This is a genomic window from Algoriphagus vanfongensis DSM 17529 (genome assembly GCF_000429465.1).
Lineage (GTDB): Bacteria > Bacteroidota > Bacteroidia > Cytophagales > Cyclobacteriaceae > Algoriphagus > Algoriphagus vanfongensis.
Map to the genome: position 1 here is coordinate 230,685 of NZ_AUBX01000009.1, position 57,671 is coordinate 288,355.

The 57,671-nt window shown below is 41.9% G+C and carries 50 protein-coding genes (2 of these 50 cut by a window edge); 29 read left to right on the top strand and 21 right to left on the bottom strand.

All coding sequences use genetic code 11. The features are described from left to right. From G460_RS0102165 to G460_RS0102215, 10 genes are all read left to right on the top strand, one after another. Positions 1 to 404 carry the 3' portion of a hypothetical protein gene (locus G460_RS0102165; protein ID WP_051315881.1) on the top strand. The gene continues 268 nt to the left of window position 1, outside the view, so only the last 404 of its 672 coding nucleotides appear in the window; its start codon lies off the left edge, out of view; it ends in the stop codon at positions 402 to 404. After that, positions 391 to 2,058, top strand: coding sequence for a S8 family serine peptidase (locus tag G460_RS0102170; RefSeq protein ID WP_026953830.1), 1,668 nt, complete (start codon positions 391 to 393; stop codon positions 2,056 to 2,058). The genes G460_RS0102165 and G460_RS0102170 overlap by 14 nt, the downstream gene beginning before the upstream one ends. Before the next feature lie 49 nt (positions 2,059 to 2,107). After that, positions 2,108 to 2,758, top strand: a complete 651-nt coding sequence (rpe, locus tag G460_RS0102175) for a ribulose-phosphate 3-epimerase (RefSeq protein WP_026953831.1) — start codon at positions 2,108 to 2,110, stop codon at positions 2,756 to 2,758. Positions 2,759 to 2,880: 122 nt separating this feature from the next. Continuing rightward, positions 2,881 to 3,384: a hypothetical protein gene (locus G460_RS0102180; RefSeq protein WP_026953832.1), complete on the top strand. Its 504-nt coding sequence runs from the start codon at positions 2,881 to 2,883 to the stop codon at positions 3,382 to 3,384. A 94-nt stretch (positions 3,385 to 3,478) separates the two neighbouring features. Then, positions 3,479 to 4,495 carry a hypothetical protein gene (locus tag G460_RS0102185; protein WP_026953833.1) on the top strand — a complete coding sequence of 339 codons (1,017 nt, stop codon included), beginning with the start codon at positions 3,479 to 3,481 and terminating at the stop codon, positions 4,493 to 4,495. Between the two features lie 95 nt (positions 4,496 to 4,590). Beyond that, entirely contained in the window at positions 4,591 to 7,113 is a 2,523-nt protein-coding gene (gene gyrA / locus G460_RS0102190; protein WP_026953834.1) for a DNA gyrase subunit A, read from the top strand. Positions 7,114 to 7,143: 30 nt separating this feature from the next. Further along, positions 7,144 to 8,352, top strand: a complete 1,209-nt coding sequence (locus G460_RS0102195) for a tetratricopeptide repeat protein (RefSeq protein ID WP_026953835.1) — start codon at positions 7,144 to 7,146, stop codon at positions 8,350 to 8,352. A 153-nt stretch (positions 8,353 to 8,505) separates the two neighbouring features. Further along, positions 8,506 to 9,642: an acyloxyacyl hydrolase gene (locus tag G460_RS0102205; RefSeq protein WP_026953836.1), complete on the top strand. Its 1,137-nt coding sequence runs from the start codon at positions 8,506 to 8,508 to the stop codon at positions 9,640 to 9,642. A gap of 75 nt (positions 9,643 to 9,717) precedes the next feature. Continuing rightward, a complete protein-coding gene (locus tag G460_RS0102210; protein ID WP_026953837.1) occupies positions 9,718 to 12,183 on the top strand; it encodes a PIG-L family deacetylase in 2,466 nt (821 codons plus the stop codon). Between the two features lie 102 nt (positions 12,184 to 12,285). After that, the gene (locus tag G460_RS0102215; protein ID WP_026953838.1) at positions 12,286 to 13,986 is read left to right on the top strand and encodes a sodium:solute symporter family protein; all 1,701 of its coding nucleotides are present in this window, start codon (positions 12,286 to 12,288) and stop codon (positions 13,984 to 13,986) included. Positions 13,987 to 14,043: 57 nt separating this feature from the next. On the opposite strand, the gene G460_RS0102220 is transcribed toward G460_RS0102215, so the two are convergent. Further along, positions 14,044 to 14,892: a DUF2911 domain-containing protein gene (locus tag G460_RS0102220; protein ID WP_026953839.1), complete on the bottom strand. Its 849-nt coding sequence runs from the start codon at positions 14,890 to 14,892 to the stop codon at positions 14,044 to 14,046. 147 nt (positions 14,893 to 15,039) lie between these two features. Between G460_RS0102220 and G460_RS0102230 the strand changes: the two genes are divergently transcribed. Next, positions 15,040 to 15,960, top strand: a complete 921-nt coding sequence (locus G460_RS0102230; protein WP_026953840.1) for a 2-hydroxyacid dehydrogenase — start codon at positions 15,040 to 15,042, stop codon at positions 15,958 to 15,960. Between the two features lie 16 nt (positions 15,961 to 15,976). Beyond that, positions 15,977 to 16,819: a universal stress protein gene (locus G460_RS0102235; protein WP_026953841.1), complete on the top strand. Its 843-nt coding sequence runs from the start codon at positions 15,977 to 15,979 to the stop codon at positions 16,817 to 16,819. Positions 16,820 to 16,826: 7 nt separating this feature from the next. Here G460_RS0102235 and G460_RS0102240 read toward each other — a convergent pair whose 3' ends face one another. The 3 genes from G460_RS0102240 to G460_RS0102250 form a co-directional block, all read right to left on the bottom strand. Continuing rightward, positions 16,827 to 17,750 (bottom strand): DUF4412 domain-containing protein, encoded by a 924-nt coding sequence (locus G460_RS0102240; RefSeq protein WP_026953842.1) that lies wholly within the window; start codon positions 17,748 to 17,750, stop codon positions 16,827 to 16,829. 88 nt (positions 17,751 to 17,838) lie between these two features. Further along, positions 17,839 to 18,765 (bottom strand): methionyl-tRNA formyltransferase, encoded by a 927-nt coding sequence (gene fmt / locus G460_RS0102245; RefSeq protein ID WP_026953843.1) that lies wholly within the window; start codon positions 18,763 to 18,765, stop codon positions 17,839 to 17,841. 17 nt (positions 18,766 to 18,782) lie between these two features. Further along, a complete protein-coding gene (locus G460_RS0102250) occupies positions 18,783 to 19,955 on the bottom strand; it encodes an exo-beta-N-acetylmuramidase NamZ family protein (protein ID WP_026953844.1) in 1,173 nt (390 codons plus the stop codon). 48 nt (positions 19,956 to 20,003) lie between these two features. Between G460_RS0102250 and G460_RS0102255 the strand changes: the two genes are divergently transcribed. Next, positions 20,004 to 21,218 (top strand): ABC transporter permease, encoded by a 1,215-nt coding sequence (locus tag G460_RS0102255; RefSeq protein ID WP_026953845.1) that lies wholly within the window; start codon positions 20,004 to 20,006, stop codon positions 21,216 to 21,218. Here G460_RS0102255 and G460_RS0102260 read toward each other — a convergent pair. The 6 genes from G460_RS0102260 to hisG form a co-directional block, all read right to left on the bottom strand. After that, positions 21,175 to 21,948 (bottom strand): polyprenol monophosphomannose synthase, encoded by a 774-nt coding sequence (locus tag G460_RS0102260; RefSeq protein WP_026953846.1) that lies wholly within the window; start codon positions 21,946 to 21,948, stop codon positions 21,175 to 21,177. The two genes, G460_RS0102255 and G460_RS0102260, sit on opposite strands and share 44 nt — an antisense overlap. 221 nt (positions 21,949 to 22,169) lie before the next feature. Continuing rightward, positions 22,170 to 22,919 (bottom strand): tetratricopeptide repeat protein, encoded by a 750-nt coding sequence (locus G460_RS0102265; protein ID WP_245578686.1) that lies wholly within the window; start codon positions 22,917 to 22,919, stop codon positions 22,170 to 22,172. Positions 22,920 to 23,054: 135 nt separating this feature from the next. Continuing rightward, positions 23,055 to 24,152, bottom strand: coding sequence for a bifunctional histidinol-phosphatase/imidazoleglycerol-phosphate dehydratase HisB (hisB, locus tag G460_RS0102270; RefSeq protein WP_026953848.1), 1,098 nt, complete (start codon positions 24,150 to 24,152; stop codon positions 23,055 to 23,057). Continuing rightward, entirely contained in the window at positions 24,149 to 25,213 is a 1,065-nt protein-coding gene (hisC, locus tag G460_RS0102275) for a histidinol-phosphate transaminase (RefSeq protein ID WP_026953849.1), read from the bottom strand. The genes hisB and hisC overlap by 4 nt, the downstream gene beginning before the upstream one ends. After that, positions 25,210 to 26,505, bottom strand: coding sequence for a histidinol dehydrogenase (gene hisD, locus G460_RS0102280; protein WP_026953850.1), 1,296 nt, complete (start codon positions 26,503 to 26,505; stop codon positions 25,210 to 25,212). Before hisD ends, hisC begins: the two co-directional genes overlap by 4 nt. Before the next feature lie 22 nt (positions 26,506 to 26,527). Further along, positions 26,528 to 27,388: an ATP phosphoribosyltransferase gene (gene hisG / locus G460_RS0102285; RefSeq protein ID WP_026953851.1), complete on the bottom strand. Its 861-nt coding sequence runs from the start codon at positions 27,386 to 27,388 to the stop codon at positions 26,528 to 26,530. A 378-nt stretch (positions 27,389 to 27,766) separates the two neighbouring features. On the opposite strand from hisG, the gene G460_RS0102290 reads away from it, so the two are divergent. After that, complete coding sequence (locus G460_RS0102290; RefSeq protein ID WP_035463756.1) at positions 27,767 to 28,180, top strand: hypothetical protein; 414 nt, start codon at positions 27,767 to 27,769, stop codon at positions 28,178 to 28,180. A 57-nt stretch (positions 28,181 to 28,237) separates the two neighbouring features. Here the strand turns inward: G460_RS0102290 and G460_RS0102295 are convergent, their stop codons facing one another. The 7 genes from G460_RS0102295 to rocF form a co-directional block, all read right to left on the bottom strand. Beyond that, positions 28,238 to 28,591: a translation initiation factor gene (locus tag G460_RS0102295; protein WP_026953853.1), complete on the bottom strand. Its 354-nt coding sequence runs from the start codon at positions 28,589 to 28,591 to the stop codon at positions 28,238 to 28,240. Positions 28,592 to 28,638: 47 nt separating this feature from the next. Further along, positions 28,639 to 29,490 (bottom strand): universal stress protein, encoded by an 852-nt coding sequence (locus tag G460_RS0102300; protein WP_026953854.1) that lies wholly within the window; start codon positions 29,488 to 29,490, stop codon positions 28,639 to 28,641. A gap of 74 nt (positions 29,491 to 29,564) precedes the next feature. Further along, on the bottom strand, positions 29,565 to 30,473 hold the full coding sequence (locus G460_RS0102305) for a 1,4-dihydroxy-2-naphthoate polyprenyltransferase (protein WP_026953855.1): 909 nt from the start codon (positions 30,471 to 30,473) through the stop codon (positions 29,565 to 29,567). A gap of 11 nt (positions 30,474 to 30,484) precedes the next feature. Then, the gene (locus tag G460_RS0102310; protein ID WP_026953856.1) at positions 30,485 to 31,075 is read right to left on the bottom strand and encodes a glutathione peroxidase; all 591 of its coding nucleotides are present in this window, start codon (positions 31,073 to 31,075) and stop codon (positions 30,485 to 30,487) included. Positions 31,076 to 31,077: 2 nt separating this feature from the next. Next, positions 31,078 to 32,868, bottom strand: coding sequence for an arginine--tRNA ligase (gene argS / locus G460_RS0102315; RefSeq protein ID WP_026953857.1), 1,791 nt, complete (start codon positions 32,866 to 32,868; stop codon positions 31,078 to 31,080). Positions 32,869 to 32,922: 54 nt separating this feature from the next. After that, complete coding sequence (locus tag G460_RS0102320; RefSeq protein ID WP_026953858.1) at positions 32,923 to 33,330, bottom strand: GxxExxY protein; 408 nt, start codon at positions 33,328 to 33,330, stop codon at positions 32,923 to 32,925. A gap of 48 nt (positions 33,331 to 33,378) precedes the next feature. Continuing rightward, positions 33,379 to 34,329, bottom strand: a complete 951-nt coding sequence (rocF, locus tag G460_RS0102325) for an arginase (protein WP_026953859.1) — start codon at positions 34,327 to 34,329, stop codon at positions 33,379 to 33,381. 154 nt (positions 34,330 to 34,483) lie between these two features. Between rocF and G460_RS0102330 the strand changes: the two genes are divergently transcribed. Then, positions 34,484 to 34,921, top strand: coding sequence for a hypothetical protein (locus tag G460_RS0102330; protein WP_026953860.1), 438 nt, complete (start codon positions 34,484 to 34,486; stop codon positions 34,919 to 34,921). Positions 34,922 to 35,049: 128 nt separating this feature from the next. Then, positions 35,050 to 36,444, top strand: a complete 1,395-nt coding sequence (locus G460_RS0102335; RefSeq protein WP_026953861.1) for an arginine decarboxylase — start codon at positions 35,050 to 35,052, stop codon at positions 36,442 to 36,444. A gap of 118 nt (positions 36,445 to 36,562) precedes the next feature. Here the strand turns inward: G460_RS0102335 and G460_RS0102340 are convergent, their stop codons facing one another. Beyond that, on the bottom strand, positions 36,563 to 37,672 hold the full coding sequence (locus G460_RS0102340) for an alanine racemase (RefSeq protein WP_026953862.1): 1,110 nt from the start codon (positions 37,670 to 37,672) through the stop codon (positions 36,563 to 36,565). A 291-nt stretch (positions 37,673 to 37,963) separates the two neighbouring features. Here G460_RS0102340 and alaS point away from each other — a divergent pair, with 291 nt between their 5' ends. Genes alaS through G460_RS0102355 form a run of 3 tightly spaced genes read left to right on the top strand, consistent with a single transcriptional unit; the run spans position 37,964 to position 43,181 of the window. Further along, positions 37,964 to 40,588, top strand: coding sequence for an alanine--tRNA ligase (alaS, locus tag G460_RS0102345; RefSeq protein ID WP_026953863.1), 2,625 nt, complete (start codon positions 37,964 to 37,966; stop codon positions 40,586 to 40,588). Between the two features lie 17 nt (positions 40,589 to 40,605). Beyond that, complete coding sequence (gatB, locus tag G460_RS0102350; RefSeq protein ID WP_026953864.1) at positions 40,606 to 42,066, top strand: Asp-tRNA(Asn)/Glu-tRNA(Gln) amidotransferase subunit GatB; 1,461 nt, start codon at positions 40,606 to 40,608, stop codon at positions 42,064 to 42,066. Positions 42,067 to 42,068: 2 nt separating this feature from the next. Next, positions 42,069 to 43,181, top strand: a complete 1,113-nt coding sequence (locus tag G460_RS0102355; protein ID WP_051315882.1) for a TlpA disulfide reductase family protein — start codon at positions 42,069 to 42,071, stop codon at positions 43,179 to 43,181. Between the two features lie 443 nt (positions 43,182 to 43,624). Here the strand turns inward: G460_RS0102355 and proC are convergent, their stop codons facing one another. Then, on the bottom strand, positions 43,625 to 44,425 hold the full coding sequence (gene proC, locus G460_RS0102360; protein WP_026953866.1) for a pyrroline-5-carboxylate reductase: 801 nt from the start codon (positions 44,423 to 44,425) through the stop codon (positions 43,625 to 43,627). A 184-nt stretch (positions 44,426 to 44,609) separates the two neighbouring features. Here proC and G460_RS0102365 point away from each other — a divergent pair, with 184 nt between their 5' ends. The 9 genes from G460_RS0102365 (at position 44,610) to G460_RS0102405 (ending at position 52,010) form a co-directional block, all read left to right on the top strand. Continuing rightward, positions 44,610 to 45,029, top strand: a complete 420-nt coding sequence (locus tag G460_RS0102365) for a hypothetical protein (RefSeq protein WP_026953867.1) — start codon at positions 44,610 to 44,612, stop codon at positions 45,027 to 45,029. 151 nt (positions 45,030 to 45,180) lie between these two features. Further along, positions 45,181 to 45,492 (top strand): hypothetical protein, encoded by a 312-nt coding sequence (locus tag G460_RS0102370; RefSeq protein WP_157366849.1) that lies wholly within the window; start codon positions 45,181 to 45,183, stop codon positions 45,490 to 45,492. Next, positions 45,489 to 45,689, top strand: coding sequence for a helix-turn-helix transcriptional regulator (locus G460_RS0102375; protein WP_026953869.1), 201 nt, complete (start codon positions 45,489 to 45,491; stop codon positions 45,687 to 45,689). The genes G460_RS0102370 and G460_RS0102375 overlap by 4 nt, the downstream gene beginning before the upstream one ends. Before the next feature lie 52 nt (positions 45,690 to 45,741). After that, positions 45,742 to 46,683 (top strand): hypothetical protein, encoded by a 942-nt coding sequence (locus G460_RS0102380; protein WP_026953870.1) that lies wholly within the window; start codon positions 45,742 to 45,744, stop codon positions 46,681 to 46,683. A gap of 86 nt (positions 46,684 to 46,769) precedes the next feature. Continuing rightward, positions 46,770 to 47,936, top strand: a complete 1,167-nt coding sequence (locus tag G460_RS0102385) for a glycosyltransferase family 4 protein (RefSeq protein ID WP_026953871.1) — start codon at positions 46,770 to 46,772, stop codon at positions 47,934 to 47,936. A gap of 38 nt (positions 47,937 to 47,974) precedes the next feature. Next, positions 47,975 to 49,039 (top strand): NAD-dependent epimerase, encoded by a 1,065-nt coding sequence (locus G460_RS0102390; protein ID WP_026953872.1) that lies wholly within the window; start codon positions 47,975 to 47,977, stop codon positions 49,037 to 49,039. Then, complete coding sequence (gene rfbB / locus G460_RS0102395) at positions 49,032 to 50,084, top strand: dTDP-glucose 4,6-dehydratase (RefSeq protein WP_026953873.1); 1,053 nt, start codon at positions 49,032 to 49,034, stop codon at positions 50,082 to 50,084. The genes G460_RS0102390 and rfbB overlap by 8 nt, the downstream gene beginning before the upstream one ends. A gap of 60 nt (positions 50,085 to 50,144) precedes the next feature. After that, positions 50,145 to 50,579, top strand: a complete 435-nt coding sequence (locus G460_RS0102400; protein ID WP_157366850.1) for a hypothetical protein — start codon at positions 50,145 to 50,147, stop codon at positions 50,577 to 50,579. A 213-nt stretch (positions 50,580 to 50,792) separates the two neighbouring features. After that, positions 50,793 to 52,010 (top strand): 6-bladed beta-propeller, encoded by a 1,218-nt coding sequence (locus G460_RS0102405; RefSeq protein WP_026953875.1) that lies wholly within the window; start codon positions 50,793 to 50,795, stop codon positions 52,008 to 52,010. 111 nt (positions 52,011 to 52,121) lie between these two features. Here the strand turns inward: G460_RS0102405 and galK are convergent, their stop codons facing one another. Next, the gene (galK, locus tag G460_RS0102410; protein WP_026953876.1) at positions 52,122 to 53,288 is read right to left on the bottom strand and encodes a galactokinase; all 1,167 of its coding nucleotides are present in this window, start codon (positions 53,286 to 53,288) and stop codon (positions 52,122 to 52,124) included. A 123-nt stretch (positions 53,289 to 53,411) separates the two neighbouring features. Beyond that, complete coding sequence (locus G460_RS0102415; protein ID WP_026953877.1) at positions 53,412 to 56,540, bottom strand: VPS10 domain-containing protein; 3,129 nt, start codon at positions 56,538 to 56,540, stop codon at positions 53,412 to 53,414. A gap of 179 nt (positions 56,541 to 56,719) precedes the next feature. Here G460_RS0102415 and G460_RS0102420 point away from each other — a divergent pair, with 179 nt between their 5' ends. After that, on the top strand, positions 56,720 to 57,671 hold the 5' portion of the coding sequence (locus G460_RS0102420) for a M1 family metallopeptidase (RefSeq protein ID WP_035463893.1). The gene runs 899 nt beyond the window's last position; the window shows 952 of its 1,851 coding nt (coding positions 1-952); its start codon is at positions 56,720 to 56,722; its stop codon lies off the right edge, out of view.

A 57,671-nucleotide genomic window follows, 5' to 3' on the forward strand; every position in this document is an offset into this window, starting at 1 on the left:
GTAAGAGCACTAATCAACTGGATTTGGTCAAACTGTACGATTATACCCTGATTGTGCGTGAAGGAAGCTTGGTGCGTACGATCCAGAATCAACCGATTGTCGTGCTGGCCGCCAATCTCACTGATGGACAAGTGTGGGATGGCAACCTCTATTGGTCGGAGCAGGATGATGAGTTTTATCTGGAAAGGCTGGGACAAAACTCCATCAAAGTAGATCAGGAAAACGAAGATGATCTGATCACATTCCGGGATATTCGCTACGAAAGCTATGAAAAAGGAGTAGGTATGACAGAATTGTATGCAGAAGTACTAACTTATTGTTCGAGAAATGATTGCCTCGGAGACCAGTTGATAGACTCCGGTAGCAAAATCCAAATGAACCTGATTAATCATGGGGAAGAGTAAACTCTTTTTGATATTCGCATTCTTGTGCATACTGATTAGCCAACAAGGCTGGGCTCAGGATCGCTATGCAGTTTACTTCAAATACAAGCCGCAAGAGTCCTTGAGTTTGGAGAGACCACAGGATTTTTTGACTTCCAAAGCACTGGAAAGAAGAGCTAGGGAAGGAGTGTCTCCAGATAGCACGGACCTTCCAGTGACTCAAAAATATGTAGACGAGCTGTATTCCTTGTCTCATTATATTTTGTACCAAAGCAAATGGTTGAATGCTTCTGTGGTTGTGACCGATGAACTGGGCGCGATCGAAATGGCAAGTTTGCCATTTGTGGACAAAGTTGAGTTAGTAGCAAAAGGCTATATCCCCAGTCCCAATGCACGAATAGGAAGAAGGATTTTTGCATCTACTACATCGAAAATCTGCCCTCCGGGAGGTGAGAATAAACGAGAGCTTGAAGTGAAAGAGCTACCCAGTGATTTTCAAAATTCTTTGCTAGGTATTCCGGACATGCATGAAGAAGGTTTTAGAGGAGCGGGGATAGCGATAGCAGTTTTTGATGCGGGTTTTCCCGGTACTGACGAATCTGAGGCCTTGGCTCACTTATTTTCAAATGATCAGATTTTGGCCACCAGAGATTTTGTGAGGCCTTGGAATCCAAATGTGTATGAGGACAATCAGCACGGTACCAATGTACTTTCCCTGATAGCTGCGGATGATGCAGAAGAGTTGGTCTCTGGAGCACCAGATGCCAGTTATTTTTTGGCAATGACAGAGGAGATGGCTACTGAGTACCTAGTAGAAGAGTTTAATTGGCTTAGAGCAGCTGAATATGCGGACTCATTAGGGATAGATATTATCAACAGTTCTTTAGGGTATTGGGATTTTGATGATGCCAGTATGAACCACAGCTTGGAAGATCTGGATGGACAAACTACGATCATCACTCAAGCTGCAAATTTGGCCTCCCAAAAAGGAATTTTGGTGGTGAATAGTGTAGGGAATTATGGATCAAGAGAATCTAGTCTGACGGCTCCTTCTGATTCGCCATTGGTATTGGCGATAGGTTCGGTCAATCAAGACTTGACTATTTCGTCTTTTAGCTCAAGAGGTCCTACAGGAGATGGAAGGATCAAGCCGGATTTGGTGACCTTTGGTAGTGGTGTAGCACTCATCCGGTCCAATGGCAATGTGGGCTATGCAAATGGAACTTCCTTTTCTGCTCCTCAGATCACCGCATTGGCGGCAGGGCTATGGCAAGCCAAACCTGAATGGACACGAGCCGAGTTAGTACAAAACCTTCTAAAAAGCGCCAGCCAATATGATAATCCGGATAATGAAATGGGGTATGGGATTCCCAATTTCAGAGATGCATACTATGGTGAAATCCTATCCGTAGAGCAATCCGGAGAAATCCAACCTTGGAAGGTCTTCCCCAATCCGCTGAGGGAAAATGAATTGAAAGTATTCTTCGGGTCTGGCTTGAGTGCTGCCTATGAGCTCATAGAGGTCAGTGGAAAGAAAATTCAGGCCACTACGCTATACCGATCCACGAATACAGAAGCATATTCGGTGACCCTAGAAGGTGTGAAGCCGGGACTCTACATCGTACAGCTGAGAGATGGAAATCTTATCAGACAGACAAAGCTTGTTCGCTATTAAATTAGAGAATTGAGTCATTTTTTGTTTTTTGCAAGCCAAACGAATTTTCATGAAATCAATGATTGCACCTTCCATTCTGGCGGCGGATTTCGCCAATATTCAGCATGAAGTCGAAATGCTCAATACCTCTGAGGCAGATTTTATCCACGTAGACATCATGGATGGACTCTTCGTTCCCAATATTTCATTTGGGATACCGGTGACTGAAGCGATCCATAGACATGCCAAAAAGCCACTGGATGTGCATCTGATGATCCAGAATCCGGATCAGTACCTAGAGTCTTTTAGAAAAGCGGGAGCAGAGGTCATTACTGTTCACTGGGAAGCTTGCACACATCTGAACCGAACTCTTCAAGCCATCAAAGCCTTGGGAGCAAAGGCAGGAGTAGCATTGAATCCACATACTCCCGTAGAATTGTTGGCCGATAGCTTGGATCAAATCGATCTAGTCTGCATCATGTCTGTCAATCCAGGTTTTGGAGGGCAGAAATTTATAGAAAATACCTATTCCAAAGTGAGCCGACTGAAGCAGCTGATCCAAGAAAAGGGATCGAAAACCTTGATCGAAATCGATGGGGGAGTCAATCTTCAAAATGCCCCCAAACTACTTGAAGCCGGCGCAGATGTCTTGGTCGCAGGTAGTTTCGTGTTCAATTCTCCAGATCCAATCGAGACTATTGCTGAACTCAAGTCAATTTGAGTGAATTCTGAAAAAAGAGGCCTTTTATCCTAAAAATCCTTAAATAAGAGGGTTTTCCCTTGGATTTTTGACATTAGAGTATTTCTTTGAAAGCTTATCGTAAACTAAACTCACAAAAGATTATGAAAAAAGTTCTGCTATTTGGGGCGTTTTTTGCCTTCCTAGGATTCACCGGATTTGCACAAGAAGCTTCAGAAGAGCCAGTTACTGATGAGGAGATTGAAAAGTACGCAAATGTCGAGTTTCTGACTGCCCAATTTGTCAATGACAAGACCGAGGAATTGAAAAATATGATTTCAGGGAATGAGATTTTCCAAGGTGGGGCCAGATATAATGAAATAAAAGCTGCTTGGGGTGACGACGCCAAAATGGCTGAGGCTGAAGTGACAGAGGAAGAGAAAGCTGCTTTCCAAGAAGTGATTGATTTTATGGGTTCCCTTCAGGAATCTGCAAAGGAATATAAAACAGGCTTGATCATGGATGATGAAGTGCTTGGAGTATCTACCTACAACAAGGTGAACGGTGCTAAATCAGATCCTGCTGTAAAGGAAAAAATCGACTCTATCGTAGAGGCAAAAAAAGCTGAAGCTGCAGCTGCGGAAGAAGCTGAAGGAGATGGAGAATAATCTCTAGATTCAAATATTCTATAAATTGGCCTCCTTTTTGGAGGCTTTTTTTATACCTTTTACACAATAATTGATTCTCCTACGTTTTGGTATTATGAATTTAAAAAACGCATTTCTTTCGTTTACATTATTACTTTTTAGCTTATCATCCTTTGCCCAGGAGGAAGATATTTTTGGAATCAGCAGAAAAGCCAAAAATCCTAAAAGTGAATCATCCATAGGAAATGTGACCCGAAATATCCTGGAAATGTTTGCCGTGGAGATTTCAGGTGGAGGAGCCTATCAGCAGTTTGGAACCAGTTTCTATTCCGAAAACCCAAGTCTGTATCCCTTGACTCAGGTCAGGAATTTTGATCAGCCCTTGGATATTTCGGAGGAAAATCCTCTCGAGATGAAATCGGGTGATGCTACCTTTCCGCTTTTCAATGCCGGTCTAAGAATCAATATTTTCAATACGATCACCATCGGTGGAGGCTATGGGCAGGAGTGGGGCAATCTCAGTCCCATGGAAGGTGGAGACTGGGAGTTTGCGTTTGAGGGAGCTTCTTATCAGATCAGCAAATATTATGGTACAGTAGGTTTGGTACTTTGGGATGCAAGCAAGCGGGCCAAATACCTTCAATGGCGCTATCGCAAATATGCCGGAGCCAACTTCTACATGCAGTCAGAATTGAGACAGCGAGTGAGACAGATTTATCCTTGGAGATTGATTGCAGAAGCTGAGTTTGGTCAATTGAACTTAAAAAAAGCCTACGATCCTGCTTTGGCGACTAATGGGTCTTATACTCCAAGATTGGCTGTGGCAGACAAACCTTACTTTGGAATTGGGCTTCGACTAGAGCGGGATTTTTCGGAGTATACCAAGCTTTTCATCAAAGGTGGGGCTGAATTCAGAAGCTTTACTTACGCTTCATCTGATTATTCGGAAATGCAAGGGCTTGATCAGCAGGTGTATGCGATGCAAGTCGGGCTTTCTATTCGGATACCAGGCACCAAGCGATGCAAAATCGGCGGCTGTGGCGTAGTCATGAAACATATGCATAATGGGATAGAATATCGTGGAAGTTCGATTTTCAAACTGCAGGACCGAAAAATCGGTCAATGGTATTAAGTCCCGAAAAGCTTAGCCAGACTTAAGATTCTCTTTTCAAAAGCTTGACCTTTTTACTATCTTGCAGGCTTAATATACCCTGTGAATAGCATATTATGGCTCAAGGAGAAAACGAGAACATTATACCCATTAACATTGAGGAGGAAATGCGCGGAGCCTACATCGATTATTCGATGTCGGTTATTGTTTCAAGAGCACTTCCTGATGTCCGTGACGGACTCAAACCAGTTCACCGTAGAATCCTCTACGGAATGCAAGAGCTGGGCGTATTGCATAACAAACCCTATAAGAAATCTGCCAGAATAGTTGGGGAGGTACTTGGTAAGTATCACCCGCATGGTGACTCAGCTGTCTATGAGACGATGGTGCGTATGGCGCAGCCTTGGTCTTTGAGATATCAGCTCGTAGATGGTCAAGGTAACTTTGGATCCATTGATGGTGACAATGCTGCAGCGATGCGATATACCGAGGCGAGGCTGAAGAGAATCGCTGAGGAACTTTTGGTAGATATCAATAAAGAAACCGTTGACTTTCAGTTCAACTTCGATGATTCCCTTAAAGAACCGGTAGTACTTCCAGCCAAAGTTCCAGCACTCCTTTTGAATGGTGCTTCTGGGATTGCAGTAGGGATGGCGACCAATATGGCGCCTCACAACCTGACGGAGGTCATCGATGGGATCATCGCCTACATTGATAATAAGGATATTACTATTCCAGAATTGATGGAGCATATTGTAGCTCCTGATTTCCCGACTGGTGGGATCATCTATGGCTACAATGGTGTCAAGGCCGCATTCGAAACGGGACGAGGCAGAATTGTTGTTCGAGGCAAAGCAAACATCGAAACCAAAGACAATGGAAATAAGGAGATGATCATCATCACCGAGATTCCATACATGGTCAATAAAGCCAACATGGTGGAGAAGACTGCTGCTTTGATCAATGAGAAAAAGATCGAAGGAATCTCTGCTATTCGAGATGAGTCAGATCGCTCCGGGATGAGAATTGTCTATGAGTTGAAGCGCGATGCCATGCCAAATGTCGTGCTGAATAATCTTTATAAGCATACCCAGCTACAAACCTCATTCTCAGTCAATAATGTAGCTCTTGTCAAAGGCCGTCCACAGACATTGAACCTGAAAGATCTGATCGTTCACTATGTCAATCACAGACATGAGGTGGTCATCAGAAGAACAGAGTATGAATTAAAAGAAGCTGAAAAGAGAGCCCATATTCTCCAAGGGTATCTGATTGCTTTGGACAATCTGGATGAGGTAATTTCTTTGATCCGTAATTCCGTGGATCCAGAAACCGCCCGTAACGGTTTGATGGAGAAATTTGACTTGACTGAGATCCAAGCTAGAGCGATTCTGGATATGAGATTGCAGCGTCTTACCGGAATGGAGCGAGACAAGATCCTGCAGGAGTTCAAAGAAATCATGGCTTTGATCGAAGAACTCAAAGAGATCCTAGCAAACGAAGATAAGCGAATGGATATCATCAAAGAGGAACTGACAGAAATGAAAGGCCGCTATGGTGATGACCGTCGTACTGAGATCGAGCACAACGCTGAAGATTTCAGCTACGAGGACATGATTCCAAATGAAGAAGTGATTATCACGGTCTCTCATCACGGATATGTCAAAAGGACTGCCTTGACCGAATATAGAACTCAAGGCAGAGGAGGAGTAGGATCTCGCGGAGTCAGTACTAAAGAAGATGATTTCACAGAATACCTCTTCACAGCCTCTACACACAATTACTTGTTGATCTTTACTGATAAAGGGAAGCTCTTCTGGCTCAAAACCTATGCGATACCGGAAGGAAGTAAGACCTCTAAAGGAAGACCTATCCAAAATCTGATCAATATCGAGCAGGATGATAGAATCCGCTCTATTATCCAAGTGGATGATCTGAATGATGAGGATTATATCAATAATCACTTTTTGGTGATGGTCACCAAACAAGGGGTGATCAAGAAGACTACACTTGAGCAATATAGTCGTCCGAGATCCAATGGTATTATCGCCTTGAATATCAGGGAAGATGATCAACTGGTGAATGTGGACATGACTAATGGTGATCAGCATATCGTGATCGCGGCCAAGTCTGGTAGAGCGATTCACTTCCATGAATCGGCCGTTCGTCCGATGGGAAGAACTGCCACAGGTGTGAAAGCCATCACCTTAAATGATGCTAAAGACTTTGTGGTTGGCATGGTATGTGCATCCGAGGAGAATGCGACCTTGCTTGTAGTATCAGAGAAGGGATATGGAAAACGATCCAACCTGGATGAATATCGAATCACCAATCGTGGTGGAAAAGGTGTCAAAGCCATGAATACCACGGATAAGACAGGTGCTCTGGTTGCTATCAAGGAAGTAGTCGATAGTGATGATTTGATGATCATCAACAAGTCGGGCATTATCATCCGAATCTCTGTTGACAACTTGCGAGTGATGGGAAGAGCTACTCAGGGCGTTCGTCTCATCAAAGTAGGGGAAGCAGACGAGATATCGTCCGTTGAAAAAATTTCTAAAGAAGAGGAGGATGAAAATACAGATTCTTCTCAAATTGCAGACAATTCTTCTGAAGAGCCAGGAGAAAACATTGAATAACCAAACACAATTAAAGATAAACGCTAATCAATGAAGAAGCTCATTTTATCAATGGTATTGGTCGGAGCCGCGACCGTTGCCTTTGGACAAAAGAAAGTGGTTCGCTCCGCAGAAAAAAACTTCAAAAACGGTGATCTGACGACTGCCCTTTCTGAAGTGAACGCAGCGATTCAAGATCCTGAAACAGGTTCAGATCCAGAAACTTATTTACTCAAAGCTCAGATCCAACTTAAGATGTTTGGAACTGACTCTTCTAACACTGCCGAAACATTGGAATATGGACAGGCTTCTTTGGAGACATTTATGGAGACTTTCCAAATGGCTGGTGGAGACAAGACGGATGGTGTAGGAGAAGATGTATATGCAGAAGACATGACAGGTGTACCTGACAATCTTCGTCCTTATTCTATCATGACGTTGAAAAACACCTCATTTGACAAAGCAATCAACCAGTATGAGCAGGATGATTTCGAAATGGCCTATGAGTTTTTCAACCTAGCGGGAGAGATTGATCCTACAGACACCACGATTCATTACAATGCTGCTTATCTAGCAAATGAATTGGGTAAATACGAAGATGCAAAGCGTCACTTCAACTTGCTTTTGGATGTGCCTGACTACAACAAATTGAATACCTATTACTTCTTGATCCAAATCCTCAGCACAGAGGACAAGAATCCAGAAGAAGCGTATGAAGTAGTAATGGCTGCAAGAGAAGACTATCCAGGTGATAAAATCTTGGCTGAGTACGAAATCCAATTGTTGCTTCAACTGAACAAAATGGATGAAGCAATGGCTCAGATCAAAGAAGCTTTGGCAAATGATCCAAACAATACCTCCATCTTGTTGAGATCAGGATATCTGAAAGAGCAGTCTGGTGATATCGAAGGTGCTTTGAATGATTACAAAAAATCTGTGGAAGTAGATCCTAATTTCTACGAAGGAAACTACTACACCGGTGCTTTGCTTTTGGAGAAGTCAAGAGAGATCCTTGCAGAACTTAACTCGCTATCTGATGATGAGTGGGAAAAGAGATCTGCTCAAATGGGAGAAGAAGCTAATCAGTACTATTCTGATGCGATTCCTTACTTTGAAAAATCTTTGGAATTGAGACCAGAAGATACCGATATCATGGTGATTTTGTTCCAGATCCATACCAGATTGAAAAATGAAGCAGAAGCTGAGCAATACAATAAGAAATTGACTGAATTGCTAGGTCCAAACTGGCAAGAAAACTAAATCATATCAAAGATTAGTAATACGAAAAGGGATGTCCTCAGGCATCCCTTTTTTGTTTGCTAATGGAGATTTTTCAATTTCTTCATTTAGTTTTTATGACAAACAAAAGGCTGGAAATTGGATTAAGCGTATCTTTGAGCCGAAGAGTATGACATGAGAATTACCAATTTTTCGATACTGTTTATAGCCTTAAACTTATTCCTATTTAGCTCAGGATCTTTGGCTCAGCAAAAATTCCAAAAGATTATTGAGGCTTCCTATGAGACCGGGCCTTTGATCAGCAATGGAAAAGACTGGGCGGATGAAGTCAAGGACTTAGTCACCTATCGAGGAGCTGATATCCGAATAGGATGGAGAAAAGTCTCAGAAGATTTTTACCAGCAGCTGCATCGTTATCCAACTTATGGGGTGGGCCTTTCCATGGCCGTTCCCTACTACACGGAGATCGGTCAGCCAATGGGTGTGTATGGCTTTGGAGAATTTCCGATGTCTAGAAATGGGATTTATAAAAAGTTTAACCTTTCATACTATGCCCAGATTGGATTGGGCTTTGGCCTCAATCCTTATGACTCTTTGGAAAACCCATTGAATCAATACATCGGCTCGGAGCTGAATGCCTATATTCACTTTGGTTTCAAAGCTAATTATCAGCTCAGTGATCGGTTTGGCTTGTTTTCTACGCTGGGCTTGAAGCATTACTCCAATGGCTCGGCCAAAAAGCCCAATGCAGGAATTAACTTGGCCCCTTTGGCTATTGGGATTAGGTATAACTTGGATCAAAATCGTTTGCCTGAAAGAAGCGAGATTGACTATCCTCCTTTGGAGAAACGTGGATTTTGGAACATTGCAGCCTACTTGGGCTATAAGAATTATGACATAGGGGCGCCTACCTATTTTAGAGGGGGATTGGGAGTCAATTATTTGTGGCAAGCCTCTTACAAATATAAAATTGGTCTGGGCTTGGATATGTTTTTTGCCCCTGGTTATGAAAGCCGAAATCCTGGAGAACCAGGGACATTTGAAAATCAAACATCATTGGCCATCGTAGGTTCATGGGAATGGAATCTCACCGACAAAATATACATGCCCATAGCACTGGGGACATACCTACATCGAAATACAGAAAATCAGGAATTGTCAATCTATGAGCGAATAGGGGTAAGATATAGGTTTGACAAGCATCTGTTTGCCGGGGTGCAGATCAAAGCCCATAAAGCCAAAGCTGATTTTTTTGAATTTACAGTAGGGTACACGATTCCGGGAAAGGTTAAATCCATCGTTAACCAATAAAAACCCCATTAATCATAAAAAATTTTTTTTTCTTTCTGGCATCAGCTAGTTTGTAAGTGTTTTGCCCGAACACTTATGCCAAACCCAAAATTATTTCGATTGCTTCTAGGCTTTTTATTCTGTCTCGGAAGCTCCCTGTCTTTTTCTCAATCCCTTCCATCTTCAGAACTCTACCACGAGCTACTCAAAATCAAAGAGACCAAGCGTGTACTCTATGTAGCTGCTCACCCAGATGATGAAAATACAAGACTGATAGCTTACCTCGCCAATGAGGAATTGGCACAAGTGGCGTATCTAAGTCTGACACGAGGTGATGGGGGACAAAATCTCATTGGTCCAGAATTGGGTATTGGCTTGGGTCAGATTCGTACCCAGGAGTTGCTCAAGGCGAGAGAGACGGATGGTGGACGACAGTTTTTTACCAGAGCCAAGGATTTTGGCTATAGCAAGAATCCAGATGAGACGCTTCAAAATTGGGAGCGGGAAAAGATTTTATCCGACGTGGTTTGGGTGATTCGGAGGTTTAGACCAGATATCATCATCACCCGATTCAATACTATTCCGGGAGTCACACATGGGCATCATACTACTTCAGCGATTTTGGCAGAAGAGGCGTTTGAAAAGGCCGCTGATCCGCAAGCATTCTCTGACCAGTTGGACTTTGTAGAACCTTGGCAAGCCAAACGTATTTTTTGGAATGCCTATAATTTCAGAGGAGAATTTGAGCCGGAAGAAGGAAAACAATACTACGCATTTCCTACTGGAGACTTCAATCCTCTTTTAGGAGAAACTTACAGCCAAATAGCAGCCGATAGTCGGACCATGCATAAGTCTCAGGGTTTTGGGTCTACGGCGGGCATAGGTGCTGCGGATGATCATATTCAGTTTGTCAATGGACAAGCTATGAAACAACATCCATTTGAAGGAATAGAGGATAAGTGGGAGTCAATTGAAGGTGGCGAAGCCATTAGGATGAAGATCGATCAGGCAATTGCAGACTTTGATTTTCTGAATCCTGAGAAAAATGTTCCAGCTCTACTGGAGGTGAAAGCTTCAATGAAGGGAATAATGGACTCGAAGTCAGGTTGGCTACAAGAAAAAAAGGAAGCATTGGATCAGTTGATTCTTGCCAGTTTGGGGATTGAAATTGAGTTCAACGCTAGACAAGAAACGGCCTTTCCAGGATCACAAGTGAGCAGTACCTTGGTATTCAACAATCCTTCGACTATTCCTGTTGAGGATCTTTCTGTTCATGTAGGGCAAGAAGATTTCAATACTTCTGCTGGGCAGATAGTAGGAAATCAGCCTTATTCTGAAACCATTCAATTTGAGATCAAAGAGTCAATGCCATACTCACAGCCTTATTGGCTTGAGAAGTACGTAGATGGCCCGATGTATCCAGTCGAGGAGCAGAAGCTGATAGGCAAGCCTTTCAATGAACCATCGATTCAAGCAGATCTATCATTTACCATAGCCGATGAAAGATTTGAACTGGCAGCTCCATTGTACTACAAATACAATGATCAGGTGGATGGAGAAGTGAAGCAGCCATTTGTGATTATTCCGGAAATTGATTTGAGTCTATCGAAAGAAACTGTTTTTCTACTAGAAAAGTCAGATCCCACCTTGGTAGTCACGGTTCATTTCAATCAATCTATTTCAGATGGTTCGCTGAGTTTTGAAGGAGTAGATGAGGGACAGTTTTCTATATTGAAAGTGGAAGATAACCCAGCTCAGAAACAGCGAATCTATACAGTGGAGTTCTTGCAAAATGGATCTGGAAAAAAGATTGTAAAAGCTCAATACAGGGCAGCCAATGGGAAAGTTTACGATCAAATCAGTGAGCGAATAGGCTATAAGCATATCCCAAATCTTACTTATTTCCAGCCTGCAAACGTGGCATTGATCCAAGAAGACTGGGAAATTTCGGGAGATAAAATCGGATATGTACCTGGTGCAGGAGACGAAGTGCCTCAGGTGCTGCAAGCTTTGGGATATGAGGTGATCAGCCTTGGGGAAGGCGATTTTAGTTTGGAAAATCTCTCTCAATACAAAACTATCCTTATTGGGATTCGTGCTTATAATGTCAACCAGCTATTGGCCGAAAATCAAGCTTCTCTTTTGGGTTATGTGCGGGCTGGAGGCAATTTAATCGTACAATACAATACTTCCAGTCCTTTGCTTACTACACAGATAGGCCCTTATCCCTTTACAATAACCAGAGATCGAGTCGCTGTAGAAAACGCTTCAGTGATTGCAGACTATAGTCACCCGCTGATGCAGGGGCCAAATCAGATGCGTCAGGAAGATTTTAATAATTGGATTCAAGAGCGAGGATTGTATTTCGCTGGGGATTTGGCTCCAGAATATAGCACGCCTTTGCAGATGAATGATCCTGGAGAAGACATCAAGACGGGGTCTCTTATCTATGCCACTTATGGAGAAGGCACTTTCGTCTATACCGGTTTGTCATTTTTCAGAGAACTTCCGGCAGCAGTGCCCGGAGCCATCAAGCTTTTCATCAATCTAATCGAACAATAAGTTGGAAGAACGGGAGATAAAATGGAGTAGACTTTATGCAGGACTGATAGGAGGTTTACTTGTCATGATCGCATTGTTTTATTGGTTGATGGCAGCTTACTCATGAGTGGAATAGATTGGTTTATACTTTTCGGAACCCTAGCTTCCATCGCCGCTTATGGGATCTACAAAACTCAGGGTCAAAAGAATCTGGAAAGCTATCTGAGAGGAGGAAACTCCATGAATTGGTGGACGATTGGCTTGTCGATCATGGCTACTCAAGCATCAGCGATTACTTTTCTGAGTACTCCTGGTCAGGCATACGAAAATGGAATGGGTTTTATCCAGTTTTATTTTGGTTTGCCGATAGCGATGATCATTATCTCAGTTTTTTTCATTCCGATTTACTATAAGCTGAAAGTATATACAGCGTATGAATATCTTGAAAATCGATTTGATCTCAAGACTAGGACCTTAGCTGCCATGTTGTTTATCGTGCAGCGAGGCCTTGGGGCAGGCATTACCATTTATGCTCCAGCCATCATTTTGTCCACATTGCTGGGATGGTCTCTTACTTGGACAGTGGTTTTGATCGGAGCGGTAGTGATTATCTACACCGTGACTGGCGGCACCGCTGCTGTCTCCATCACTCAAAAGCAACAAATGGCTGTCATGATGGGCGGGATGATACTAGCCGGAATCATTGTGGTGCAAATGCTGCCGATTTCATTTCAGGAGGCGCTTCATGTGGCCGGTAAGATGGAAAAGCTGAATTTGGTCAATTTTGAATTTGACCCGTCGGATCGATACAATGTGTGGTCTGGGGTATCTGCTGCAGTTTTTCTATTCCTATCTTATTTTGGTACAGACCAAAGTCAGGTTCAGCGCTACCTGTCAGGTCAGTCTCTTACTCAAAGTAGAATGGGGTTGATTATGAATGGTTTGCTGAAAATTCCAATGCAATTCATTATACTTTTTATTGGAGTGATGGTGTTCGTTTTTTATCAATTTTATCAGCCCCCTGTCGTCTTCAATTCTGTGCAAACTGACAAGCTGGAGCAAAGTGACTATGCGGATGAGTTTCAACTATTGCAGGATAAATACACCGCCAATTTTGAAACAAGCAAAGGTCAATACATGGAACTGCTTTCGGCTGTGGAAAATGAAGATGAGTCTCAGATCGCATCGATCCAGTCTGGGCTAAAGGGACTAAAATCTGAACAATCAGAAATCCGTGAAGAGGTGAAATCTCTAATTATTCAGAATGATCCTTTGGCCGAAACCCGTGATACCGACTACGTATTTATGAGGTTTGTGATGGATCATCTTCCTCAGGGGATCATCGGCTTGCTATTCGCTGTGATCTTTTCTGCTGCGATGTCCTCAAGTGCATCAGAACTGAACTCACTGGGATCCACGTCTACAATAGACTTGTATAAGCGATCGATCAAAAAAGAAGCTAGCGATCAGCACTACGTTTACTCTTCCAAGTTTTTCACTGCTTTTTGGGGAGGCGGAGCGATCATTTTTGCTCTATACGCCTCTCTCTTCGAAAATCTCATTCAAGCAGTGAATCTACTGGGTTCATTATTTTACGGGACGATACTGGGGATATTTCTAGTGGGATTTTTGATGAAATGGATCAAAGGACAAGCGGTTTTTATCGCGGCTATTTTGTCTCAATTGTTAATCTTGCTCATTCACTTTAGAAATGGAGAAGGACTCTTTGGGTTGCACTGGGATATTGGGTTTCTCTGGTACAATGCCATTGGCTGTTTTACCGTGATGATCTTGGCCTCATTGATCCAGCTGGTCAAAAAATAACCCCTACCGATTGGGGTAGGGGCTTATCGTAAAGTGTTCTTATGTCTGAAGTCCTGATTATTTCAATGATTGGATCAATCGTTCATTAAGTCTGACATAATCAGGGTTTTGAGCAGATTCTGCAAGTTTCATGGATTCTTCAGCAGTTGATTTAGCTTCTTCTTTTTTGCCAAGTTTCGCTTCGATTTTTGCTTTGAGGTGTAGGGTCCAATACTTCGGATCAGACTCCACGGATTTTTCTATCCATCCATAGGCTTGATCCAGACTTTTATCATTGGTGTAATAGTAATTGGATGCAGCATACAATAAGCTCGGGTCTTGGGTATCTGTATCTATGACCAATTCCTGAATTTGCTCCATTACGATTGGATCCACTTCGGTGTTGATCCTAAAATCCACTCTTGTATTTTCCCACTTCATCGACAGATCAGCGCCATTATCGGTCATGTTGTTGAAGCTGATTTCAAAAGTCTCGTATTTCCGACTTAACTTATTGGATTCGACTTCGAATCGAAGGATGTCATCATCAGCTGAGTAGCCAATAGCCCCCCAGAGTTCGGTGTTTTTAGAAAGTACAATGGTCCATTTTGACTTTCCTGGAATCGTATAAAGTGCATACTTTCCTTCTGGGATGCGCGTGCCATGAATGATCACATCGGTGGAAAAGTCCAAAACTGTAGCCGAATTGGCTCCTGTTCTCCAAACTAATCCGTAGGGCACCAATTCTCCAAAGATTTTTCTGCCTTTGGTGCTGGGTCTGGAATAGTCCACGGTCACATCAGTAAGCCCTACTTTTTGGGATATTTGGGCAGATGGGGATGCCTGAGGCATTTGGATTTGCTGCGCTACCAGCACAGAACTATGCAAGAGAGCTAGTAGACCGATCAGGAGGATTGATTTTTTCATGAGAATGCAAATTGGGTTTTCTTTTAGAAAGGCAATTTGGAGAATTTTGTTGCAATCAGAAGTCCATTTTCACATCTTTTTTGATCAGTGGGTAAATCCTTTTTTGCTTTAGTTTCAAAGGATAGATGGATTTATCAATTTTGTTTTATGTCACTAGCAATCATCTGTCCCGGAAAAGATCCTTCTTCATGGATACAAGCCATCAGGTCAATTGATCCTGAACTGGAAATCCAAGTATATCCTGAAATCAAACATCCTGAATCCGTTGAAGCTGTTTTGGTATGGCAGCATCCCAAAGGCATTCTGTCAGATTTCCCCAATTTGAAGCTTGTCAGCTCCATGGGCGCTGGTGTCGATCATATCCTGACTGATGAGAGTATTCCTGAGCACTTGCCTATCGTGAGGATAGTGGACGATCGCCTGACTTGGTCGATGACTAACTATGTGGTGATGGGCGTGCTGAACTTTCATCGACAGATCACTCGCTATCAAACAGATCAGAAAAAGAAGGTTTGGGATATGAGTCAGCCCGAAATAGACGTTAGAGTAGGAGTGATGGGTGTAGGAGCATTGGGCTATGACGTGCTGGAAAAGCTCGATTTTATGGGATTTCCAGTTTTTGGACTGGGATTTTCTGAAAAAGATGATTTTAAATTCCCTTATTATACCCGAGATCAGCTCTCCGATTTTCTGAAGGAAATCAACGTGTTGATATGTCTTTTGCCGCTGACTCCCGATACAGAAGGTGTTTTGAACAAAGAACTTTTTGATCAGTGTGAGCCAGGTACTTACCTCATCAATGTCGCCCGTGGTCGGCATTTGGTGGAAGAAGATTTGGCTCCCGCTATTCAAAGTGGGCAACTATCCGGGGCGATGCTAGATGTTTATCATCAGGAGCCTTTGCCTCAGGATCACCCATTCTGGGAAGTTGACGGATTGACTTTGACTCCGCACATTGCCAGTGTCACCAATCCCAAAGCAGCTGCACCGCAGGTGTTGGAAAATATAAAACGATTGAAAGCTAACGAACCTTTGAAAAACGTCGTAAACCGAAGCAAAGGTTATTAAGTTTTTTAAAAAAGAAATGAACCCAAAACACACCATCCTTTGTCCGACCGATTTTTCCGAATGTTCCCTCAATGCAATTGAATATGCAGCCAGGCTGGGAGAAAAATACAAGTCTCGGTTGCTGCTGCTCCATGTGGCCAATAAAGAAGATTATTTGAAGCTTTCTCCCAATGATCAGGAGGGAATCTATCAGCAGGATTTTTTGAAAGACAAGCTAAAAAGTCTTCAAAAAACTGTGGAGAAGGAGTGTCTTACTTCTGGTCTCGAATCTTGTGAGTGGCATATCGTAGAGGGGAGCATCGTGAATGAGACTTTGGCTTTTGCTCAAAAGGTGCAAGCGGATTTGATAGTAGTTGGGACGGAGGGAATGAATGATCTCCGCAAGAATATCATCGGCTCTCGAGCTAGTAGGATCGTAGAAGAAGCAGAGGTAGATGTCATGGTGATTCCGCGAAAAGTTTTCTTCAAAAAACCTCGCAAGCTAATCTATGCGACAGACTACATTGAAGAAGATAAACTTGCAATTCAAAAGGTCATCGATCTGGCTAAATTTTTCAAGACTGAAATTGATGTAGTACATGCCAGTCCGGGGAATAGAGCTATTGACAAATCTCTCCATCAGGAAATGACAGAAGAGCTCAAGCCTTTTATCAAATATCCTTATGTGAATTTTGTGTTGAAATCATTTCGGGACGATTTGGCTTTGGGACTAGAAACCTACCTACAGACTGCCAAGGGGGATATGCTGGTGACCTTGAGCCAAAAGAAGGATTTTTTCGATAAGATTTTCAAAAATAGCCTTTCAAAAAAAATGGCTTATTTTATCAATAAGCCACTTTGGGTAGTGAAGTCATTCTAGTGAGCGATCACTTGGTTTCTATTCCTGCCATGAGGTTGGGGTATTCAGCAGATGTGTATGTTTTAGGACTGTTTGGCTCTATTTCTATGACTTTCATGTCGACGACAGATCCGTCGGTTGAGGTATAGGTCATTTCCATGAAGTTGCCTTGCGGTAGGTTTTTGAAGTGCTCTCTATAGCGCTGCTGCGCTTTGTCCTTCACAAAAGGACTGTTCATGCTCCAAAATGAATTGACGCCATCGATAGGCTCAGTGGTCACCCAGTAGTATCCTTCTCCATCTTCGTTTTTGACATGAAATTCTTCACATTCGTAGCCAAGAATAGATTTGGTGTTACCGGTTTTTTCTAACGTAATATCATCTTCGGCAAGGGACTCTTCGACATTCTCTTCTACCATGGCGTCGATTCCATCCATGTTGAGCTTGTACGCAAATGAGCTTTTCTCTCCTTTATTGTCCATAAACATGATAGAGGCTTCATGCTCTGTATCCATGATCATCGTCGTGGTCACGTCTGGATTTTTGGGGTCATTGATCTCCATTCCTGTGAAAGAACTTTCGGCACCAATGAGTGATTTGATCAATACAGGATCATCTTTTTTGCCATTTTTTTCTGTGGCCTCCAGCTGAAGTACCATGAATCCCAAAAAGTGATATTCATCTGCTACCGGTACATCTTCACCGATCCCTGCCAAAATGGACTCCATATCCAAAGAGACAGGATTGCTTTCCGAATCACTAGAAAAAACTCCTTCCAGCTGTTTTTCCAGTTGCTTTTGGATCATTTTTTCCATTTCCTCCTCCGCTTTCTTTTCAATGGCTTTTTGAGCACCTCGTTCAGCGGCTTTCTGGATTTTCTTAATAAACTGTGCCTCTGCTTTAAAACTAAGTGTAAAAAGTAGAAGCAATCCTAGTGTGACTATTCTTTTCATAGTGATAAAAGTTTGTAAATCAATAGCTAAGATCGCAAAAGCTGGGGACTCTCAAAAGTATGAAAAGCAAAAAAATAGATTTGAATGACTAGGAGAATTTATAGCCTCGTAAAAAATCAACGGTTTTCATTCTTTTTTTACCTTCCAGTTGCAGTTCCAAAATCTCCAATTGCCCAGAGGAAGTCCCTATTCTCAGGTAGCTTTTTTCATCTGTATATGTCTTTCCGGGAATACTGGACAGGTCAGTCGGTACTACTTTGGACTGGTAGATCTTACAGATTTTGCCTTCCAACTCAGTCCAAGCAGCAGGATATGGAGAGAGGCCTCTGATCAAATTGTGGATGGATTCTGCTGAGTTTTCCCAATTGATTTTCCCTGTTTCCTTGAAAATCTTTGGTGCATGATGGATCGCTTTGCTTTCATCCTGTGGCAAAGCCTGGACATTGCCCTCAGCTATATCTTCGACTGTCTTGACTACCAGTCTCGACCCTAATTCCATTAATTTTTCATAGATATCCCCCAGATTTTCTTCCGGGAGGATAGGGACTTTTTCCTGATAGATGATTGATCCGGTGTCTATTTCGTGTTTGAGGAAAAAAGTAGTTACGCCAGTTTCTTTCTCTCCATTGATGATGGCCCAGTTGATGGGTGCAGCTCCACGATAATTGGGTAGAAGAGAAGCATGAAGATTGAAAGTGCCCAACGATGGCATGGCCCAAACTACCTCAGGAAGCATGCGGAAAGCGACGACTATCTGTAAGTCTGCTTGATAGGAACGGAGCTCTTCCAGAAATTCAGGGGATTTGAGGTTGGTAGGTTGCAAAACTGGTATCTCGTGTTTCAAAGCAGCCTCTTTCACTGGAGAGGGAATTAGCTTTTGTCCACGCCCCTTTGGTTTGTCTGGAGCTGTGATCACAGCTACGACATTCCAGTTGTTTGCTACGAGTTGGTCCAATGAGGGAACTGCAAATTCAGGTGTTCCCATGTATATGATTCTTAGGTCTTTCGTTGCCATAATCGTGGTCGGGGTACTTATCGGTAGATTAGGTATTTGTTTCTCAGAAGCTTATAAGTTTCAAGGTCACTAGCCCAGGATGCTTCTATTTCTTGGGCTGATTTGCCTGCTAGCATGGCTTTTTTGATCTCGTCTGTACCAACTAGCGTGTTGAAGTAATTATTGAAAAACTTTTCTTTCATACCAGATATTTCGTAGGCTTCTAGCAGGTAGCTAAGACTGAATTGATGATCCATCGATTCCGCTCTCAGATCTTTCCCATAGCATAGCTTGTCTTGATGCGGGGGATTTTTAGACATACCATCGATACTTACAGGGGTGAATGTGAAGGAGCCAAATTTGGGATCTGGATAGCCGTATACCTGAAATGGAAAATGAGTGCCTCGGCCAAGAGAAATCACTGTGCCTTCGAATAAACAGGTACTTGGATAAAGGTGGATTGAAAGATCATTAGGAAGGTTGGGGGAAGGCTTGACAGGCAAGGAGTATGCTGTAGAGTGCTCCCAGTTTTTCATAGGAATTACTTCCAAATCGCAGGTTTTGCCACCTTTGAGCCATTTTTCACCATTGATCATTTGGGCGAGTTCTCCTACGGTCAAGCCATGGACTATTGGAATAGGATGCATGCCTACAAAGCTTTCAAATCCTTTTTTCAGCATGGGGCCTGCGATGTAATGTCCATTGGGATTGGGACGATCAAAGATGATCACCTTTTTGTCATTTTCGGCAGCTGCCTCCATGATATAGTGCATGGTAGAGATATAGGTGTAAAATCGCGTGCCCACATCCTGCAGGTCAAAGACCAATACGTCTACATCCTTGATTTGCTCTGGTGATGGCTTTTTATTATTGCCATACAATGAGATGATCGGTAGACCTGTTTTTTGATCGACACTGTTGTCCACTTTTTCACCTGCATCAGCTGTACCCCGAAATCCATGCTCCGGTACAAATACTTTTTTGAGATTCACTCCTTGCTCCATGAGAAAGTCTACCACTTGTAGATTGTTGCGCTGTGGCATGATGGAAGTCTGGTTGGCGACGATTCCCACTCTTTTGCCTTGAAGTAGAGGGAGATAGAGCTCCGGCTGCTCGTCACCCATCAAAATCTGTCCCTGAGATGGTGTAACAAATAACCCAAACAGAGATAAAATGCCAGTCAAAAAAAGGCTTAAGAATGAAAATTTCATATGCTTCCTGCTATTTTGCGAACTTATTGGACAAATTAAATCACTCCATTGAACCTTTCCTATTTCATTGCCAAAAGAATCAGTTTTAGAAGGGCGGGCGGTTTTTCCAGCACCATCCACAAGATAGCTGTCGGCAGTTTGGCGATAGGCCTAGCGGTATCTATTGTTTCTTTTATGGTATTGGGTGGATTTCAGAAGACCGTTGCGGAAAAGGTCTATGGATTTACAGGGCATTATCAGGTGCAGCGATTTACTATGAGCAATGCATTTGAAGAAACTCCTTTTTCCCTTCAAAGTGATTTTGCCCAAAGTTATCAGCAACTTGATTTTATTGACCGGGTCCAGTCTTTTGCACATAAAGCAGCCTTGATCAAGGGTGATCAGGAAGTTGAGGGTGTTTTGATGAAAGGAGTAGGGCAGGACTTTGATACCTTGACTTTCAAAAATTACCTCAGGGAAGGAAGGCTGCTTCAGATTCCCGAGGAAGGAACTTCCAATGAAATCATGGTCAGCTCGGTGATAGCCAATAGGCTTCAGCTCGAAGTAGGGGATCGGATTATTTTATACTTTGTCCAGGAACCTCCTCGATATAGGAGGGTGGAAGTAGTGGGGATCTATGAGACCTATCTCGAGAATTTTGATGAAAAAATCATTCTGGGAGAGCTGCAGACTATTCGCAACCTGAATGGTTGGAGCAAAGATCAGATAGGAGGTTTGGAACTATTTGTTAACTCTAAGCCATCGGATGAACTGATAGAGGCTATTTTGGATCATCTGGATTTTGATCTGAAACTGATTGACTCTCAGGATAAGTTTCTTGAAATCTTTGATTGGTTGAAGCTTTTGGATACCAATGTCTATGTTTTTATAGGACTAATTGGCTTTGTAGCCATATTCAACATGGCTGCGATCTTGTTCATTCTGATCATGGAGAGAACTCAGATGATCGGCTTGCTCAAAGCTCTAGGTGCTAGAAATCAGCAGATCCGTAGGATATTTTTCTGGAATGGCATGCGTATCTTGGGGAGAGGTCTGCTGATAGGGAACGCCATAGGTCTTGGCATCGGACTGGTGCAGGACTTATTTCATCTAATTCCTTTGGATCCTGCCAGCTATTACATGAGTTATGTGCCGATTGATTGGAATTGGCCAGTATTTGTGGGAATCAATTTCGGTATAGCCGGTTTGACTGCCGCAGTGCTCTGGATTCCGGTCTTGATTATTTCGCGGGTGAACCCAATTCAATCGATTCGGTTTGATTGATTTTATAGGGTGAAAAGATACTTTTTACCTTCATCCAAATAACTCCAAATACTGCTTCTTTAAAAATTCCCTTGCTCATCTTGGAAGTTCCTTTGGTTCTATCAGTGAAAATAATAGGCACTTCCTTGATCTGAAAACCAAGCTTCCATGCTGTAAACTTCATTTCAATCTGGAAAGCATAGCCGATAAATCGAATTTCATCCAATTGGATTCCTTCCAAAACAGATCTGTGGTAGCATTTGAATCCAGCAGTGGAATCCTTGATCGGGAGGCCGGTGATGAAATTGACATAAACCGAGGCAAAGTAGGACATCAAAACTCGTCCCATGGGCCAGTTGACCACATTTACTCCAGTAATGTAGCGGGAACCGATACTCATATCAAATCCTTCTTCTGCACAAGCTTGGTAAAGCTTGATCAGATCATTGGGGTCATGAGAAAAATCTGCATCCATCTCAAAAATATAATCATAGCCTCTTGTGAGAGCCCACTTAAAGCCATGGATGTAAGCTGTGCCGAGCCCCAGCTTACCTTCTCTTTGGATCAGGTGGAGTCTGGTGGGAAAATCATCCTGAAGAGTTATGACGGCATCTGCCGTACCATCAGGTGAGCCGTCATCTATGATCAGCAGCTCAAACTCTCCGTCTAATTCCATCACTGTGTGGATCATTTCTGAGATATTTTCTATCTCATTGTAAGTAGGAATGATGACGAGTTTGCGGTGCTTCATGATGGGCTTAAAGCTCAAAAGTAAGTCATCCGTTTTGGATTTGAAGAATGCCCAAGCTAAAATTCCTAAATAGCATGGAGGAAAATGAATATTTCAGTTGAATTGAGGATGTTTTAAAAAGGGTAATATTGATGAAAATGAATAAAGACTAAGTTTCAGCAGACTCTATTTTTAGGGAAAGGAATCAGTCATCTGAGTTGTGATAAGGTCTAATCCAAGGTCTAGGAACAGATATCCAAATTGCTTTGAGCATAGTCAGAACCCATGGAGGCTGCTCTTTGGATGTAATTGCAGCCGTCATTATCCCCCAGTTTGGCCATACAGATTCCTTTCTTAGCCAAGGCTTCTCGATGCGTGGGGTTTTTCTTGAGCACGGTTTCAAAATCCTCGAGAGCCCACTCCAAATATCCCAGATGCATGTACGCAAAGCCTCTGTTGTATACAGCTACCATATTATTTGGTTGCTTGCCAACATACATATTGAATGAACCAGCGCATCCGTAAGCGTCGCCTATATAGGCTCTTGCCATACCTTGATAAAAATAAAGTTCGGGATCCTCCGTATTAATAAGCTTGGCATGTTCAAAAAAACTATTGGCTAGTTTGTAATCTTGATTTTGTAACAAAACTCTGCCTGTTAGAAAATTGATCTCATAGTCTTCGGGGTCAGTTTTGGCAGCACGAAGGAGAATCAGTTCAGCTTCCTTATACTTTTCCTCATTGAAGTATATTTTGCCGATTCCAGCCATGGCTTGTGCATAGTTGGGGTCTATGGAAAGGATTTTTTCATAATCTTCTATTGCAGATTTCATATCCCCCAACTCTTCATGAGATCTTGCTCTGAGATGCAAAGCTTTCACATCAGTGACATGCAAAAACAAATACTTGTTAAGCTCCGAAATCGCTTCTTCGTATTGCTTTTCATAAAAAAGACTTTCGGCCTGAAAAAGATCGGAGGCGCATGAACTCATCCAAAAAAGTACGAGAACAAGCAAAGATTTATTTAATTTTCGTAGCATACCTAAATAAACAAAAAAATAAAGGGTTTAGAAAACTTATCTTTAAAATAATTTTCCTAAACCCTCTGAATGATAGAAGAGTATGGCTTACAAAACTCCCTTGGTACTCGGCAGTTGGTTGATGTTTCTAGGATCTCTTTGGACTGCCATCTTGATAGCTCTAGCCAAAGCTTTGAAAATAGCCTCGATCTTATGATGTTCGTTGGCACCTTCAGCTTTGATATTTAAGTTGCACTTGGCTGTGTCTGAAAAAGACTTGAAGAAGTGATAGAACATTTCTGTAGGCATATCTCCGACTTTTTCACGTTTGAAATCAGCTTCCCACATCAGCCAAGGCCTTCCTCCAAAATCGATGGCCGCCTGTGCCAAAACATCATCCATTGGAAGTAAGAATCCATAGCGATAAATCCCTTTTTTATCTCCCAATGCTTTCAAATAAGCTTCTCCCAATGCCAGGGCAGTGTCTTCGATGGTATGATGCTCATCTATGTGAAGATCTCCATTGACCGTGATTTCCAGATCAGTAGAACCGTGTTTTCCCAATTGCTCAAGCATATGGTCAAAGAAATGTAAACCAGTTTTGATCTTACATTGACCTGAGCCATCCAGATTTAGTTTGATGTGGATATCTGTCTCAGAGGTGGTTCTTTTTACTTCAGCCTTTCTGGGAGGCATTTTCAGGAAGTGATAGATCTCATCCCAATCCGTAGTAGATAGACTGGCAGTTTCCTGCGCATCTCCGATGAAAATAGCTTGAGCTCCTAGATTTTTCGCTAATTGAATATCCGTCAACCGGTCTCCAATGACAAAGGAATTGGCGAGGTCATACGCTTCTGTGAAGTATTGCTCCAAAAGACCTGTTCCAGGCTTGCGGGTATCAGCTTTTTCGTGTTCGAAGGTTTTGTCTATATGAATAGCCTCAAAGAAAACATTTTCCTGCTCCAGAGTCTTGAGCATTTTGAACTGGGCCGGCCAAAAGTCTTTTTCTGGAAAAGAATCGGTGCCCAATCCATCTTGGTTGGTCACCATGACGAGTTCATACTCCAATTCTTCAGCGATTTTTCGAAGATTCGAAATTGCTTTGGGAAGGAATTCAAGTTTTTCAAGGCTGTCCACTTGGTAGTCTGTCGGTGGCTCCTTGATGATCGTACCGTCACGATCTATGAATAGTACTTTCTTTTTCATGATTGAATAGGTTTTGCTACGGTTTTCAAGGCCTTTAGAAAAGCTTCATTTTCTTCTCTACTTCCTACCGTAATTCTAAGGCAATTTTCGCACAGAGTCACCTTGGAGCGATTGCGTACAATGATTTTTTGATCGATCAGATCTTGATAGACTTGCGATGCCTGCGGAATCTGTACCAGAAGGAAGTTGGCTTGGCTTGGATATATTTTTAGAACGAAATCCAATTTTTCCAAGGCTGCCTGAAGATACTCCCGTTCATTTAAAATATCCACGATCATCCGTTCGACCTTTTCTACATTCCCCAAAGCCTGAAGTACGGTGTCTTGGGTCAGTCCGGAGATATTATAGGGAGCCTTGATCTTATTCAGGATTTTTATCAATTCCTCAGATGCAAAAGCCATCCCCAAGCGAAGAGATGCTAAGCCCCAAGCTTTAGAGAATGTCTGCATCACAAGCAGGTTCGGATATTCGTCTAAATGCGAGGTAAAACTCGGCTCATCGTTGAAGTCAATATATGCTTCGTCTACGACGACCAGGCCGGGAAAGTGTTTCAGTAGGAGTAAAACATCCTCTCTTTTGACCTTGTTTCCGCTTGGGTTATTGGGAGTACAGACAAAAATGATTTTGGTATTGGCGTCTATTTGCTTGAAAATCAGTTCGGGTTGAAGCTGAAAATCTTCAGTCAATGAGACTTTCCTGATTTCTACATCATTGATCGATGCACTTACCTCATACATTCCATAGGTAGGAGGCAGCAAAATCACATTGTCTTTTCCTGGTCTGCAAAATGCTCTGTACAAAAGATCAATCGCTTCATCGGAGCCATTACCCAAAAAGATCTGTGTTGGCCTGACCTGTTTGATAGGAGCCAATTTTTCTTTTAAAGCACTTTGATAGGGGTCTGGATAGCGATTGAAATCCTGATCGGTCACAGAACCATAAGGGTTTTCATTGGCATCCAAAAAGACTCCTTCTGCACCCGTGTACTCATCTCTAGCGGAGGTATAGGGCCGAAGCTGTGCGATGTGTGGTCTTAATAATGAGTTGAGATCAAAAATCATAATTTGTTCTTTTTCAAATAATTAAGACGAATAGAAACTGCGTTTTTATGAGCTTCCAATAGCTCGTTTTCAGCCATGATTTCGACTGTAGGACCCAGAACTTTGAGGCCTTCAGGACTGATCTTTTGATAGGTGATTTTCTTAACAAAAGAATCTAGAGAAACACCGCTGTAGTTCCTCGCATAACCGTAAGTAGGGAGGGTATGATTGGTGCCTGAGGCATAATCACCGGCGGATTCTGGAGTGAAATTACCGATAAAGACAGAGCCTGCATTGACGATCTGATCCACTACTTCCTCTTCATTTTTTACTGCAATGATGAGATGCTCTGGGGCGTAAAAGTTGATAAGATCGATGGCCTTCTCCTGGCTTTCCATGACTACAGCCACCGAATTTTTTAAAGCTTTCTGAGCAATATCTTTACGAGGAAGTTCTTCCAGTTGACTCTCAACTTCCTTTTTTATCCTTTTGGCAATTTTTTCTGTAGGAGTCACCAGTACCACCTGAGAGTCTACTCCGTGCTCTGCTTGTGAAAGTAGATCTGCGGCGACAAAGGCAGCATTGGCCGAATCATCCGCATAGACCAATACTTCGGAAGGACCTGCAGGCATGTCGATCGCCACACCATATTTGGTTGCCATCTGCTTGGCTGCCGTTACAAACTGATTTCCAGGACCAAAAATCTTGTCCACTGCCGGTACGGATTCCGTACCGAAAGTTAGAGCTCCTATTGCCTGAGCACCGCCTGATTTGACGATTTTTCGAATTCCGATCAGCTCAGCTGTATAGAGGATTGCCGGGTGGATCTTTCCTTCCAGATTAGGAGGTGTACAAAGAACGATTTCTTTGCAGCCCGCCAGTTTGGCTGGTACGCCCAGCATCAAAACTGTACTGAAAAGGGGAGCAGTGCCCCCTGGAATATAGAGACCAACCTTCTGGATGGGCATACTTTTGCGTCGGCAAACTACCCCGGGCATCACCTCCTCGACGAGCTCAGGATTGGCCTGAGCGGCATGGAATTTTTCTATATTCTGTTTGGCGGTCTGAATGGCTTCTCTCAAATCCGGAGAAATGGCCGCCGCCGCAGCTTGTATTTCGATTTCATCTACCAGCAGAGACTCCAAGTCTACATGATCGTATTCATGTGCAAATTTCAGGAGTGCCTTGTCTCCATTTTTTTTGATTTTTCTCAGGATAGGTTTGACAATTTTATTGATTGCCTTGGTTTTGAAGACTGGTCTGGCCAGCTCTTTTTTCCAGGAGGAATCCTCCGGATTGACAAGCATTTTCATGATACTATGCGTTGTGTTTCTATCAAATCACCATTTTTTCGATCGGGATCACTAGAATCCCCTCTGCACCTGCTGCTCTTAGTTCTTCTATATTTTCCCAAAACTGATCCTCGCTCAATACGGAGTGCACTGATGACCAGCCTTCCTGGGCCAACGGAAGAATGGTAGGGCTTCGCATCCCTGGTATAAGACTGATGATTTTATCGATGGAGTCATTGGGGGCGTTGAGCAAAACGTATTTGTTACTTTTTCCCTTCTGAACTGCATTCATTCTGAAAAGCAGCTTTTCCACGATCTCTTTCTTCCAGTCCTCCAACTCCTTATTGGATATCAGAACTGCTTCGGATTTGAAGATCTCTTCTACTTCCTTAAGTCCATTCATCATCAGAGTAGATCCTGAGCTGACAATGTCACAGATTCCTTCTGCCAAACCTATGCTAGGAGCAATCTCTACAGAGCCGGAAATTTCATGTATCTCGGCATTGATGTTTTTCGATTTGAGATAATCGCCCAAAATCTTGGGATAAGAAGTCGCTATGTTTTTGCCTTCGAAATAGTCAATTCCAGGGTAGTTTTGACCTTTTGGAATGGCTAGAGAAAGACGGCATTTAGAAAAACCGAGCTTTTTGAGGACTTGTACATTCTTGTCTTTTTCGACCAGTTCATTTTCTCCGACGATTCCCAAATCAGCTACTCCATCGGCTACATATCCCGGAATATCATCATCGCGGAGAAATAAAAATTCAATGGGAAAGTTGGTGGAAGTGGACTTGAGTTTCCCCGTTCCATTGTAAAATTTAATGCCACATTCTTTGATGAGGCTAAGTGAGTCATCGGATAGTCTGCCGCTTTTCTGCACGGCGATACGGATTATTTTTTCCATGATAGCAAGTTACGCTAAGAAATAAGAAAGGCTTAATGAAATGTTGGTGAAAGGCCGAATCCCTGTCATCGGCGTCACCGGATGGGTGTGTAAAAATATTCCTCTCAAGAGGAATGATGGAAATGATGCAACACATGTCCGATTAGACCGGTTGTAGAAAAAATACTATGTAGGGCGTTGTTTTTCATTTCTTGTGGCAAAGTTAACAAGTGAGATAAAACATCCAAGTCTTGGCTTCTTTTTGCAATAATTTATTTGTTTTCTTGGTGTAAAGTTATGGGGCTATTTATGGGATCAGATTCTAATTTTTAAAATAAAGTTTCGGTGAATTTCTATTACGAAATTCTCTATTTTGAAATCCAATCAACAACAAACTATATGAAATCAAATGGAATGGCAGTTTTTGCCGGAACATTCGTCTCTTGGATTTTATTTGCATTCATTGCCTTCGGTATGTGGGGATGTCCTACCTACAATGTCTGGCAACAAGAGATGAGTGGTCGTGCGGAATTTGCAAAAGCTGAACAAAATAGAAGAATCCTGATCGAGGAGGCAGCTGCAAATTTGGAGGCTGAAAAACTCAATGCTCAAGCTGAAATCGAAAGAGCCAAAGGTGCTGCTGAAGCCATCAAGATTGAAAATGGATCAATTTCGGAGAAATACATCCAATACCTCTGGGTGAGGCAGCAAAAGAATCTGGGAGATAAGACCGTCATCTATATCCCTACGGAAGCGAATCTGCCGATTTTGGAAGCGGGAAGAATTCCTAAAATACCTGACCCTGGCAACTAAAATCAAAAAAGGCTGTCAATGCTAAAATTGACAGCCTTTTGTGTTTCTTAGGAGAAATCAACCTCCCGATTTTTTCGCTTGATATCCGGCGCTTTGTAATACTTGAACGACCTTGTCTCTGTGATCTCCCTGAATCAGGATTTCTCCATCTTTCGCTGATCCGCCGACTCCGCATTTGGTTTTGAGCATCTTTCCAAGTTCTTTCAGGTCATCTTCTGATCCTACAAAACCCTCCACCAAGGTAACTTGCTTTCCTCCTCGAGCTTTTTTGTCCAGCATCACTTTTAGTTTTTGCTGTGAAGGAGAAAGGGTGTCTTGAGCCTCGTCTCCATCATAGCTATAGTCAAAGTCATCACTGGTGGAGTAAACGACCCCATCTCTCTTTTTCCAATCGTTGTTTTTTCTTCCCATGATTTGCAATAAAAAAGCCTGCGTTGAAGCAGGCAAGTTAAGGAGTTTTAATCCGCCCTAAAAGTCCAAACGAGCCTTTTGGCGTGATTGACCACATCTTCTGCAATGCTTCCTGTGATAAGATGAAGGAAGCCGGTGCGTCCATGCGTAGCCATGGCGATCAGGTCTGCATCGATATCCTCTGCAAATTCTATGATTCCCGCTTCTTCAGACGTAGAATTGTAGATTTCAGCTTTTACGTTTTCGAATTCAAATTTTTTGACAAAATGCTTGATTCTAGCAATGGAGTCTCTGGTAGTCTCGAAGCTTCCAGGAGTATTGACATTGACGAGATAAAGCTCTGCATCGAAAAGCTTTTGGAGTCTTTTGATGTTTTTGGCTGTTTCCTCAGAATCTTCTCTGAAATCGCTAGCGAAGACGATTTTATCGATGTGAGAGGGATTGATTGCCGCTTTGACTGTCAATACCGGGCATTTGGAACTTCTAACGACTTTCTCGGTATTGGAGCCGATCAGCACTTCTTCGATCCCAGTGGCTCCTTTGGAACCCATGATGACCAAGTCAGGATTTTCCTCATTGATGGACTCTGAGATGCCTTGGAACGCATTTCCAAGCTTGATTTTGGTTTGAAGTTTAAAGCTTTTTTCCTGGTATTTTGCTTCCAAGTCAGCCATTTGCTTTTTTCTTCGCTCTGTGAGCTCGATGAAGTAGATCTGGTTTTCGTAGTTGGGTAGATCTACTCCGCCACCCATTGTGCCGAGAGAGCTAAAGGATGGGGTTTCCATCACATGCAAAACCTCCACCTCAAGATTGTCCAGATTTTCGCCTAAGGCAAGGGTGAAGTCAAGCGCATGCTGTGCCTGATCAGAGAAATCAAAAGGAACTAATACTTTTGTCATGGTAAAAATGTTTATTGCTATATGCCAAATTAGCATAAAAATCAGAGCAAAAAAGGACTTTCACCAGCTTTTCCTCAAAGTAGGAGACCTACTCCAAAAAGGATCACCCAAAGCAGGGTGCTCAGTGCCATTTTTTTGAGATAAGGGTCTGTTTCTTGGGAGCTTGTTGCCTGCTGGACGCCTTTGCCGACCTGGATCATCAAGACTGCCGGGATCAAAGCTAAGAGAGTAAAATAACTGTGGGTAAGCAGTGCAAATAAAATCAGGATTACATTTCCTCCTAAAATTAGAAACCAATTGTACTTGACAGCCTTTGCTCTGCCTATGCGAACTGGAATTGATCTTTTACCTGCTTTTACGTCCGATTCGATATCTCGGATATTATTGATATTCAAAACGGCCGTGCTGAAAAGTCCCAACGCAACGGCAATAGCTAAAGCTAAGGGCTCAAAGCTCAAAGTATGCAAGAAATAGGTGCCCAAGACACCCAGAAGCCCGAAGAAAATAAAAACCGAAATGTCACCCAAGCCGGCATAGCCATAGGGATTTTTGCCAGAAGTATAGGAAATAGAAGCCCAAATAGCCGCCAATCCCAATGCTAAAAACAAACCAAATAGCATCCAGTCCTGAACTGCCACAAATAGCAACAACAAACCAGATAGTAGGGATAAGCCTCCAAAAAGGTACATGCCTTTTTTCATTTCCTGAAGCGTAATCAATCCCGATTGGACAGCTCTCACTGGACCTTGTCTCTCCGAGGAATCTGCTCCGTGGACGGTATCGCCGTAGTCATTGGAGAGATTGGATAGTATCTGTAGAAAAATCGTGGTCAAAGAGGCGAGGAGGAGAATTTCCCATCTGAAATCACCCATCCAAGCGGCTAGGAAAGATCCTCCAAATATACTGGCCAAGGCCAAAGGCAAAGTACGAAGCCTGACTGCGTGCAGCCAGGCTTCCTTTTTTGTTGCTATTACTTGTTTCACTAAAAGCTAATTTATGCTCCTACCAACTCCAAAATCTCTTCATCCAAAGGAGCGACAGAAGAAGGGAAGAACTTCATCAATTCTCCATTTTCATTGATGTAATACTTGCAAAAATTCCAAGTTGGTTCCTGGTTATTCCATCCGTTGAGTTTTTCATCGGAAAGCCATCTGTACAAAGGATGCTTGTCGAATCCTTTCACTGAGATTTTTTCGAAAACCGGGAAAGTCACCCCGTAATTTGCGGTGCAGAATTCTTTGATCTCCTCATTGGAACCCGGCTCCTGACCTCCAAAATTATTGGCAGGAAAAGCGAGAATTTCCAGTTTATCGCCATAGTTCGCATATAATTCCTGCAAGGCTTCGTACTGAGGGGTATAGCCGCATTTGGAGGCTACATTGACCAACAGAACTTTCTTGCCTTTGAATTGACTGAAATCTATTTCATTTCCATCCAAATCCTTCATTTTGAAGTCATAAAAGCTGCTTTCCATTTTGTCTGAATTAAATGAGATCATACCTGCCTGCAAATGCTCGGGTCTTTCCAAAGTTTTGCCGCAGGCAAAAGTGATTAACAGAAGAAATAAACGGGTGAAATTTTTCATGATTACATTCGTTCTGGCACTGCGATACCCAGCAAACTCATTCCTTTCCGGATTGTTTTGGCGGTCAATGCCGAAAGTGCCACACGGAAGGCTAGAATAGCAGGATCATTTTCATTGAAGATAGGCAAATCTGCATAGAAACGATTGTATTCCTTGGCCAAATCGAAGAGATACTGTGCCAAAATAGAAGGAGAATAGTCGTCGCCGGCTTGTTTGATTTTCTTTTCAAAATCATTGAGTAAGAAAATCAACGCGGACTCTGATTCTTCTACTTTCTCGATTCCTTTGCCATCAAAATTTGAATAATCCACGCCCAGTTGATCGGCTTTTCTCAAAATAGAAGCAATCCTAGCATGAGAATATTGGATAAATGGACCTGTATTTCCCTGGAATTCGATGGATTCCTGAGGATTGAAAAGCATTCTCTTTTTAGGATCTACTTTCAATAGGAAGTATTTCAAGGCACCCAAGCCCAACATCTCATACAACTCTGTGGCTTGCTCAGGTGTGAATCCTTCGATCTTGCCCAATTCTTTGGTGTGGGCAGCTGCGGTGTCCACCATTTCTTGCATCAAGTCATCTGCATCGACAACGGTTCCCTCACGAGATTTCATTTTACCAGTAGGCAAATCAACCATTCCGTAGGATAGGTGGTACAAACCCGGTCCATAAGGACGACCTAGTTTTTGCATGATCTTAAACAAGACGTCGAAGTGATAATCTTGCTCATTTCCAACTACATATACGGATTTGTCGATTTTGAAATCATCGTATTTCAAATCGGCAGTTCCCATGTCCTGCGTGATATACACAGAGGTCCCATCCCCACGAAGTACCAATTTTTCATCCAAACCCTCGGCTGTGAGATCTACCCACACAGAGCCGTTTTCTTTTTTGAAGAAAACCTCCTTTTTCAGACCTTCTTCTACGATGTCTTTTCCTAATAAGTAGGTATTTGATTCATAATAGGTTTTGTCAAAGTCAACTCCCATACGCTTGTAACTCGCATCGAAACCTTCGTAAACCCATCCGTTCATCTGCTTCCAAAGAGTCACAACGGCTTCATCATTAGCCTCCCATTTTCGGAGCATTTCCTGTGCTTCCAGTAGGATAGGGGCGTTTTTCTTGGCTTCTTCCTCAGTTTGGCCCTCAGCCATCAATTCCTTGATTTGCTTTTTGTATTCTTGATCAAAAAGCACATAATATTTCCCCGCCAAATGATCTCCTTTCAAACCAGAAGTTTCAGGAGTTTCACCGTTGGCAAAGTGCTGATAAGCCACCATGGATTTACAAATGTGAATTCCACGATCATTGACCAAGTTGGCTTTGGTGACAGTGTAGCCATTAGCCTTCAAGATTTCTGCTACCGAATAGCCCAAGAAGTTGTTTCTAAGGTGACCAAGGTGCAAAGGTTTATTGGTATTTGGAGAAGAATATTCCACCATGACCTTTTGACCATTTGCAGGCAGCTGTCCCAAATTTGGGTTTGCATAAATCTTCGAAAAGACATCCAGCCAGGAGTTTTCATTCAACACAAGATTCAAAAATCCTTTGACCACATTGAAGTCAGCCACTTCTGAGACTGAGTCTTTGAGGTATTCGCCGATTTGATTGGCAGTGGCTTCAGGAGTGGTTCTGGAAACTTTCAGAAAAGGAAAAACTACAAAAGTGTAGGTTCCTTCAAATTCCTTTCTAGTGGGGGCAAGACTGATTTGATCTAAGGAAAGATCGTGATTATAGATATTCTGAAAGGCCAGTTGGATGCCTTGGATGATGTTTTCTTGGATATTCATTGTTTGTGTTTATAGCCACAAAGGGCACAAAGGAAGACGCAAAGAGCAAGAAATTTAACTTTCACGAAAATGTTTATTGATCACTCTTTGAATCCCAAATTTAAGACGAGTTACATTAAAGTTTAAAATTAAGCCCAATCTAAAATTCCCCAAAGATAAATAGTTGATTGTTTGAGCGAGATGAACATCAGTGATTTTTTCTACAGATTTCAATTCCAAAACCAATTTATTTTCGACAAGAATGTCAATTTTGTAAGCTACTTCAACCTTGATTCCATCAATAAAAAGAGGCATAACTTTTTCTACTTCAATGTCGAACCCTTCTTTTATTAATTTTAATGAAAAGGCCTTTTTGTAGGCATTTTCTAATAGACATGGGCCCAATTGAGAGTGAAGATCAAGGGCAATCCCGATCACTCGGTTCGTGAGTTCATCGTCCGTAAGTGAAGAAAACTTTCCCATAATACTTCGGTCCTTTGCGTGACTCTTTGCGTACTTTGTGGCCTAAAATTAGAAGTTGTCTACTAGGGATTTGGTAGTCACTTCGAGTACTTCAAAGGCGTTTTCAGCCATGGTGTTCTCTGTGTCTAGAGTAGGGTTGACCTCTACGATCTCCCAGCAGCAAACTCGCTTGTCTTTAATCAATTCCGCATTGAGCTGAATCGCCTCTTCTACCGTCAAACCGTCTGGAACAGGAGTGCCTGTACCTACTGATATGGAGCTATCCAAACTATCTACATCAAACGATATATAGATCTGATCGCAATCTTTTAGAATCTCCAAAGTTTGTTGAGCGATGGACGCGATACCGTCTTTTCTGACTTGATCAGTTTTGAAATTGGTAATCCCGTATTTCTCAATAAGATAATCCTCAGGTTTTTCAGTATCTCTTACCGATATAAATACGATGTCTTTAGGATCGATTTTCGGTTGATCTCCACCGATTTTTTTAATTCTTTCCCAATACAATAATGTCTCTTCGTCCGGTGTATTTTGTTGGCAATCCAGATTGTCTAGTTGGCTCACCATGGCCAAGGGCATGCCGTGCATATTGCCGGAAGGAGTGGTGTAGGGAGTATGTAGGTCTGCATGGGCGTCTATCCAAACTACCCCAAGTCTCAGCTCAGGGTTGGCAGCTTTGATTCCCATGATAGTGCCAGCGGCAGTGCTGTGATCTCCGGCCAGCACAATTGGAAATTTCTTTTCCAAACGAAGGGACTCTATCGAGCTGTAAACGTTTTTCAGTACTTGATAGACTCCGTCAACATATTTAGCATGCGGAAATTTATTGCCTTTCCACAGGTAGTTATTCGCATCAGCTACATGAATGGGATCAAATTGGGTGAAGAAATCTGATTTCTTGTCCAGCGAAGCAATTTTAAGTGCATCAATGCCCAGACTGGCTCCTCGGGTACCTGCGGCAATTTCTGATCGGACTTCCACTAGTTTGATATTTCTCATAGATTTTTCTAAAAGCGTGATCGGGTTTATAGACAAAACTAACCAAAAGGATTGACTCTAAAATTTTCTTTAAACCCTATAAAATTTATAGGGATAATAGGAAATATAAATATTTGACCTACCTTTGAACTCATCAATTAAAAACCAAATACAAATGAGCGCAGTTAATTCCCTTACGCAAGCTTCGACATTTGGGGTATGGACGACCCAGTCTTCCCCGCAAATTTCTACCAATTCAGCTTCACAGCAGGTCTTGAAGTTTTACTTCCAAAGGTCCGGAGAGTACATGCAGGGAATATGTCGCTTTGAGGATTCTTTTGGTTTTATGATGCCATTGTTCAAGTCTTTGCTAGGCTTGGGTACTTCAAACTGGTTGGAAGTGACATTTTCTCCAGAGACAAAAACTGCCTATTTCATTTTCCCAAAATCTGAAGTAAAGTCAGTTGAAAACAAGCTGAACGCAATCCACGAGTTGCTGATTCGGGAGTTGCATTTTAAAAGTGTGCTCAGTCAGCTGATTGTCAATAAGAAGAGGTTTCAAAAGGAGCAAGCCTTGTTGAATGCCTCCTTGGGTATCAAACAGCAAGATTAGTTTCTGAAAGATCTCATGCATAGGAAAGGGACAAAGCCAGTGCGTTTTGTCCCTTTTTCATTTGATATTCGCCATTATTATTCAATTTTTGCAGGTACTTTCAACTCACTTTAAAACCGAATCGACATATGAATCGATATATTGATTTGATCCAGCAGACCTTTGATTTTCCGACCAAAGAGTTTCGTGTGGAGAACAACGAGCTATTTTTCAATGGTGTCAACTTGATGGAAATCATCGAGACCTATGGCACTCCTTTGAAGCTGACTTACTTGCCGAAGATTTCTGAAAGTATCCAAAACGCAAAGACTTACTTTGCCAATGCGATGCAGACTCATGACTACAAGGGCAAGTACACCTATTGCTATTGTACCAAATCCTCCCACTTCAGTTTTGTGCTAAACGAGGCTTTGAAAAATGACATTCATATCGAGACCTCTTCGACTTTTGATATTCCGCTAGTTCGTAGTCTCTATGCAGATGGCAAAATCACGAAGGATACTTATATCGTCTGTAACGGCTTCAAGAGGGATTTGTACAAGCAATACATCAGTGAACTCCTCAATGACGGTTTCAAAAACTGTATTCCGATATTGGATAATTTGAGTGAAATCGACTATTACCTAGAGCACGTCAAAGTTCCGTTTCAGGTAGGAATCAGGATCGCAGCCGATGAAGAGCCAAAGTTTGGTTTTTATACTTCAAGACTGGGTGTGAGATACAATGACATCTTGAAGCTTTACGAAGAGAAAATCAAAAACAATCCGAATGTGAGTCTGAAGATGCTTCATTTCTTCATCAATTCCGGGATTCGTGATACAGCATATTATTGGTCTGAGTTGACTCGATTTATCCAGAAATATGTAGATCTGAAAAAGATTGCTCCTACACTTGATACGATGGATATCGGTGGCGGATGGCCGATCAAGACTAACGTGTTCTTCGATTATGATTACCAATACATGGCCGATCAAATTGTGAAGAATATCAAGTGGATGTGCGCCAAGAACAATACAACCGAGCCGAATATTTTCACAGAGTTCGGAAGCTATACGGTAGGAGAGAGTGGTGCAGTACTTTATTCTATTTTGGATGAAAAACTACAGAACGATAAGGAGCTCTGGTATATGATCGATGGATCCTTCATCACCCAGCTACCGGATAGTTGGGGCTTGAATCAGAAATATATCATGCTGGCAGTCAACCACTGGGATGAGGAATACCACAATATCAATCTGGGTGGATTGACCTGTGATAGCATGGATTATTACAATTCAGAAGCTCACCAGTTTAATATCTATCTACCAAAAGCTGAGAAAGAAAAAAAGCAGTACATCGGTTTCTTCCATACTGGTGCTTACCAAGAATCCTTGGGTGGATATGGAGGAATTCAGCACTGCTTGATTCCAGCTCCGAAGCATGTTTTGATTGATAGAAATCCAGATGGAAGCATAAAGCATTGGCTTTTTGCTGAGGACCAAACCGAAGAAAGCATGCTGAAAACTTTGGGTTATAAAAAGTAATTATTGATTTGAGTATAAAGAAAAAGGAGTGGGATTCAATCTCACTCCTTTTTGCTTTTTAGGGGATTTATTCCTTGAGCGAAGCCATTCAAGGTGGTGTTAGATATTTTTTCACCGATCAATGGCAGCCTTCAGCATGGTCAATCCACGTGCCATCTGTGCTCAAATAAGCTCCCATGGCATCTGCTGTCATGCAAGAATGAACTGGAAGAACCCCCAATAGATCACCTATCTGAACTGAGTTCAAAAGTGATTTAGAGGCTTTAATAATTCCGTGCTCTTGGGAAATACTTTTTAGGTAGGATTTATCTTCATTCTCTGGGATTGTCCAGCCATGATCATTCAAGTAGACGATTTCGCCAAAGTTTTTGGTTCCGTTTTCACCTACCAAGACATCCTTCGCTAGATGAACGCCTCCTCCATGAACCAAGATTTCTCCTCGATCTCTGTTGATATCGACTACAGGAACAGCAAGTGCGACCGCGATTTCTGATTTCTCACATCCTCCTAGGTTCGCCTGCATCAGGTCGAAGAAAACGAAATTCCCAGGTCCCATTTCATCAATATCTCCGAAATCCTCCATCACGGCACAGCCAGGAGTATCACCAGTTCTGGTCACCAGTTCCGGGTATTCTGATTGATATTTCGCTTTCAGCATACCCAATGCATCTCTTGTTTGTTCATAGAGGGCAGGAATATCAGGCATGTAATAGGAATGACCCGCATGCAGATAGAATCCCTTAAAATACAAGTTTTCCGATTTTTTGGCAGTTAACAGGATTTCCTCTATCAAACCAAAATCAGACACATGAACTCCCGTACGGCCGTAACCGGCATCGATTTCAATAAAAAATCCAACTTTCTCCGTCAACCCATCTACCAGTTTTTGAGCAGTCACGGGATTGACTACCTGCACAGAGAAAGACTGTTCCTTGGCTAATTCATTCAGTTTGGCAATTTCGAGAGTATTGAATGGAAAGGCAATATGAATATTGTCCCAGCCTTGTCCGCAAAGATATTCAGCCATCTTGATGGAAGATGCAGTTACTTCTTTGATTCCATATTCCTTGGCCCACGTGCCGATGATGCGGGATTGGGCAGTTTTCCAATGCGGAACTAGCTTCATATCATGCCTGGCAGCCTTATCACTCATTCGTTTGATATTGGCACGGCAGATTTTTTCATCAATTAATAAAGTGGGTGAGGTAATTTGGGATAAATATGACATAGGTTGTGGTCATTAAAAGTTTTCTAAAATTTTTAGAAAAGTAAGAAAGATTTGCCAATCGAAAGACACAAAAGGCCTATTCCTCAAAAATAGCTCAGGCAGAAAGGAGAGGAATCAGGCAAACTATTTCTTATTGGCATATTTGAATCCCTATGCGCTCTGGTAAGCTAGAAAATCCTTGAAATCATGCCTTTTTGCCGCCAAATCTGCTAATTTTGTCACCCGATAAAAAAGGCTGATTTAAATAGCCAAAATCGACCAATCGAATACATAAAGCGCAGTTTACCCTACATGGAAGCAAAGAAAATCCGGAGCACTTTTATTGAGTTTTTCCAATCCAAGCAACACCAATTCGTTCCTTCATCTCCCATAGTGGTCAAAAATGACCCGACCTTGATGTTTACCAACGCAGGGATGAACCAATTCAAAGATGCCTTTTTGGGCAATGAGGTGGCTAAGTTTTCTCGAGTAGCCAATTCTCAGAAATGTCTTCGCGTCAGTGGAAAACACAATGATCTGGAAGAAGTAGGGGTAGATACCTACCATCATACCATGTTTGAGATGCTTGGGAACTGGTCTTTTGGCGACTACTTCAAAAAAGAAGCGATCGCATGGGCCTGGGAGCTTTTGACTGAGGTTTACAAACTGGACAAAGACAGATTGTATGTATCAGTTTTTGAAGGAGACAAAGGAGATAATCTAGGTCTTGATCAAGAAGCCTATGATTTTTGGAAAGCCATCGTTCCCGAAGATCGCATTATCATGGGATCCAAAAAGGACAACTTCTGGGAAATGGGGGATACAGGACCTTGTGGACCTTGTTCTGAGATTCATATTGATTTGCGTTCAGCGGAAGAAAGAAGCTCTATAGCTGGGAAGGATTTGGTAAATATGGACCATCCTCAGGTGATTGAGATTTGGAACCTTGTATTTATGCAATTCAATCGCTTGGCGGATGGAAGCCTGAAAGAACTTCCTGCGAAGCACGTGGATACAGGAATGGGCTTTGAGCGATTGGTTCGTGCTATTCAGCATAAGTATTCCAATTACGATACAGATTTGTTCCAGCCTTTCATCCAGTATTTGGAAGGAAAGTCAGGTAAAAGCTATGGCAAATCAGAAGAAACGGACATCGCTTTTCGAGTGATTGTCGATCATATCCGTGCTATTTCCTTTACGATTGCAGATGGTCAATTGCCATCCAACAATAAAGCGGGCTATGTGATTCGCAGAATCCTCAGAAGAGCCGTACGCTATGGTTATACCTTCTTGGGGTTTACCGAACCATTCCTATATGAGTTAAGTCCTTTGATTTCAGAAAACTTCGGCGAGATTTTTCCTGAGGTTCAGCAGCAACAAGACTTTATCGCCAAAGTAATCCAGGAAGAAGAAGCCTCTTTCTTAAGAACTTTGGACAATGGTCTGAAAATGCTGGATCAAATCAAGGAGGAGTTGAAATCGAAGAATGAAACCGTCATCTCCGGCAAAACAGCCTTCGATCTATATGATACCTATGGTTTTCCTTTGGATTTGACATCCTTGATTGCCCGAGAAAACGGATTGTCTCTGGATGAAAAAAGCTTTGCTGAGGAAATGGAAAAGCAAAAATCCAGATCTAGAGCTGCTTCTGAGTCAGAAACTGGCGACTGGGTTTTGGTCCATGAAGATGAGGGAGTGGAGTTTATTGGTTACGATTTCTTGGAGTCCTATTCTCATATCATCAAGTACCGCGTGGTTAAGGATAAAAAAGGTGATAAGTTCCAGTTGGTATTGGACAAGACCCCGTTCTATGCGGAAAGCGGTGGACAGGTAGGGGATACCGGATTTTTGGTTTCTGATTCTGAGAAAATCAGTGTGATTGATACCAAAAAGGAGAACGATCTGATTGTGCATTTTGTGGAAAAGCTACCTGCTAATCCTGAAGCGAGATTCTCTGCTGAAGTGGATCAAGTGAAAAGACACTTGACCATGAATAATCACACGGCTACTCACTTGCTACAATCTGCTTTGAAAGAAGTTTTGGGAGACCATGTGCAGCAAAGAGGTTCTTTGGTGAATGATCACGTCTTGAGATTTGATTTTTCTCACTTCTCTAAAATGACTGAGGAGGAAATCTCCAAAGTAGAGGATATCGTCAATGCAAAAATCCGCGAAAATATTCCTTTGATCGAAAAGAGAAATGTGCCGATCGAAGAAGCTAAGAAAATGGGGGCAACCGCCCTTTTCGGAGAGAAATATGGCGACTATGTGCGCGTGATCACATTTGACCCAACCTATTCTGTAGAACTTTGCGGAGGTACACACGTACCTTCCACTGCTCAAATCGGATTATTTAAAATCACCTCAGAGGGATCTGTCGCATCCGGTGTGAGAAGAATAGAAGCGATCACTTCGATGGAAGCTGAGAAATATTTGAAAGAGCAAGAAAGTCTTTTGAAGGAAATTCAGGAGTTGCTGAAGAATCCTAAAGATTTGAAAAAGGCTGTAGAAACCTTGCTTCAGGAAAGAAATGACCTGAAGAAAGAAATCGAGGGACTTCATCTTGAGAAAGCCGCCGGAGTGAAAACTGAGCTTTTGAACCAGTTTGTTTCTGGCGAAGGAGTGAATACGTTGATTGCGAAAGTTACTTTGCCAAATGCTGACTCTTTGAAGAAGTTGGCTTATGAATTGAAAAATGAGGTGGATTCGGCTTTTGCTATTTTGGCGGCAGAGATTGATGGAAAGCCACAGATTGCTGTGATTTTGGATGAGGGTTTGGTTCAGTCCAAAAACTTAAACGCCGGTCAGATTGTGAGAGATTTGGCCAAAGAAATCCAAGGTGGAGGAGGTGGTCAACCTTTCTTTGCTACCGCAGGTGGAAAGAATCTTGCTGGCTTAGATAATGTGGTTGCCAAGGCAAAAGAAATGTTTTTATAATCGCTGAATTGCAAAGAATGGTAAGCGAAGAAATTAAAAGTAAATATCAATTGGTGATTGGCTTGGAGGTCCATGCCCAATTAGCGACTGAGAGTAAAATTTTTGCCTCTGATTCCACCGTGTTTGGGAATGATCCCAATACCCAGATATCAGTGATTACATTGGGGCATCCGGGCACCTTGCCCAAGGTGAATAAAAAGGCCGTGGAATACGCCATCAAAATGGGATTGGCCTGTAATTCTGAAATCACCCGAGTGAATATCTTTTCAAGAAAGAACTATTTCTATCCAGATCTGCCAAAGGGCTATCAAATCACCCAAGATAAAGGGCCGATCTGCGTAGGTGGAATCGTCCCTGTTCAATTGAGTGACGGAACGAAAAAGGAAATCCATTTGAACCGAGTTCATATGGAAGAAGATGCTGGGAAATCAATTCATTTAGCTGGCGAGACAGATACTTTGGTTGATTTCAATAGAGCTGGTACTCCTTTGATTGAGATAGTGACAGATCCAGATTTGAGAAGTGCTGAAGAGGCAATGGTTTTTTTGGCTGAAATCAAGAAGCTTGTCAAATATCTGGATATCTGCGACGGAAACATGGAGGAAGGGTCCATGCGATGCGATGCCAACGTCTCCGTCATGCTGAAGGACGCCAAGGAATATGGAAAAAAAGTAGAGGTCAAAAACATGAACTCTTTCCGAAATGTCGGACGGGCTATTGAGCATGAGCACAACCGTATCATTGAATTACTGGAAGCGGGGGAGGATGTGATTTCCGAAACCAGAACGTTTGATGCAACTACAGGCAAAACAGCCAGTATGCGTACCAAGGAAGACTTGAACGATTATCGCTATTTTCCAGAGCCAGATTTGAGTCCTGTGGTCATTTCAGACGAATGGCTGAAATCCATTCAGAAAACAATGCCGCTTCTTCCCAGAGAATTGCACGCGAAATTTGTGTCTGAGTATGGACTGCCTGACTATGATGCGAGTTTCTTGACTGAATCAAAGGAAATGGCCTTGTGGTTTAATGAGCTTTGCAGAAAAACCTCAAACTATAAAGCTGCGTCTAACTGGATGATGGGACCTGTCAAGTCCTATTTGAATGAAACAAATTGTGCCATAAGTGAATTTGCGATCACACCTAAAGAACTAGCCGGACTGATTCAATTGGTAGACGATGGGAAGGTGAGTTTTTCCATTGCTTCCCAAAAAATATACCCTGAAATGCTTCAAGGTAAGCATGAGAGTCCTTTGGAAGTAGCTCAGCGCTTGAATTTAATTCAGGAAAGTGATGCAGACTCCTTGCGTCCTATAATAGAAAGCGTTCTTGCAGAAAACCAAAAAAAGGTAGCGGAGTATAAATCAGGTAAGAAAGGCCTGATCGGGATGTTTATGGGAAAAGTCATGCAAAAATCTCAGGGAAAAGCTGATCCTAAGGTGGCCACTCAACTCTTGACAGAATTACTAAACCAATAATTATGAAAAACCCTATGACCGGACTGCTTTCTTTATGCCTCTTGGCGCTACTTTCCTGCGGAGGAGAGAGCCAAGTCAATGACGGGAAGGTTCAGGTAAGTGGAAAAGTAGAAAATGCTCCAGAAGGAGTGATTGTGCTTTCTCAGTTTACTGACAATAGACCAAAAATCCTGGATACGCTGGACGTATCTGCCAATGGGGAGTTTAAGTATGAGTTGGAAGTAGCTGAGCCTACCTTCTACCAGCTTTATTTCTTTGGAGAAAAAGCTGTCAGACTGGCCTTGTTGGATGAAGATGTGGAAGTTTCCATTGATTTTGCAAATCCAGATCAAGTCACAATTGAAGGCTCTCAAGACTCCAAAGAAATGCAAAAAATGGAGCAGTTGATGGTAAAATACCAAGAGGAGGTCAATCAGCTTAATGAAGCTTATTATGAAGCCATGAGTGCCAATAATTCTGAAGAAATCAAAGCCATCCAAACCAAAGCTATGGAGTTGGAGGTGAAGCAAGCAGAGAATGTAAAGGAAATGATCAGCAGTATGGGGGACAGCTTTGCCTCTTTGGCTGCCATTGGCTTATTGAATCCTAAAACAGACTTTCCTTTTATGGATGAGTTGGTAGCTAAGTTGAATACCAATTATCCAAATACCAAGTCTATCATGCAGTTGAAGCAGCAATTGGATGAGTTGAGGCCGCTTTCTGTAGGTCAGCCAGCTCCAGAAATAGCAATGACCAACCCAAATGGAGAATTGCTCAAATTGTCTGATTATAAAGGAAAATATGTGATGATTGATTTTTGGGCTGCTTGGTGCAAGCCTTGTCGTGAAGAAAATCCCAATGTGGTCCGGATGTATGAAATCTACAAAGACAAAGGCTTTGAAATTTTGGGAGTGTCTCTGGACCGTTCCAGAGAGGATTGGGTAGGAGCGATTGCAGCAGATGGTTTGACGTGGCCGCAAGTGTCGGATTTGAAATATTTCAATTCTGAAGCTGCCGAAACATATCAGATCAATGCGATCCCGGCTACCTATTTGATCGACCCAGATGGCAATATTCTCGCAAAAGATCTCAGAGGTCCGAGTTTGGAAAAGAAATTGGCCGAACTTTTCGATTAAAGTATAGAAGCCAAAGTAATCACCCCGTCTTGAATAAAGTCGGGGTTTTTTCGTTATAAAAAAGACCCCCAATCGAAAGCCTGGAGGTCTTGTGAGCAGAAATTCTAAATTAATTCAAGTAAAGGAAGGAAGAAAAAGTACCAAACAGTCCTTCCTTTAAAAGTCGTTTCTTTTAAAAAGGAATAGCAAAAGTTGTTTATCACCCGAGACAAAACTAATAAAAAGATTCAAAAGAAAAACAACCCTTAAATAATTCTATTCGAACAGAATTTGATTATTCCTATAATATATAGCACTATAATATATTAAAAACGCTATACGGCTTATTTTAAGGCCTTTTGCGAAATGCATTAATTTTTTATTAAAATTCATTTTGACAAAAAGTGCCGGAAATAAAAAAGCCAAGGTTTTTACCTTGGCTTATATTTTTAGTGAAGTCCGATTTATTTTTCGATTTTTTCATAACTAGCGATCACTCCTCTGACCATTGCTGAGCTGAATCCTTGATGTTCCATCTCATTCAACCCCACAATCGTGCAGCCCTTGGGAGTCGTCACCTTATCAATGGCAGCCTCTGGATGCATGTTTTTTTGAATCATGAGTTCAGCAGCTCCCTTGACGGTTTGGTTGACGATTTTGCTTGCTGTCACCGAATCAAATCCTATTTGAATTCCCCCTTGGATCATAGCTCTCATAAATCTTAGCACGTATGCGATCCCACAGGCTCCCAGCACCGTGGCTGCCTCCATGAGGTTTTCATCAATGGGAATTGTAAAACCGATGGCATTGAAAAGCTCTTGAACCAATTCTACCTGTTTTGGATCAGCATTTTTGGAACAGATGCAAGTAATGGATTCCTGGATGTCAGCGGCAATGTTTGGCATTGCTCGAAACGCGACCGATTCAGGATCTAAAACTTGGTACATTTCTTCTAGAGTAACTCCCGTAGCGAGTGATATAATGAGTTGCTTGGAGGGGACCAAGGCAGGTTTGATTTCTTTGAGAATAGGAGAGACATTGTAAGGTTTGACTCCTAAGATTACTAGGTCCGCATATTTTGCTGCCTGAAGATTGTCTGGATGTACATGAACTCCCTGTGCTTCGTAGTTCGCAAGGGATTTTGTATTACGCTTAGTGAGCGTAAGGTTTTTTGGGTCAAAATCAGGGATGGACAAAAGCCCATTGGCAATAGAAGTGCCTAGGTTGCCACATCCAATAATTGCAATTTTTGAGTTAGTAATCATCAATTTTCTAAAAGGTTTGAGAGTCAATTGAATAAAGGTAAAGAAAAGGACTCTTTTTTTGGAATTATTGAATTTAGGAAAGCAACAAATTCAAAGTGAATAAAAGTCTAAAAATTAAATATTTGGAAAAATATTTTGACATAAAGTAAAGTTTACTTTACATTTGGTAAAACTAATTTGACTTATGGAAAATGATTCAATCTTAAAAGTTCCTTTACTGGCGAGAGGATGGAGATTTGTAGCGATCGCTTTATTTCCATTGCCAGCGATTCTTGTCAGTGGATTGGCTTTTGCCAGAACGGGTATCGATCCTAATGATGCGGCGCAGGTGATGTATGGCTTTTGGGCTATCGCATTTGGGATATTAAACCTTACCAAGGAAAAGCAGGAGGATGAGATGATTCAAAAATTTCGTCTGCAGGCATTCCAAACGGGTTTTTATTGGTTGATCTGGGGCTTAGGGGCTTTGATGCTGATCAACTATGTAAGGTATGATCGATTTACATCGGAGATCTTCACCGCCTATTTGGTTCTCTTTCTGCTGAATCTTTACATCTACGCTGCATTTCAGTTGCAGTTATATAAATCCCGAAAAGAAAATTGATATGACTTCGCAGGTGACCAAATTACTATTGCCGCATCGGTTTCAAAAAATAGGGTGGTGGATGATTATCCCATTTTCTATTTTACTTATACTAAATACTTATTTTGACTTTAGCCCCAAGATTCTAAATTTCAAATTTGAAACAGGTAAGTTGTTCGATTTTCTAGGCGAAAATTTCACTGATGAAATCGCATTGATAGGAATTTTCATATCCCTATTTTTCATTGCTTTCTCCAAAGAAAAACATGAGGATGAGTATATTCAGAAGCTTAGGTTAGATTCACTTTTAATCGCCTGCTATTTCAATACCTTCATTCTGATCTTAGGAACCATATTTTTTTATGGTTTCGCATATCTGGAGTTTATGGGGTATAACATGTTTACGATTCAGGTAATATTCGTCATTCGATTCAGATGGATCCTTTGGCAACAAAATAAATTTGTAAATCTGGCTGAAGGATGAAAAATACGATTAAAGTAGAAAGAGCCAGGCATAATCTGACCCAGCAGGATTTGGCCGAGAAGGTTCAAGTATCCAGACAAACCATCAATTCCATTGAAGCCGGAAAATACGTACCCTCCACAGTATTGGCTCTGAAAATTGCCAAAGTCTTCGAAATTAGTTTGGAAGAGATATTTGAACTGGAAGAGGGGGATTAAGAAGCCGAATTTTTTATCTTCTAATTAATTAAATCTAGGTTACTTTTAGTGCATGAAAAAACTGCTTCAATCTTTACTCTTTAGTTTACTTGCCTTGCCAGTAATTGGTCAGATCAACTTGGAGGATTCTACCGTTCAAACGATTGCTTTTTGGGATTTGAATGAAAGGAATACCTATCAGTTCGTCCTCGAAAGTTTTGAAGTGATAGAAGAAGATACCGCTGCTTGGAGCAAGGTATCTTATCAGGTAGAAATGACAATATTGGACTCTACAGAAAACAGTTACGAAGTACTATGGGAATACCAAAATTTTCAACTTGAAAATGATCGTCAAGATTCACTATACGATCAATTTATTGATAAAATGATGTCTATCACCGAAGGCTCAACAGTCCAATTTAAGACTAATGAATATGGTGTTTTGCAAGAAGTAACGAATTGGGAGGAGATTCAACGCTTTTATCAACAGGGATCAGATACACTAAAGGCAATGTTTGGGAACATTCCAGAATTGGATGCAATAGTGGATCAGACTTTTGCTATGTATATGACTAAAAACTCTATTGAATCGCAAAGTATCAAGGATGTTTATCAGTTTTTGAATTTTCATGGAGCAAGATATAAGTTGGGTGAAGAGGTAACGGGTACGACCTATGCGCGGAATATTTTGGGACAAAACAGATTGAAGACCGAGGTGACCGTTTTACTTGACGAAATTTTCGCAGAGGACAATGATTATAGGATTTTATCCTTCATGGAGGCAGACTCTGATCAGCTTCTAAAAGAGACCGAGTTGGTGATAAAAGCCATGATTCCAGATGCTACGGATGAACAAATGGTGGAACTGATGCAGCAAGTGGGTAATCCCTTCAATACAGTGGAGACTGTCTCAATTATCCATGGTTGGGGTTGGCCCTTGTATTCTAAGGAAGAAAAAATTACAGGCTCTGCTCAGCAAACAAAAGTAGAAATTCGGACATTGGAGCTGCTCTAGTCATTTTTTGGTCCAGCTATTGCCATTTAAGCCGTGAGCTTTGAAGGGAATAATTTACCTTTGCATTTTTACCAGAAAATTTGCTGATGCCTAAACTGATTAGAATTACCACTGTACCGCTTTCTCTCAAACAATTGCTTGCCGGACAAATGCGGTATATGAAAAATCAGGGTTTGGAAGTGCTCATGGTCAGTGCCGATGGCAGAGAAGTCAATACCGTCATGAAATCTGAAGGAGTAGCTCATGAAGTTATTCCTTTTACCAGAAAGATTACCCCTTTTCAGGATCTGGTTTGTATCTGGAAATTGATACAGCTCTTCAAGCGGGAAAAACCTGATATTGTACATACTCACACTCCAAAGGCCGGGCTGCTAGGTATGATAGCTGCAAATCTGGCAGGTGTACCTGTCCGAATTCATACCTTGGCAGGGATACCTGCGATGGCTGCAAATGGACACAAGAAGACCTTGCTTGAAAGTGCTGAAAAATGGACCTATTCCAATGCTACCCATGTTTGGCCTAACTCTAAAGGGCTTTCGGATTTTGTGAAGAAGGAAGGGCTGTGTCAGGCAGAGAAGCTCCAGGTGATCGGTAATGGGTCTTCGAATGGTGTAGATTTTTCGATATTTAATCGCAGCGTTCTTAAAGAAAATCACTTAGTAGCCGCAACTATGCGGATCCTTCCAGGTGAGGATGATTTCATCATATTGTCCGTGGGAAGACTGGTCAAAGACAAGGGGATTGAGGAGTTGGTCTCAGCTTTCTTAAATTCAAAAATTGCGAATCAATCCAAGTTGGTTTTATTGGGAGCTTTTGAATCTGATTTGGATCCACTTTCTCCAGAGACGATTCAGACTATTCAGGATCATCCAAGGATCGTTCAGATAGATTGGTCGGACCATGTGGCGCATTATATGGCTTTGGCAGATGTATTGGTGCATCCATCCCATCGGGAGGGTTTTCCAAATGTTCTTTTGGAAGCCGGAGCAATGCAGCTTCCTGTGATCTGTTCAGATATCATTGGTAATACAGATTTGATTCAGCAGCAAAAGACCGGCTTGATTTTTCCTGTCAAAGATGTGGGAGTGCTACAAGAAGCATTGGAGTTTGCCTTTGTAAAAAGAGATGCCATGGCCAAGTTGGCAGATAATCTCTACCTCCAAGTGCGTGAGAAGTATCAGCGTCCTCAACTTCATGAGGCGATTTTTTCCAACTATCAAAGCCTTATTCATGAGGCTGGCAAAAGTGAATAGCTTATATTTGGGTCGATTTTGAACCCTTACTTTTCCTTATGAAATATCTGGTCACCGGCACTGCTGGCTTTATTGGATTCCATGTAGCTAAAAAATTGTTAGATAGAGGAGATGAAGTGGTCGGGCTGGATATCATCAACGACTACTACGACATCAATCTCAAATATGCCAGATTGGAGTCCATGGGGATTTCCAAAGATCTGATAGAGAAGGGAAAGGTAATCTCATCTCAATCTCTCGAGGGGTATTCATTTGTCCAGCTAGATCTAGCGGATAAAGATGCTTTATCGCAACTTTTCCAAGATCAAATGTTTGATGTGGTAGTTCACTTGGCTGCACAGGCAGGAGTGAGACATTCCTTGACCCATCCTGAAGTTTATATCCAGAGCAATATCATTGCTTTTTTGAATATTCTGGAATGCTGTAGGTTCAATCCGGTTAAGCACTTGGTGTATGCATCATCCAGTTCTGTATATGGAGCAAATGAGAAAATGCCTTTCTCCACTTCGGATTCAGTTGATCATCCGATTTCTCTCTACGCAGCTTCCAAAAAGTCAAATGAATTGATGGCACATACCTATAGCCATTTGTTCAATATCCCTACTACGGGGCTTCGATTCTTTACAGTTTACGGACCTTGGGGCAGACCAGATATGGCCTTGTTCCTATTTACAGAGGCGATATTGAAAGGTGAGCCTATCAAGGTTTTCAACTATGGAGAAATGAAGCGGGACTTTACTTATATCGATGATATCGTCGAAGGGATTCTTCGAGTGGCTGATAGACCGGCTCAACCAAATACTGAATTTGATCCGATGAATCCAGATCCGGGTAGCGGAAAAGCTCCTTATAAAGTGTATAATATTGGCAATTCTGCTCCAGTGCTTTTGATGGACTATATCCGTGCTGTAGAAAAAGGACTGGGGAAGGAAGCAAAAATGGATCTATTACCGCTCCAACCAGGTGATGTGCCAGCTTCTCATGCAGATGTAGATGACCTGATTCGAGATACAGGCTATAAACCGGATACAAAAATTGAAGATGGAGTCAAAGCCTTTACCGATTGGTATTTAGATTATTATAAAGTCAATCCAAATGAATAAATCAATTCTAATCACTGGTGGTGCCGGATTTATCGGTAGCCATGTGGTTCAGCTTTTTGTAGAAAACTATCCAGATTATACGATTGTCAATCTGGACGCTCTGACTTATGCTGGAAATCTTGAAAACCTAAAGTCTGTTCAGAATTCACCAAATTATGTTTTCGAAAAAGCAGATATTCAAGATTCAGACCTGTTGAAGGAAATTTTTGAACAGCATCAAATCACCGATGTGATTCATTTGGCTGCTGAATCCCATGTGGATAGGTCGATTACAGACCCATTGGCTTTTGTGAAAACAAATGTATTTGGGACGGTCAATCTCTTGAACGTAGCGAAAGAATTCTGGAAGGAAAATCTGACCGATCACCTTTTCTATCATGTCTCCACGGATGAGGTATATGGTTCATTGCACGATGGAGGATTTTTTGTGGAAACAACTCCTTACGACCCGCAATCTCCCTATTCTGCCTCCAAAGCCGCATCGGATCACTTTGTAAGAGCCTATGCCAATACATATGGGATGAGGACAGTCGTTTCCAATTGCTCCAATAATTATGGGCCAAATCATTTTCCTGAGAAGCTGATCCCGCTTTGTATCAACAATATCAAAAACAACAAACCCCTTCCGATCTATGGAAAAGGGGAGAATGTGAGAGATTGGTTGTTTGTAAAAGATCATGCAAGAGCTATTGATACGGTTTTTCACAAAGGGAAAGCAGGTGAGACTTACAATATCGGTGGCTTCAATGAATGGAAAAACATCGATATCGTCCGGCTTCTTTGTCAAAAAATGGATGAGAAATTGGGACGTGAATCTGGCACATCAGAGCAATTGATCACTTTTGTAAAAGATAGGGCAGGGCATGATTTGCGATATGCGATAGATTCTTCCAAAATCAAAGACGAATTGGGCTGGGAGCCAAGCTTACAGTTTGAGGAAGGAATTGAGCTAACTATTGATTGGTATCTGGCCAATCAGGACTGGTTGGATCATGTGACTTCTGGGGCTTATCAAGATTATTACAAAGAGCTTTATAATGGTTAGATTTTCCTGAATTTAATTAAAAAAATGGGGTCCAATTTTGTTAATAGTAGAGTTTTCACCTTGAGCAAATTATTTCTTATTTGCTCCATTTTTTTATTCAGCTGTTCTAATAAAAGCTCTAGAGATAATTTAATTGGCAGTTGGTGGATTATAGATGAAGTTAATTCTTATTCAGAATATTATGTAAATGAACAAGAATGGGTTTTTAATAATGAGTCTATTGGCCCTATATATTATGATTACCATATTAAAGGTGATTCAATCCAAATAGGATCAGCTATTTGGCGATTTAGTGTTTCGGATACTAAATTAATTTTATCAGGCAAAAATGGTAATTTTGAATTGGTAAAAATTCCTGGGCTTAGATCATTTTTTGAAATTGTGGATGACAGTATGAAGTTTGAACAATTTCAAGAAGAATTTCATTTGAGGTATCTTGAAAAAAAAGGATCAAATCAATTTGAATCAAACCAGCCTAATGCTGGTTTTTTTTGAAATAGAATATCGACCACTTCAGCCTCATTTAACAAGTGCAAGCCATATAGCTTTTGAAAGTGGTAGATCGTAGTATTATCCTGCTTTCGGATTAGATTTTTCTTTAAATTCTTATAGAAAATGGGCTGATGATTTCAGTAGTTCTCATCGGCTTTTGTAATTTTATTTCTCTACATTTATACTTTTAGTAATCAATTTTTAAACGTATTAAATATGAAGTTTAATCCTGTTGTTCTACTGTTAGTAGCTTTTGGCTCAGTTTCTTGTGCTACTAATTCCGAATCTGAGAACTCAGACAATTTTCCGATTTTCGAAGTCAATGAAGCGATAGTCCAAAGCCCAGAAAATGTGCTTGGGGAAGTGACTTTTATCCCTTTGAAAATTTCTGAGGAATCTCCCGTCCAATTCTTCGGTTTTGAACCTCAATTGGCGATTTCAGATTCGAGAATGTTTATCAACGTCGATCCCTATATCAATCCCTCAATTCATGAGTTTGATTTGGAAGGAAATCACATTCTTTCTATAGATCGCAAAGGTGGGGGGCCAAATGAATATGAGAGTATTGATAAAATGGGCTTAAATCAAGATGATAATCTTGCTATAGTTTCCCGTTCCTCACTTTTAGAATTTGATGAGAATCTTGATATCCAAAAGCGAGAAAACCTCCGCTCAGCAGGAGCTTATTTTGTCAATGATTTTCATCCGTTTGATCAAAAAAGATGGCTGGTAGCACTGAGAGGAACCGAACCTGATGTAAATGGAATGTTCAAAAATTTTGCACTTTTTGATCAAGATTCACTTACGTATGAGTTTTTACCTCTTTTAGCTTACCCTGCATCAGGAAGTGGTGAATCGGGTTCGATGGTGCCCTATGAAGATGGGTTCTTGTTAAATTTCGGGATGTCTGACACGATTTATTACTACTCCAATGAGGTAATTGAGCCGCTTCTTAGCTTTCATTCAGGAGATAGAAGTTTGCCAAACGAAAAACGTATGTTGAGCGAAGATCAAAGTGATGAAGAACTAGAGCAAATGATCGCCACTCAGACATACGACGTTTATTTTGGAAATGTAGAAGCTGCAGGAGAAACTGTCATGACGCAAGTATTCGGGATCAAGCCAAAGCCTATGAGCATTTCAGAATTGGAAGAGCTCAATGAAGCTCCAAAGGATTTTCCTGTATACGAAGTGTATATGCACCCAAAATTAAAGCAGATCAAAGCAACCAAGATTATTCCGGGAATGAGTGGTATGCCTTATTCAGATGGCAAATACCTTTACAGGCTTTTATATACAGAAGTATGGAACGCCTTACTAGAATCCGGTCAATTGGGTGAGCAGCATACCGCTGCTCTTGTCGCTGCTTCTGAGCAATTGAATGACATCGAAGACCCGATTATTATGAGGTATAAAATCAATTGGGAAAATTGATCGAAAGATTGCCCTTATAGAATGATTTGTGGGGGCGATTGATAATTCTCATAAAAGAGGAACATGAGTTTTTATAAAGCTAAAATCAAAACCAGCCTAGTGCTGGTTTTTTTATTCCTTTAACTCTAATTGGACCTTCGAGCTTCCTTCTCCGATTTTTACAGGGTAAAATTCTGGCTTTATTCCAAATCGAGCTTGGTAAGCTTGGGAAAGCTGATCCATAAACTTCTCGGCTTTAGTTTCTTCTATCAAATTGATCGTGCAGCCTCCAAAACCACCTCCCATCATTCTGGAACCTAATATTCCATCAAATTCTCGGGCAAAGTCTACCATGAAATCCAACTCTTTACAGCTGACTTCATAGAGATGCTGGAGTCCTTCATGAGATCCATAAAGCAGTTTTCCCAACTTTTCAAAGTCCTGCTTCTGCAAAGCTTTCGCAGCTTCGTCCACTCTTTCGATTTCTTCCAAAACGAATTGAATTCGGTTGAATTCAATAGGAGATAGCAGCTTTCTGTATTGCTCTAACTCATTCTTCTGCAAGTCTCGGAAATTGATCTTTTTCCCGTTGCCTAGCTTCAGGAGTGCTGATTCGCATTCCATTCTTCGGGTGTTGTATTCGGAATCTGCCAAGCTGTGATGAACCAAGCTATTAGCCAAAATCAAGGTGTATTGACCCAGGTCGCAAGGAAAATACTCAAAAGTCAAGCTGTCGCAGTCCAACTTGAATACGTGGTTTTCTTTGGAAAAAACCGAAGCAAATTGATCCATAATGCCACAATTCACTCCGACATAGTTGTTTTCGGCTGCTTGAGCCAATTGGGCCAATTCCACTCGTGAAAAATCCAACTGGAATCGATCATTGAGACCAAAAGCAACGGCGCATTCCAAAGAAGCGGAAGAGGAGAGGCCTGAACCAAATGGAACATTCCCTTCCAAAACGGCATCAAAAGCGGGGATAGTTTTTCCTTTTTTAAGAAACTCATCGATCACTCCGATAATAAACTTGGCCCAAGTGGTGGTGATGGAATTGTAGTTTTCGAGGGTGAAAGAAATCTCTTCCTGCTGATTGATTGAGTAAATGTGGAAAGTTTCAGTCCCATTTTCCAAAAAACAAAAAGTCGTTTCCTTATCGATACCGGCAGGCATTACCCAGCCATTATTGTAATCGATATGTTCGCCGATCAAGTTGATTCTTCCCGGAGAGCGATAAATATGTGGAATTGTGTGAAATCGAGTCTGAAACTCTTCTACTGCCTGAAGGCTATAATTGGGCATGCTTGGAGGGGAAATAGGTTTGTTTTGCAAATCGAACCTGAATATAGAGAATGTGAACTAAAAATGAATCGAAAAAAGAAAGGCTGACTATTGCTAGCCAGCCTTTGCAGAGGTTATATGGGTTTAATCTTTTTTGACAGCCTCAAAGAGGTCGATGTGAGTGTTTTTAACCTTTTCTTCGTAAGCTTTCCAGTCTCCATTGAGGAAGTCGTTTAAGACTGCATAGGCTTCGTCAGCTGCTTGCTGTGCATGTTCGAGAAGTCGTTGCTCTGTTGCTCCCGGAGCCTTGTAAGACGAACTCACATATCTTCTAGGAGCAAACTGCATCGTCATCGTGGTAGGGTAGAGGTTTCTAATGATTCCCTGACCTTCTCTTTCCGGACCGTTAAAGGCTTCTTTGACTTTGTCCAGTTGCTTCTTGATTTCCTTTGTAGCTTTTTGTAGTTCTTTGACTTCATCTGTGTCTACATCTTTGGTGATGCTTTCTACTTTTTGGATAGTTTTTTCAGCTTCAGAGATCTGCTCAGTAGCTTTACTCATCTCAGTCTGCATCGCCTCCATCTGTTTCATGAAGTCATCTCTGGCTTTGAGGTCTGCCAAATTAGCTTCGATTCTAGGATCGCTAAATACTTGGATGCTGGTTTCGGCTTTCTCATCACCATAGACAAATTCCACTTTGTAAGTGCCTGGCAAAGCATCATTTCCCCCGGCTTCATAGAATCCATTTCTACGGCCTCGATTTCCTCCGGTCACTTCAGCTGTTGACTTTCTATCCAACCTCCAATTGATTCGATTGACACCCTTTTCTGGAACTGTTTTTAAGGTTCTGATTTGTTCTCCGTTGGCATCAAAAATATTCACCGTAACGGTGTCGAGTTTTTCTTTGTCATCATTGATGATGAAACTCAAGCGGCCGCCTGTCTCTCTATTTTCTCCGGCGTATTTGCCATCTGCGGGGAATCTTTCACCAGAAGGTTGCTGGATCTCTACCTGATATGCGTCAGGAGCAGGGACTGCTGTGATTTTAGCATCTGGTGCTTCGCCATTATTGGCTGCGAAAATTCGTAATGGGCGGATATCATCCAAGACCCACATGGATCGTCCAAAAGTACCGATTACCAAATCTGCCTCTCTTTCCTGGATAGTCATGTCATAGGTAGAGACGGCTTTAGGATAGCCATGCTCCCATTTATTCCAAGTTTTGGCTTTGTCAAAAGAAACATAGAGTCCATATTCTGTTCCTAGGAAAACTAAATTTGGCTCTTCTGTATCCTGCTTGATTGAAAGGCTATATCCCCAAACTTTGGAGTCATCTGCAATTCGTGTAAAGGATTTACCAAAATCTTTGCTATGGTATGCATAAGGGGCGAAATCATTATTTCGGTAATTATTAGCGACCACCCATACTTCTCCTGCATCAAAGGCAGAAGCTTGGATTTGAGGGATCCAGCTAGCCTTTGGAAGACCCGGAAGCTTGGAAGCAAGATTAGTCCAGGTTTCACCGCCATCTTCTGTGATTTGAAGATTGCCATCGTCTGTACCTACCCAGATAATATCAGGATCGATCGGGCTAGGAGAGATTGCTATGATTGTGGTATGATTTTCAGCTCCCGTGATATCATAAGTCAAACCACCAGTTTCCTGCTGTTTTTGCTTGGTAGAATCGTTGGTCGTGAGATCTGGAGAAATGATTTCCCATGTTTCACCACTATCAGTTGATTTATGTAGAAACTGGGAGCCATAATAAAGAGTATTCTCATCATGCGGGTCTTGAGCTATCGCTGCATTCCAATTGAATCTGAGAAAAACATCTTTATCTGGATGAGTAGGTTTGATGGTTCTGTTATGTCCGGTTTCTTTATCAAAACGGGATAGGTTTCCTGCCTGAGACATCGTGTAGCCATATCGAGCGTCCGCTGGGTGAGAGACGACGTCAAATCCATCTCCAAAGGAGACTTCTTGCCAGTAGCTATTTCTGATTCCATCTCTTTTCCATACATAAGCCGGACCAGTCCAGGAGCCATTGTCCTGCATGCCTCCGTAAATGTTGTAAGGAAGTTCATTGTCTACATTGACGTGATAGAATTGTCCGACAGGTAGGTTTTCTGCAAAATACCAGGTCTTCCCTCCGTCTCGAGAGATATTCAAGCCACCGTCATTGCCATCCATAAGAAGTTTGGGATTGAATGGATTGACATACCAAGCGTGATGATCTGGATGCACTCCAGCATATTGAAGAATTTGCTGAAAAGATTTTCCGCCATCTTCGGACATTCCTACTCGAGAGTAAAGTGTATAAAGTCTGTTCTCATTTTGCGGGTCTGCGTGAATCTCAAAGTAATAGAATGGTCTATCCCCAATATCTCCACCTGCATTGACCATGGAGAATTTTTCACCACCATCTTCGGAAACGTAAAGAGCATTCTTTTTAGATTCTATCAGAGCATAGACCTTGTCGCTATTAGCTGCAGAGATAGTCAATCCCATCCTGCCTAAATCGCCTTTGGGAAGGCCATTGGAGTCATCCAGTTTTTTCCAGTTTTCGCCGCCGTCATGGGTGACGTACAAGCCGCTAGAAGGTCCTCCTGACTCAAAGAACCAAGGATAGCGTCTGTGCTGCCACATGTTGACAAATAGTTTGTTGGGATTATTGGGATCCATGATCATTTCGCCCACACCTGTTTTGGTGTCTATGTACAGAATTTTGTCCCAGGTTTTCCCTCCGTCTGTAGTTTTGTAGAGGCCTCTTTCTTCCTGCTCACCCCAAGGCGAACCAATCGCTCCGACATACACCGTATTTGGGTCATCCGGATGCACGATGATTCTGTGGATAGCTCTTGTGTTTTCCAGTCCCATAAGCTCCCAGGTTTTGCCAGCATCCAAGGAGCGATAGACTCCATAGCCCAAGTTCAGGGAGTTTCTTGGATTACCTTCGCCTGTACCTACCCAGATGATATTGGGGTTCTTCTGATAAATAGAAATAGAGCCGATGGAATGTACTTTTTGATCATCAAATAGGGGCTCCCACTTGATGCCCCCTGAAGTAGATTTCCAAAGTCCACCGGACGCAGAACCGGCATAGATGATGGAAGGATCTGCATCTACTGCATCTATGGAGGTGATTCTTCCGCTCATCCCGGATGGACCTACATTTCTGGTTTTCATTGATTTGAACAGCTCCATGTCCACTTCCTGAGCTTGGACCACAGAGGCCAGCAGCAAGAGCATGATCAGCGTGTAAAGTTTTTTCATGAGTGTGTGATGGTTTATTTTTTCTTAAACTAAGCAAAAGACCCAATTCTTGGCTTAAATTTTATGCAAATGGATTTGAAAACCTTTCAATGAATCAATGTCTTGCTCCAAAATTTGACCGATGGTTTGTCAAGGCTGTCCATTTTGGTTTTCTTTGGCAAAAAATAATATTAAAATCTATGTTGAATCAGTATTTGAAGCCTTTCACAGGGCTTTTTCTTTGTCTGATCACTGCTACTGTAGCAGAGGCACAGACGGGGAGATTCCAGCAATCAGTCAATTACCAAATGGATGTATCCATGGATGTCGAAACCAATCGATATACAGGGACTCAGGTGTTGACCTATACCAATAACTCTCCAGATACTCTGGATAGGGTTTTTTATCACTTATACTACAATGCTTTCCAGCCAGGAAGCATGATGGATGTGAGGTCGCGCACTATTGCAGATCCTGATCGCAGAGTGGGAGACCGGATTTCCAAACTTTCTGCTGATGAGATCGGCTACATGCATGTGAAGTCTTTGACCAAAAATGGTTCGAAGGTTGAATTCCATGAGCAAGGAACCATTTTGGAGGTGAAATTGGACGAACCGATTTTGCCGCAGTCTTCGGCTACCTTCGCCATGGAATTTGAAGGTCAGGTACCTGTTCAGATTCGTCGTTCTGGTAGAGATTCAGAAGAAGGAGTCCGCTATTCTATGTCTCAGTGGTACCCTAAAATGGCTAATTACGATGAGCAGGGCTGGCATGCCAATCCCTATATCGGAAGAGAGTTTTATGGTATTTGGGGGGATTTCGATGTGAAAATCACCATCGATAAGAGCTATACTATCGGAGGAACAGGCTACTTGCAGAATCCGAACGAGATCGGGCATGGCTATGAAGACAAAGGTGTGAAAGTGCCTGAGTCAAAAGAAAAGACCTTGACCTGGCATTTCAAAGCTCCTATGGTGCATGACTTCATGTGGGGCGCAGATCCTAAGTATCGCCATGAGAAAGTGGAAATGGAAAATGGAATCACTGTCCATCATTTCTTTATCCCAAGTGAAGAAACCACAGAAAACTGGGAAAAACTGAAAGAGTATACTCCGAAGGCCATCAGCTATATGTCGGAGCATTTTGGTCAAT

Coding starts and splice junctions, on each gene's coding strand:
- G460_RS0102170 (WP_026953830.1), top strand. CDS start 391: ATGGGGAAGAGTAAACTCTTTTTGATATTCGCATTCTTGTGCATACTG.
- rpe (WP_026953831.1), top strand. CDS start 2,108: ATGAAATCAATGATTGCACCTTCCATTCTGGCGGCGGATTTCGCCAAT.
- G460_RS0102180 (WP_026953832.1), top strand. CDS start 2,881: ATGAAAAAAGTTCTGCTATTTGGGGCGTTTTTTGCCTTCCTAGGATTC.
- G460_RS0102185 (WP_026953833.1), top strand. CDS start 3,479: ATGAATTTAAAAAACGCATTTCTTTCGTTTACATTATTACTTTTTAGC.
- gyrA (WP_026953834.1), top strand. CDS start 4,591: ATGGCTCAAGGAGAAAACGAGAACATTATACCCATTAACATTGAGGAG.
- G460_RS0102195 (WP_026953835.1), top strand. CDS start 7,144: ATGAAGAAGCTCATTTTATCAATGGTATTGGTCGGAGCCGCGACCGTT.
- G460_RS0102205 (WP_026953836.1), top strand. CDS start 8,506: ATGAGAATTACCAATTTTTCGATACTGTTTATAGCCTTAAACTTATTC.
- G460_RS0102210 (WP_026953837.1), top strand. CDS start 9,718: ATGCCAAACCCAAAATTATTTCGATTGCTTCTAGGCTTTTTATTCTGT.
- G460_RS0102215 (WP_026953838.1), top strand. CDS start 12,286: ATGAGTGGAATAGATTGGTTTATACTTTTCGGAACCCTAGCTTCCATC.
- G460_RS0102220 (WP_026953839.1), bottom strand. CDS start 14,892: ATGAAAAAATCAATCCTCCTGATCGGTCTACTAGCTCTCTTGCATAGT.
- G460_RS0102230 (WP_026953840.1), top strand. CDS start 15,040: ATGTCACTAGCAATCATCTGTCCCGGAAAAGATCCTTCTTCATGGATA.
- G460_RS0102235 (WP_026953841.1), top strand. CDS start 15,977: ATGAACCCAAAACACACCATCCTTTGTCCGACCGATTTTTCCGAATGT.
- G460_RS0102240 (WP_026953842.1), bottom strand. CDS start 17,750: ATGAAAAGAATAGTCACACTAGGATTGCTTCTACTTTTTACACTTAGT.
- fmt (WP_026953843.1), bottom strand. CDS start 18,765: ATGGCAACGAAAGACCTAAGAATCATATACATGGGAACACCTGAATTT.
- G460_RS0102250 (WP_026953844.1), bottom strand. CDS start 19,955: ATGAAATTTTCATTCTTAAGCCTTTTTTTGACTGGCATTTTATCTCTG.
- G460_RS0102260 (WP_026953846.1), bottom strand. CDS start 21,948: ATGAAGCACCGCAAACTCGTCATCATTCCTACTTACAATGAGATAGAA.
- G460_RS0102265 (WP_245578686.1), bottom strand. CDS start 22,919: ATGAGTTCATGCGCCTCCGATCTTTTTCAGGCCGAAAGTCTTTTTTAT.
- hisB (WP_026953848.1), bottom strand. CDS start 24,152: ATGAAAAAGAAAGTACTATTCATAGATCGTGACGGTACGATCATCAAG.
- hisC (WP_026953849.1), bottom strand. CDS start 25,213: ATGATTTTTGATCTCAACTCATTATTAAGACCACACATCGCACAGCTT.
- hisD (WP_026953850.1), bottom strand. CDS start 26,505: ATGAAAATGCTTGTCAATCCGGAGGATTCCTCCTGGAAAAAAGAGCTG.
- hisG (WP_026953851.1), bottom strand. CDS start 27,388: ATGGAAAAAATAATCCGTATCGCCGTGCAGAAAAGCGGCAGACTATCC.
- G460_RS0102290 (WP_035463756.1), top strand. CDS start 27,767: ATGAAATCAAATGGAATGGCAGTTTTTGCCGGAACATTCGTCTCTTGG.
- G460_RS0102295 (WP_026953853.1), bottom strand. CDS start 28,591: ATGGGAAGAAAAAACAACGATTGGAAAAAGAGAGATGGGGTCGTTTAC.
- G460_RS0102300 (WP_026953854.1), bottom strand. CDS start 29,490: ATGACAAAAGTATTAGTTCCTTTTGATTTCTCTGATCAGGCACAGCAT.
- G460_RS0102310 (WP_026953856.1), bottom strand. CDS start 31,075: ATGAAAAATTTCACCCGTTTATTTCTTCTGTTAATCACTTTTGCCTGC.
- argS (WP_026953857.1), bottom strand. CDS start 32,868: ATGAATATCCAAGAAAACATCATCCAAGGCATCCAACTGGCCTTTCAG.
- G460_RS0102320 (WP_026953858.1), bottom strand. CDS start 33,330: ATGGGAAAGTTTTCTTCACTTACGGACGATGAACTCACGAACCGAGTG.
- rocF (WP_026953859.1), bottom strand. CDS start 34,329: ATGAGAAATATCAAACTAGTGGAAGTCCGATCAGAAATTGCCGCAGGT.
- G460_RS0102330 (WP_026953860.1), top strand. CDS start 34,484: ATGAGCGCAGTTAATTCCCTTACGCAAGCTTCGACATTTGGGGTATGG.
- G460_RS0102335 (WP_026953861.1), top strand. CDS start 35,050: ATGAATCGATATATTGATTTGATCCAGCAGACCTTTGATTTTCCGACC.
- G460_RS0102340 (WP_026953862.1), bottom strand. CDS start 37,672: ATGTCATATTTATCCCAAATTACCTCACCCACTTTATTAATTGATGAA.
- alaS (WP_026953863.1), top strand. CDS start 37,964: ATGGAAGCAAAGAAAATCCGGAGCACTTTTATTGAGTTTTTCCAATCC.
- gatB (WP_026953864.1), top strand. CDS start 40,606: ATGGTAAGCGAAGAAATTAAAAGTAAATATCAATTGGTGATTGGCTTG.
- G460_RS0102355 (WP_051315882.1), top strand. CDS start 42,069: ATGAAAAACCCTATGACCGGACTGCTTTCTTTATGCCTCTTGGCGCTA.
- proC (WP_026953866.1), bottom strand. CDS start 44,425: ATGATTACTAACTCAAAAATTGCAATTATTGGATGTGGCAACCTAGGC.
- G460_RS0102365 (WP_026953867.1), top strand. CDS start 44,610: ATGGAAAATGATTCAATCTTAAAAGTTCCTTTACTGGCGAGAGGATGG.
- G460_RS0102375 (WP_026953869.1), top strand. CDS start 45,489: ATGAAAAATACGATTAAAGTAGAAAGAGCCAGGCATAATCTGACCCAG.
- G460_RS0102380 (WP_026953870.1), top strand. CDS start 45,742: ATGAAAAAACTGCTTCAATCTTTACTCTTTAGTTTACTTGCCTTGCCA.
- G460_RS0102385 (WP_026953871.1), top strand. CDS start 46,770: ATGCCTAAACTGATTAGAATTACCACTGTACCGCTTTCTCTCAAACAA.
- G460_RS0102390 (WP_026953872.1), top strand. CDS start 47,975: ATGAAATATCTGGTCACCGGCACTGCTGGCTTTATTGGATTCCATGTA.
- rfbB (WP_026953873.1), top strand. CDS start 49,032: ATGAATAAATCAATTCTAATCACTGGTGGTGCCGGATTTATCGGTAGC.
- G460_RS0102405 (WP_026953875.1), top strand. CDS start 50,793: ATGAAGTTTAATCCTGTTGTTCTACTGTTAGTAGCTTTTGGCTCAGTT.
- galK (WP_026953876.1), bottom strand. CDS start 53,288: ATGCCCAATTATAGCCTTCAGGCAGTAGAAGAGTTTCAGACTCGATTT.
- G460_RS0102415 (WP_026953877.1), bottom strand. CDS start 56,540: ATGAAAAAACTTTACACGCTGATCATGCTCTTGCTGCTGGCCTCTGTG.